This is a genomic window from Psychrosphaera sp. F3M07, from assembly GCF_018860345.1.
Taxonomy (GTDB): Bacteria; Pseudomonadota; Gammaproteobacteria; order Enterobacterales; family Alteromonadaceae; genus Psychrosphaera; species Psychrosphaera aquimarina.
Window position 1 is genome coordinate 1 of the sequence record NZ_JAHKPJ010000002.1, and the last position, 57,671, is coordinate 57,671.

A 57,671-nucleotide genomic window follows, 5' to 3' on the forward strand; every position below is an offset into this window, starting at 1 on the left:
GTTGCTCAAATTGGTCAAGAGCCATTAAGGCTTCTTCTTCTGTGATGGATTGGTATATTCGCTTTAAATCAGCCGTGATGGCTTTGTAATCTTTCCACGGTACGAACTTCAATGAATTACGCACCATATGGACAATACACAGCTGTATCTGGGTTTCAGGATAAACGGTATTAATTGCATCAGGGAAGCCTTTAAGGCCATCCACACAGGCAATTAAGATATCTTTAACACCTCTATTTTAAGCTCGGTCAGCACATTAAGCCAGAACTTAGCGCCTTCATTTTCTGATATCCACATACCGAGTAATTCTTTATGGCCTTCGACATTCACCCCTAACGCAAGATACACAGCTTTGTTAATGACTTGTTTATCCTGTCGTATTTTAACAACCAAACAATCTAAATAGACAATGGGGTAAACCGCATCAAGTGGCCGAGCTTGCCACTCAACGACTTGTTCAATGACGGCATTCGTGACACGAGAAATAAGAGTTGGTGATACGTCCGCATCGTACATTTCTTTAAACGTTGCAACGATATCCCGTGTTGTCATGCCTTTGGAGTACAGGTATAAAATCTTGTCATCCATTGATGTAAAGCGGGTTTGATTCTTTTTTACAAGCTGAGGTTCAAAACTAGCGTCTCTATCTCGAGGGGTATCTAAGTCGACTTCACCATCTTCTGTTCTAATAGTCTTAGGTGAATAACCGTTACGGTAATTGTCTTTAGTGGATTGCTCATGGCGAGAATAACCAAGATGCTCATCCAGTTCAGCATTCAACGCTGCTTCAACGGTTACCTTGGTTAACATTTTACGAAAATCAGTTAGGTCTGCTTCCGTTTTTATTGATTTAGCGGCTTGCTTAGCAAACGCTTCAAGTTCTTTCTTATTCATAATTGCCTATCCTAAACCCTTTATGGGGATTAATAATAGGCAATTACACAGATTTAGTTACAGGGTCCTTTAGTTTCGAGCTACTAGCCGTGAGTTAAACTCGAAACTCGTCACTCGCAGACTCATCACTATTATACTATTTCCGTCCACCAATCAGGATTATTCAAATACCATGAAATAGTCTTGTCCAATCCATCTTCAAAATTAATACTTGGCTTAAAGTTAAGCGACTTTTCGATCTTCGAAGCATCTATAGCATACCTTTTGTCGTGACCCAGTCGGTCTTTAACATAAGTGATCAATTGCTCTGCTTGGTTGTTATGAACACTAATAGCATTGGGATATTTGTCGATTAAAGCTTGGTTCTTACTAAATTGGAAATTCATGTTTTTACAAATTAAGTTAACGATATCAATATTGGTCCATTCATTATTTCCACCAATATTATAAACTTCTCCATATGTTCCTTTATTCAAAATGCTTTCAATGCCTCGGCAATGATCTTCCACCCATAACCAATCACGGATCTGTTTACCATCGCCATAAATGGGTATTGCTTTGTTGTTTAATATATTAGTAATTGTTAACGGGATTAATTTTTCAGGATAATGAAACGCACCATAGTTATTAGAGCAATTGGATATTGTTGAGTTTAAGCCATAAGTTTCAAAATATGAACGAACTAAATGATCAGATGATGCTTTACTTGCCGCATATGGAGAATTGGGTTGGTACTGATTTGTTTCCTTAAATGGTAGTTCTGACGAGGTTAGTGACCCATACACCTCATCGGTTGATATATGATGAAAATGATGTTTCTTTACATTATTATCAAACCAATATTGCTTTGAAGTCATAAGTAAATTATGTGTACCAATAATATTTGTTTTAATAAAAGCATCAGGTTCTGTTATTGAACGATCAACATGAGACTCGGCAGCAAAATGGACTACCGTATCAATGTTGAACTTTGGGAAAATGTCATTCAACAAGCTTGAATCACAAATATTTCCGTGAATAAATTCAACATTCTTTTGTGTTAATACTGTGGCAATGTTTGCTTTATTACCAGCATAAGTTAGCGCATCAAGAATGACTATTTTATCAGTGGGGTATCGGGCGGCCCAGTAGTTAACAAAGTTTGAACCAATAAAACCACAACCTCCTGTTATTAATAAATTTCTCATTAGAAGTTTTGTTCACTAATTAATTTTAATAAATATTCACCATAACCGCTTTTTTGTAATGGTTTAGCAATTTCTGTTAGTTCTTTGGTTGATATCCATTTATTACGCCAAGCTATTTCTTCCGGACAATTAATTTTTAGTCCTTGTCTTTTATCAATAGTTGCTATGAATTGGGCGGCGGCTAATAGATCGTCATGGGTTCCAGTATCGAGCCAAGCAACACCTCGGCCAAGGTTAATTACATTCAACTGTTCTATTTTTAAATATTGATTGATCACATCAGTGATCTCTAATTCACCTCTTGCGCTTGGCGTTACGTTTTCGGCTATACCTACTGCATTTTCATCGAAAAAGTATATGCCAGGAATAGCAAAATTTGACTTTGGTTTTTGTGGTTTTTCTTCAATGGAAATGGCTCTACCAGCATTATCAAATTCAATAACGCCATAACGTTGAGGGTTTGAAACATGATAACCAAATACGGTACAACCTGAACTTTGGTTTTTAGCTTGTCTTAGCAATTGCGGCAGTGTTTGCCCATAAAAAACGTTATCACCAAGGATTAAAGTTACAGGTGAGCCAGACAAGAAAGATTTGGCGATAATTAATGCTTGTGCAAGTCCATCAGGTGTTGCTTGTACTTCATATGCAAAGCTCAACCCCCATTGATTACCGTTACCTAATAAAGCTTGAAAACGAGGAAGATCTGCAGGGGTCGAAATAATTAGAATCTCTCTTATACCAGCTTGCATTAGCGTTGCTATCGGGTAATAGATCATTGGCTTATCATAGATAGGCATTAGCTGTTTGCTAACCACTTGAGTGAGCGGATATAGACGCATCCCTGACCCACCTGCTAAGACAATACCTTTCAAATCAACCTCGGCTTTAAACTTTTTTGAAATTATAGTTATACAATATCACGGCCAACTTTTAAGATCTCTTTTGAAATTAAAAACGAGAATACTTCAGTGACGAGTGACGAGTGACGAGTGAATAGTGACGAGTGAATAGTGACGAGTGAATAGTGAATAGTGAATAGTGAATAGTGAATAGTGAATAGTGAATAGTGAATAGTGAATAGTGAATAGTGAATAGTGAATAGTGAATAGTGAATAGTGAATAGTGAATAGTGAATAGTGAATAGTGAATAGTGAATAGTGAATAGTGAATAGTGAATAGTGAAGAGTGAATAGTGAATAGTGAAGAGTTTGAGCCCCTCTAGTTTCGAGCAGCGAGTTTAACTCGCAACTCGTCACTCGCAGACTCATCGCCTTGCCGCCCTTTTATTCGTAGCTCGCCTCTCGTGTGCTCGCTGCCGTCATGCCATTGACTAAACAAAATTGGGCAAAGTAGTAAGTGATCATTATCCATATATGTGAGTAGGGGATCTCCATATAAAACTTATTAAGGCCAATTAAGGAGTCGGAGATCACAAAGCTTATGCCGCCGATAACAAGCCACTTATTAATTTTAGCACTTAACACTGTGGCAATTGCCATGCTCAAAAGCACTAACATATAGACTAAAACTGGAATAAATAACTCGTTTAAATTACCGTCCATTAAGCTAAATAGGGCTAATCCAGGGATTAAATAGAGCGGGATAATTAACCAGTTTTGTTTTACCAAAGGCTTGAAGCTAAAGATAAAAAACAAGTGGCCAATCAAAAATGCGCCTAAACCAAAGATAAAGAAATGTTCATGGCCTAATGCCAGTAATATGTCACCACAGGTTGAGAACAAGAGCGCAATCAATAAATAGATAAAGCTTTTTCCGCTGTTATCTGCTGTTTGATTATTGGCGACAAATGGAATTGACGATTTTACGATGACTTGCAGTGACACGATAAATATCAAGACCAACATAGGTAAAATTTTAATTAGCCATGCAAAAGGGTAAGGTTCTACAAAAGTGGTTAAGCAAAATATACTTGCCAGAATAATAAATAAAGCAGTTGTTTTATTAGACATTAATTAATCCTAGAAAGCTTTAAATCTTTAGTATCGAGCTACGAGCTACGAGCTACGAGCTACGAGTTTAATCTCGAAAACTCGTAGCTCGAAACTTAAAACCTTCAATCAATTACTTCAAAGTAAATTTGTTTAGCTGTACTTTCATAACCATCACTTACAACGACCGTTATAAAGGTAGGTTCTCCATCTGTGGTGGCAATACCATTAACAACAACTTTATTTAAAGTGTTGATACTATCTAAATCATTGACGATTTCAATATTGGCACTGGTATTTACCACACTTAATATCTCAACCGTTTCGCCATCTGGATCGGATAAGCTCAAAGATACGCTTGTTTGGATAGGACGTGTGCCTTTCATTACTATCTTATCATCTGAATCTATTACCGGTTTTTCGTTTTCAAAACGGAATTTAGTTGGAATCGTCACGTAGGATGCCGCTGGAAAATCAGCATCATCTTCTATTCTAATTTCCATATCAAACTCCGCACTTTCTGTTCCTGAAGAAACGGACTCATTGATGCCTCTCACATAGTCAAACACAGCGCGTTTGCTCAATCCGAACAATTGCAATTTTTGGTCTACGTAGTTAACGGAAAAGTCATACACATCTTCTCTAAAGTCTTGAATTCTTACTTCAATTTCGTGGGTGCTGCTGTCTGCATCTTCAATAATATAATTAAGCTCACTCTCAAAATCATTGGTGATAACAAGTACAAATTCATCCTCTTCTGTATCCTCTAATTGCTCAATGATAGTTAGAACTGGCGGGTTATTAACTGGAACCACAGTAAACGAAATCTCTCCAGGTGAAGGTAAATCAGCATCATCGCGAGCAACCACATTAAATGTGTAGGCTTGTTCCGTATTTACATTTTCAGGTGTAGTAACGGTAATAGTACCTTCATAAATAAATACATCCGCTGTCTCATTGGTATCTTCAAGTAATACCGGCGTGCTGATCTCAACGATTATATCTGGCGATACATTAGACATGGACATCACCATATCGCCACCATTTAAATCTGAAATTCGGTAATTGATGGTTAAAATTTCATTTTCATCCACTTCATCACTGTAAGGCAATATTTCTAAAATAGGGGCTTCAGGTGAACGTGGAACCACTAAAGTCACATTTTTTTCAGTTAAATTAATGCCATCAAAAGCGGTTAAGGTAATGGCATACTCTTGTTCAAAATCAGAGCTTATATCAACACAAAAACTAATGATCCCAGTATCCTGATCCCAATCGTAAGTCACTAAAGCATTGCTTGATGCAGAATTTAATACCAGTGGGTCGTTATCGTCATCGGTAATGGTGACAAGTGTGCTGTTACATTCCCCCGGTAATATAGAGAAGGACTCTTGTTCTAGTAAAATAACAGGTGGCGCATTATCTGGGCTGATATAACGTATATATACTGAAATTATATCACTGTCGGTTTCACCAAATTCATCTTGAACATATACTTGGATTTCACCTGCGTAATCTTCTTCTAAATCCACTGAAGAAACGGTAAGGATGCCATCCACATAATCTAGAATTAGCTTAGTTTCATCAAAGCTAAATGTTGGTTGCAATTCAGGTTGGTCAATATCATCAACCCCGACAGATAACGAAATATTTTGTTGTTCTATAAATTGAATATCATTAGTTTCTACAATTAATGATGGGGCTGTATTTTTATAAATATTAACGTCAATAACATGTTCACGTCGGCTTTCGAATACATCTTCTAACCAAACAGTAACCTGCGTTGTAAAAGAGGCTTCAGGGCTTGATGCTGTGATAGTTAATATTGTGTCCGTGATTGACGCAACACTTTCACCATCAATATAGGTCACTCCTATTTCAAATGGATGCCTTTCAAAGTCTTCGGTATTAAAAAACTGTTCAATGGTTTTTGTTTCTAACAAGTTGATGGTTGTCGGCAAATCAATAAATGGCGCAATATTAGGATTACCACCTAAAAAATCTAAATAGTTATCTGGAATGTATAAATGATAAGTCAGTTTGGATTCAAACTGTCCGTCACTGGCGGTTATGGTGATCTGGTCGTGTTCCAATTCTGACATATCAGTGGCCATAACATACACATAAGGCTCTTCAATACGGAAAGTATAATTATCTCTTGATGAGGATACCGATATCTCTATGTCGTCGTTATCATCGTCAGAATAAGCAAAGGCAAGCTCTGCCACAATGCCAGTTTCAGTACCGTCCATTTTTTTTATCAAACTTACCGCAACGTTTTCTTCGATATATATTTGTGGACGTGTATTTGGAGATTGTTTTACTTGTTGTGTCACTTTATGCGCGGCAGACGTTTGTGCTTGCACTAAGTTAAAAGTGTAAACATCTTTATTATGTGCATCACTAACTTCTAATACTAATTCATTGTCAGACGCGTCAATCTCGTCGATAGTGTAAATAGTTAAATCAAACCCTGATTCCACTTTGTTAATATGTGTTGCCACATAACTAGGCGCTGACAGAATACGATAAGAAATACGGTCACTATCTCGGTCATAAACACCAAATGCTTTGTGTATAGTTGAATATGGCGTTATGGTTATTTCTGTGTCCAAAAGTGCGATTACAGGCACTTCTTCAGTGGTTAAGTCTCTATTTTTATTAAAATAGATAACGTACATTTTTGACTCATGGATCACACCATCCACATTGGTCACTGCAATGATTTCACCATAGGTATCTTCATTACCTTCTCCAGCCGTTAGTGTAATTTGGGTTTTGTCTTTAGAGATTTTGCCCTTTACGTTATGGGTATTAAAATGGAAGGTTTCTACAATATGGTCTGCTTGTTCGTAGTTACGTTTTATATCAAACGTTATGCTTTCATGCTCAAAAATAGTTTGGTAATCAGAAGGAAAACGAATGTCATATTCCTCTGTATTTTCTGTGGGTGTGGTTGGTGTATCTGGAGTAGGATCTGGGTCGGTATTTTTATCGGTACTCTCAATCACCGTATATTTAATTTCATGGGTGACAAACATGGTGTCACTTTCAAAACGTAAATAAAACGTACCTTCACCTAATGTATCTGCAGCAGTGTATGTAGCTAGGGTTAACTCGTCAGTGACGGAGACCGCTCCGCTTTCTGGTTCTTTACTGAGTTCAAAATTAACGTCAAATTCACCGGTTTTTGAAATTTGTAATGCGATATCAAAGGATTTGCCAGCTTCAACTTCAAAAGCTTCAGTACTGAAATCAACAGAAAATGTGTGGTCAACGTTTGTTTCTTTGTCACTTGAACAAGAAGACAACAGGAGCAAACTGACGAGTAAACATAATTTGGCAGTATATAAATCAAATTTAAACATATGATAACAACAACTGTTTTTTGAGTTTTTGGGGTCTAATTACTGTTAAACGCTTCAACCATAAAGGAAAATTTATAAAAACTAGTTTGGTAACTATGTTACTCAAGGACTATTTATAAATTATAGAGCAATAATAAGACTTGGATAAAAGGTTATCGGCAAAAAGCCTATTTGCTTTAAGGATGTGACGACAAAATTTACGGTGAGTCGCCTTGTAATTTTTGAGGATTATTACAAGGCGAATCTGATAATGAGAAGTTAATCTTTTTGTTGTTTGTAATAGTTTGATTTGTAATCATTTAAAACAATATTGAGCTGCTCTAACGTTAATTCATCTTGGTCTAATTCATAATGCGTCAGAATTAAACGCGCAAGTTCAATACTTGCTTCAATATTTTCAGACACGGCGTTGGTCGCACCTAATTCACGCAATTGATGGCACGTACTGCGGTCATGTCCACGAGCGTATATCGTTAAGTCGGGTAATTGTTTATGAATCGTTTCTACTAATGTTTTTGCTGTCTCAGCTTCATTTACGGTCACGACCATATAAGCGGCGTGTTTGATACCAGCTGAATTCAACACCACAGGTTTTGTTACATCGCCATAATAGATAGGCACACCGAGTTTACTGTAATGAGCCACGGTAGCGGCGTTATCATCAATCGCAATAAAAGGTTGGTTTGCTATGGTCAGTATATCGCCAATAGAGCGTCCAACACGACCATATCCAGCAATTACAACACAATTATTGTCCGGGATCTCAGAGGCGTTATTCACCACTTTACTGCTTTTATTAAAGCGATTCGCTAAATAACCAAGTACAGGCGTAATAAGCATACTTATTAACACCACTAACAATAAAATATCAAACGTGTGGGTATCAAATATTTTGGCTTTTTCAGCTAAAGCAAATAACACTAATGCAAATTCGCCACTTTGCGCCAATATAAAGGCAACCGCCAAACTGCGTTTTGAATCTAAATTAAACATTCTAGATAACGGATATAACAGACCGATTTTTAGAGTTAACAAAGCCGTAACTAATGCTGCAATTAATAAAGGATATTCAATGAGTTTGTCTAAATTTAATAACATGCCCATAGACATAAAAAACAAACCTAATAATAACCCTCTAAATGGCTGAACCTCAGCTCTTATTTGATGTCGATATGCGGAATCAGAAATTAACATTCCAGCTAAAAAAGCGCCCATCGCCATAGATAAACCGGCCAGTTCGGCTAAATACGCAGTGCCTAGAACAATTAACACAGCTGATGCAGTAAATACTTCTGAATTAGCGGACGCTGCTACTTTATGTAAAATAGGATTAAGTAAGTACCTGCCAACTAATATCACGGCCACTAAAATAGAAATGGAGCGAACAAATGCTAAGCCCAGATGTGTGTCAGAACTGCCGTGTACTGATAACAATGGGATCAATGCCAATAAAGGAACCACAGCTAAATCTTGTAATAACAATATGGCCACACTGGTGCGGCCGTATTCTGTATTTAATGATTTTTGATCGGTTAACAATTGCAGCACAAAAGCAGTAGAAGATAATGCTAGGGCTGGACCTATTATAATAGATGCAGGTAAAGACAAAGCGAAACCGTAATAACAAAGCGCACTAATAAGCGCGCCAGACAACAATACTTGTAAACTGCCTAAGCCAAAAACCAGACGCTTGATTTGCCAAAGGAAAGAGGGTTTTAACTCCATACCTATAACAAACAAAAGTAAAACAACGCCAAATTCAGAAATATGAGTGATATGTTCGACGTTATGGATCAGTCCTAAGCCAAATGGACCTGCGACCACACCTGCTATTAGAAAACCTGGAACCGCCCCCAATTTTAATGCCTGACAAATAGGCACAGCTATAACGGCTGCGGTTAATAAAAATATAATCTCTAATATAAAGTCGGACTGCAAAATAGGTACCTATAGTTGTAATTTTAGAGTGACAGGATAGCTCAAATCATAATTGTTTTCTTTGATTCATAACAACTAGTGCGAACAAATTAACAATTATAAGTTAGCACTATCACTCGAGGTAATGTAATTGGGATTAGGTTTTTTAAAGTAAGAGGTCAGTTTATGTCAGTTAGTTACTGATAAGCTGAGAGGGGGTAATTGAATGAGGTATCCATCAAGAGTGTCACAAAAGTCACCCCTAACTTAATTGTAATTAGGGGGTGTATATTTTATTTAGCGGTTGAGCTTCTGCGATTACCTACAGCACTAGAACCAGATCCACGAGCGTTTGGGTTTTGTGAATTTGAGCTGCGTGAACCAGGATTTTGTGAACCAGAGTTTCGTGAACCAGAGCTACGAGAATTAGAATTTCTAGAGTCTGAATTGCGTGCACCGCCACGGCTATTAGCGTTGCGGTTATTAGAACGATTGTTGGAGTTCTCTGCACCTTCATTGTTCGGTTTATATTTTTTAGCCTTTTTGGCTTTTGGAGCTCTAATTTCTCTTGAAGGCGGTAAAGGTACACTTGGTGCAAATTCGTCATCAATCACACGTTCAATGTGTTGTTGAGTTAATTGTTCAATATCGTTGAGGTTTTTGCTTTCATCGGCACAAACCAATGAAATAGCTTTACCTTCAGCACCTGCACGTCCTGTACGACCAATGCGATGAACGTAATCTTCAGCAACTTGTGGTAAGTCAAAGTTAACCACTTGAGGTAATTGATCTATATCGATACCACGAGCAGCGATATCGGTAGCAACAAGTACTCTAACCGTTTTATCTTTAAATCCAGCAAGGGCTTTAGTTCTGGCACCTTGGCTTTTATTACCATGAATAGCCGCAGCACTAATATTTTTACTCTCAAGGGTTTTTGTTAAGCGGTTGGCGCCATGTTTAGTTCGGGTGAATACCAACACTTGTTGCCAATCGTTTTGTTTAATAAGTTTAACCAGTAATTTACTTTTTTTACTCTGATCAACTGGTGTTAACCATTGTTGAACCGTTTTAGCCGTTTCGTTTCTAGGCGTTACTGATATCTCTACAGGATCATTGATAAGACCTTTTGCTAAGTCACGAATATCGTCAGAAAAGGTCGCTGAGAACATTAAATTTTGACGTTTTTGTGGAAGTACTTTTAAAATACGTTTGATGTCATGAATGAACCCCATATCTAACATACGGTCTGCTTCATCTAAAATTAGTACTTCCAAGTCGTTAAACTTAATTGCATTTTGGCTGAACAGGTCTAATAAACGACCCGGTGTTGCCACTAAAATATCCACGCCTTTTCTCAACGCCATCAATTGTGGATTGATTTTAACGCCACCAAAAACAACATGAGAACGTAAAGGTAAGTCTTTACCATAAGTTTCAACACTTTCTGCAACTTGAGCTGCAAGCTCACGAGTTGGTGTTAACACTAAAGCACGTACATGATTTGATTTGGCTTTTTCGCCTTGAGATAACAAATGTAAGAGCGGTAATGTGAAACCTGCGGTTTTACCTGTACCCGTTTGCGCGGCGGCCATGACATCTTTGCCACTTAATACTGCCGGTATTGCTTGTTGCTGAATAGGTGTTGGTGTGTCGTAACCCTTTTCATTAACCGCTGTTAAGATTTTCGGGTTTAGACCTAATTCAGAAAAAAGCATATATTCTCACTATTGTAATTAATTTTGACAGAGCGTCAAAAGGCGGTGAAAGGTACAGTAATAAAGCGATAATGGCAATGTTTCTCTGTATCTATAAGCGTAAAATTGAATAAAAATAGGGCAATCCCTAGAGGGGGATTATTTTTAAAAATGCAAAGACAAGAAGATAACGATCCATTACAGTGACGAAAATGGTTAAATCGTTGCAAAAGGGTAACTGAGTGAGCTGGTTTGTATATATATTACGATGTGCGGATGATTCTTTATATACCGGGATCACCACAGATAAATCTCGACGTTTAACCCAACATAATAAAGGGATTGCCGCAAAATATACACGGGTACGAACCCCAGTTGAAATGGTTTACAGTGAAGATTCACCGGACCGCAGTGCCGCCAGTAAAAGAGAAATCGCCATTAAAAAACTACCTAGGAACAAAAAGTTAGCGCTCATAAACTCAAAAAAAACGGATTAATCTCAATATAACTTGGACGTATTACTTTTGAAGTTAATGTCTGTCGCATTCAACTCAAGGCCTTAGTCACTAAAATAGCATAGTCAACTAAAGTACCATTGCGTTATTAATTACTTATAGACCATGATGAACTCAATTATTTAAACATGAGTTGGTTTATGCAAAACATTAAAGTTAACACCTATTTGTTAATGACGTTGGTGATGGTCCTATCAGCGACATCTGTCGATGTTCAGTCAATTGAAGCCGAAACTAAAAACGTTAATACCGTCACGGATTTTACACCATTAACTCATTTTGGTGATAACCCTGGTGAGCTGTTAGCGAGTGTCTTTTTACCCAAAGCAAAAATGGTTAATAATAAACAACAGAATAAATTAGTTGTGTTATTGCATGGATGTGGGCAAAACGGTGAGACTTTATCTCGTCAAAGCGGTTTGTTGGATTTAGCCCAAAGTCATCAATTTTCATTATTAATCCCACAACAAGTGAGTACGAATAATGCCACGGCTTGTTTTAATTGGTTTTCCCAACAGGATCAACAAACAGAGCAAGGTGAAAGCCTGTCTATCATGAATATGATACGTACAGTGCAATCCAAGTTTAATTTAGAGCAAGTGTATATTGTTGGTTTATCAGCTGGTGGTGCGATGGCCAGTAACCTTTTGAGTCAATATCCTGGTAGCTTTGAAGCTGGAGCCATTATAGCTGGAATACCATTTCCTTGTGCCGACAACCTGGTTAAAGCCATTTCTTGTATGAAATCTGGTTCTGACCTGAGTGCAAAACTACAAGCTGACCGTATTATGAAATTAAACAAAGGCGTAAAACAATGGCCTGAGCTTACCATTATATCGGGCAGCGCTGATGGCATTGTTAATCCAAAAAACTCACTTGATATGGCGCAACAATGGAGTCAACTACATCAAGTTTCAGAACAAGCCCAAACACAAAAAGGTACAAATATGACCACAACCTATTGGGGAGACACCAAAAATGTCGAGCTAATTGAGTTAGATAATATTGGTCATGGTTTTCCGGTAAATCCAAATGTAAAAGGGGGCGGAACGGTGGCACCTTTTGTGGTTGCTTCAGACCTGAGCGCGGCTCAGTATTTAGTTGAAAAATGGATTAATTAAATAAAAACATGTAGTTACGTTTATCCAATAGGTTAAACCATATACTACTATCGTACAGATTTAATATGGTAAAAATTCAGATACAGTTAAAAGGTCAAAAATAATTACACACAATTTGAATAATCGAATTTAAAAAATTAACTAATTAGAAAAAAAATAAAATTAACAGGGTAGCAACATGACAAATAAAAATATCAAAATTACGAGTCTCGCTTTAGCTATTTCAACCGCGTTAGCAAGCAACGTTTTGGTTGCAGCTGAAAATGATAAAAAAGAAAAAGTACAAGGTTTAGAAGTTATTGAAGTGACCGCTCGTAAAACAGCAGAAAACATTCAAAAAGTACCAGTAGCTGTCACGTCATTAAGTGCGTCTGATTTAGCTGAAGCTGGTATCTCAACCATGACAGAAGTACAGCAGTTTTCGCCTAATACCACTTTGCAAACAAGCCGTGGTACTAACTCAACATTAACCGCATTTATTCGTGGTGTCGGCCAACAAGATCCGCTTTGGGGTTATGAACCTGGTGTTGGTATTTATATCGACGATGTTTACATGGCCCGTCCACAAGGTGCCGTATTAGATTTATTAGACGTAGAGCGTATTGAAGTACTTCGTGGTCCTCAAGGGACACTTTACGGTAAAAACACCATAGGTGGTGCCGTTAAGTATGTGACCAAAGAAATGTCAGGTGACATGGAAGCGAATGCTGAACTAACGGTTGGTAGTTATGGCCAAGCGGATATGAAATTAACAGGGCAAGTACCTGTTATTAGTGACAAACTTTATGTTGGGTTTGGTTATGCAAACTTATCACGTGATGGTTACGGTGAATTCTTAAAATCAGCCATTGCTGGCCAAGATAAAGAAAACTACAACAAAGACTTAACTGCAGCTAGATTGACCCTTGAATATCATGCCAGCAATGACTTATTCATGCGTTTAGCGTGGGATAGCACGACGGATAACTCTAACGCGAAAGGCGGTTATCGTTTATTGCCAAGTATATTAACTGATGCACCAGTACCGGATAGTGTGTTTGATTCTTACACCAGCATGCCAACAGAAAACTTAGTGGAGCTTGATGGTTTGAGCTTTATGGTGAACTGGGATGTAAATAAAGATTGGTCTTTAAAATACGTGGCTTCTTCACGTGAAAGTTACTCAGATACTAACATTGACTTTGATAATACCGATTTAGATATTTTTGATGTGCCGGCTATTTACGACGACAACAATACCAGCCATGAATTACAAGCAAATTATGTTGGCGATGGCTTTAAATTAGTTAGTGGTGTGTATTTGTATGACGGCGAATCATGTGGACATTTTGATGCCATTTTAGGTGTATTAGGTCGTTCACTTGCTTTACCTGGTTTAACTCGTGAAGTGACAGGTTGTAACAACAGCACAAGTAGTGCGGTATATGCTCAAGGTAGTTTTAATCTAACCGACGCATTATCACTAACGGTTGGTGCGCGTTACACCAATGAAGAAAAAGAAGCTTATGTAAATAATGGCTTAGCTTACACGGGTGTTTACCCGTCTTCTGGTTGGGTACCTGGTTATGTAAGAGACCCAAGCATTGTATTCCCACAAGTGCTAGGTACAGATACCAACGGTGATGATGTATTAGATGCACCTGCTAAAGCGGATTGGTCTCGATTCACCCCACGTTTGGGCGTTGAGTATCAAATGGATGCAGACACTATGTTGTTTGCAAGTTACTCTCAAGGCTTTAAATCAGGTACGTTTAATCCTAGAGCCACAGTGAATGAAATGGCTGCGGATCCAGAAATTGTTGATTCATTAGAGTTTGGTATCAAGAAAGACTGGAATAATACTTTACGTACTAACATCACTGTATTTTCAATTGACCATAAAGACCGTCAATATATTACAATCACACCATCGCCAGATGACCAAACCGTGCTCAACCAGAACTTAGGTAACATCAAAGGTTCGAGTGTAAGTGGTTTGGAAGCGGAAGTGACATATTCGGCTTCTGCTGATTTAACCTTTAATTTTGCCTTAGGCTTGTTAGATGCAAAAATTGAAGATGATCCAACGTTAGTTGGCGAATTAGTTGGCTTGTCTAATACACCAGATATGACCATGAACTTGTCGGCAAACTACTTAATAGACAGTGATTTAGGTTATTTTGTTGTAACAGGTGGTTATTACTATCGTGATGATTACATCTTGTTTGAGGACAGTGATTTATTGTCGCAAGAAGGTTACGGTATGGTAAATGTCGGTGTGAATTGGGAAAGTAATGAAGGCAATTGGTATGGTGGTTTGTACGCTAAAAACTTAACGGACGAAGAATATCAAGTTGGTGGATATAACTTTGTTGCTGATAATGGTGATGGTACGTACACACCAGGTTTAGGCGGCGACCAGACCTTAGTAGCTTATTACGGCGACCCAATGACATTACATTTAACAGTTGGTTATCGTTTTTAATTAAACGAGTAAAGGCTAACAGTAAAAGTAATAGGTAAGATTATGGAACACGTTAGTGCAAACTAACGTGTTTTTTCTTTTAACATGTTTAAATCAATGTTAGTACTTACCCAAGGTTATTGATTAACTAATACCAAACTAAGGAACATTATGAGCAAAGCAACCGTTGCCATAGCAGATGACCATCCACTGTTTAGAACGGCGTTAAAACAAGCGGTCATACAAAGTTTAGATACTGTCGATATTTTAGAAGCTGAAAATGTAGAGAGTTTATTTGAATTGATTGAACAAAATCCACAATTGGAATTGGTGTTTCTAGACTTGCATATGCCAGGTAATGACGGCTTCACTGGTTTAACAAGATTGCAAAACCATCATCCTGATATATTAGTTATAATGGTGTCCTCTGATGACACGCCTGAGATCATGCAAAAAGCGATTAATTTTGGTGCCGCAGCATTTATCCCTAAGTCAGCAGATTTATCGGTTATTGCCAGTGCCGTGCAGCAAGTATTACAAGGTGAGATCTGGTTGCCTGAAGGCATTGATTTAACGGCCAATAACCAAGAATTAGAAGTTCATAAGCAGTTAGCAAAACAACTTGCACAATTAACACCGCAACAATATATCGTTTTATCACAAATAGCCGATGGCCAATTAAACAAACAAATAGCTTATGATCTTGATATAAAAGAGACCACAGTGAAAAAACATGTTTCTGCGATTTTACTTAAACTAGAAGTCACAAATAGAACTATGGCCGGATTGGTGTTTCAGCAACTTAAGTTATCTTAACCTGATAAAAGGCATTGAATTAAAGTCGTTAATTGGTATTACTCGCCGAATAATTCCTATGTTAGACTGATGTCGTCTTTTGGTATTATTGGGCTTGGTTTTTACCTCGTTATTTATTTCATGGTTAATTTACGAACCTTCGTTATCGTTTTTACTATTGTTACTCTTAGCTTGTCTGGCCTAGTGCAGGCAAATAATAGTCAGACTGATGATAAGAAAAAAGTACAAGTTGCTTCGTTACAAGAACAAAAACAAGAACAATTATTAGTCCCAAATTTCTCTGATATTAATGACCTACTTGATTACAAGACTCAGTGGTTAATAAACAAACCTGAAAATGTACTAACGGCATTTCAACAATTTGAATCAAACTCACTAAATACAAAACCTGAGCAACATAGTGTGCAATATACTCTGGCGCTGGTTGATGTTTATACCAGACTATCCGATTTTGATAACGCTATAACGACGCTTGAGTCGATTGGAGTGATTGACAATTTAGATGTTACTGAGCAGATCAAGGTATTAGAAAAAAAAGCACAAGTATCTGTGCTTCAAGCAAATATATTTTACGCTAACCAGTTTTTATCGTTAGCAAACCAACTGGCCAAAGATAATCAATTAACTAGGCAAAGTATCTTTACCGCATTATCAATCTCTGATAATTACGTCAGATTAGCTGATGAAGTAAATGCCGTATTTTGGCAAGAGCAAGTGCAGTCTTTGTTATCGACGCAAGACGACATAGGTATGTTAATCGAAGCGTCGATTATATTAGCTAAGCAGCAACAAACCTTAGGGATATATTTATCGGCGACTAAAACCTTAATTCATGTTATTGATTTAGTCTCAGCACAAAATTTCTATAATGTTGAAGCGAGTTTACGTATCCAGCTTAGCCATAATTTTAAGACCGCAGAGCAATACGTAAATGCGGAACAAGAATTAGAAAAAGCTTATAAGTTAGCGGTTAAATCTAGAAATCAACAACAGCAATTGATGGCGATTGTTAACTTGATTGATGTGTACATAATTCAATCTAAGTATGATGATGCGCTGCCGTTGTTAAAGGCGGCAGAAAGATTAGAACGATTTTTTACATCGGCAAAAGATCAAAGGGCATTTGCTTTAGTCAAAGCACAAGTTTTAGCTGGGACTTCACAATATAGCCAAGCGTTAATTATTTTAGATAAGGTCAATACCGATGACATATTGGCACCATCTGAAAAACAAAAATTAGCTATCGATATATTAACGTTAAAATCAAAATGGTTAATGTTAAGTGGTGCTAAACAACCCAGCATTCAAGCTTTTGAGCAGTTGTTAACTAAATCATTAACGTATCAGCAACACACATCAAATTTAAAGTTAGATTTTGTTATGGCTAATTATCAACATGATCTCGAACAAGCAAAACAAGATGTAATGCAGCAAAAGTCTTTAGCTGAAGAGGTGAAACAACAAAACTTAGCATTAGCTGAGAGATTATCTAATTTAAAAATTTTGTTATTACTCAGCTTTGTGGCATTAATTGCTGGTAGTTATTTTATCTATAAAAGGCTACAGCCTAAACGGACAGAGTTTCAGTTTATCGACCCTATTACCGGTGCTCATAATCACAGTTATTTTGTCAAACATGTAAATAGACTGATGCAAAACGACATGCCATTTAGTTTAGTTATGTTTGATGTAGATAATATGCGGATGATTAATCAAAAGTTAGGGCACGAATTGGGTGATAGGTTATTAACTCAAATTGTTGAGCGCTTGGGCGTACGTTTGGGGAGTAATAAGTTGTTAGTTAGGTTGTCAGGTGATCGATTTATCGTCATTGCGAAAAATTTTAGCTTAAATCAGGCATTTGCACTGGCGGAAATCTTACGAAAAGAGTTAAATAGTAATAAGTTTTATGTGGACAATTTAGGCATTAATTTGTCTGCTTCATTTGGTGTTACTTGTCATTATGAAAATAAGACAATTGATTCCATGAAAGATGAAGTTCAAGACGCGCTAAATAAGGCAAAAACCAAAGGCGGTAACATTACCCAAGTAGTTGGTTTTTGTTAATAATAATTAGAAATAAAAAGGTTTAGGCAATGACAGAGGCAACTACGACCATAAGTAGTGACGGAATAGAACAGCTGCCATTAAGAAAATTCACGGAAGAGGCGTATTTAAATTACTCCATGTACGTGATCATGGACAGAGCACTACCTCATATAGGTGATGGTTTAAAACCAGTTCAACGCCGGATCATTTATGCAATGTCTGAGCTGGGATTATCCTCAAACGCTAAATATAAAAAATCAGCCCGTACCGTTGGTGACGTTTTAGGTAAATATCATCCACACGGTGATAGTGCCTGTTATGAAGCTATGGTGTTGATGGCACAGCCGTTCTCGTATCGTTATCCTTTGGTAGATGGTCAAGGTAACTGGGGTGCTGCGGATGATCCTAAGTCATTTGCCGCGATGCGTTACACCGAAGCGCGTTTATCTAAATTTAGTGAATTGTTATTGTCTGAAATTGGACAAGGCACCAGTGACTGGATCCCTAACTTTGACGGTACAATGGACGAGCCTAAGATACTACCGGCACGTTTACCTCATATTTTATTAAATGGGATCACCGGTATTGCGGTTGGGATGGCAACTGACGTGCCGCCACATAATACAAGAGAAGTTGCTGAAGCTTGTATTCACCTCTTAAAAGAACCTAACGCGACGTTAGAAGATTTAATGGGTTATGTAAAAGGCCCAGACTACCCAACTGAAGCCGAAATTATTACGCCATCGGCGGATATCGCTAAAATCTATGAGACAGGTAAGGGTAGCATTAAGATGCGTGCTACTTACGTGGAAGAGAATGGCGATATTATTATTACCGCATTACCGCACCAGGTTTCAGGCGGTAAAGTATTAGAACAAATTGCTGCACAAATGACCTCGAAAAAGTTACCTATGGTAACGGATTTACGTGATGAGTCTGATCATGAAAATCCAACTCGTATTGTTATAGTCCCGCGTTCTAATCGCGTTGATATTGCCCCAGTTATGCAGCATTTATTTGCATCGACTGATTTAGAGAAAAACTACCGTGTTAATTTAAACATGCTTGGTCTAGATGGTTTGCCTAAAGTTAAAGGGCTTAAAACTATTTTAACTGAGTGGTTAGAGTTTCGTCGTGATGTCGTGACTCGTCGCTTAAACTTCCGATTGGAAAAAGTATTAGCACGACTACATATTTTAGAAGGTTTATTAGTTGCCTTCCTGAATATTGATGAAGTCATTGAAATTATTCGAGCTCACGACAAACCAAAACCCGTTTTAATGGAAAAGTTTGGTATTTCTGAAACTCAAGCAGAAGCGATTTTAGAGCTGAAATTACGTCAGTTAGCTAAGTTAGAAGAAATGAAAATTCGTGGTGAGCAAGACGAATTAGATAAAGAACGTGAACAGTTAGAATCGCTATTAGGTTCACGTGTCAAAATGAATAACTTGTTGAAAAAAGAAATAGCAGCGGATTCTGAAAAATACGGTGATGATAGACGTTCACCATTAGTGGTAAGAAACGAAGCTAAAGCTATTTCTGTAAAAGACTTAGTACCAAGCGAATCAGTAACCGTTGTTATCTCTGATAACGGTTGGGCACGTTGTGCTAAAGGCCACGATGTTGATGTGGAAAAATTAAGTTATCGCTCAGGTGATGGATATAAATCTTCAGCCAAAGGTAAGAGTAATCAGCCAGTTGTGTTTATTGATAGTTCTGGACGTAGCTTTAGTACCGATGCACATTTGTTACCGTCGGCGCGAAGTCAAGGTGAGCCATTAAGCGGCCGCTTTAGCATAGTTGCGGGGGAAACATTAGAACACGCCATCATGGCAAAAGAAGAACAGAAATACCTAATTGCATCAGATGCGGGTTATGGATTTATTTGTACCTTTGCCGATATGTTAACGCGTCAAAAAGCCGGTAAAGCCTTGGTGCGTTTGCCAACAGGGGCGAAGTTAGCTTTACCGCAAAAAGTATCAAACATAGATACGGATCAGTGTTTAGCCATAACCAATGAAGGGCGAATGTTGGTCTTCCCATTAAAAGACTTACCTATGTTAGCCAAAGGCAAAGGCAATAAGATAATTAATGTGCCATCTGCTCGTGCGGCGAGTCGCGAAGAATATGTGACTCAAATTACGGTAGTGCCGGAAGCTGGCATGGTGGTATTACATGCTGGTAAACGTAAGCTTACCTTAAGTCAAAAAGACTTAGAGCATTACCAAGGTGAACGTGGTCGTCGAGGTAGTAAGTTACCAAGAGGGTTACAACGTGTTGATTTAGTTGAGATTGAATTTAAAAATCCAGCGGATCAACCGGATGAACCAGAAGACGAACCAAATTCATTTTTGGGTGAATAATAAGAATAAATAAGGCATTTTATTCTTTAGATTTAAGCTCTTATCTTTATAAGAGCTTTTTTATTACTTGTATAAAATTTAAATGTTACTGCTGTAGCATGAGTTTGTTACAATGCCGCCTTGAATTTTTAGGAGCTTTAGTTTGTGTTGGCAATAATTAGATTATTTTTAATGGCAATTTTTTTCATCTTGTCATCTGTGTTTTTGTTAAGTTACTTAATTGTAAGGCCATTTCGTCGAAATAATGTAAAAGTTGTTGCTAATGTTTATGGTTGGTTTATTCGATTTTTGGGGATTAAAGTCGAAATAAGAGGTCTTGAAAATGTCAAAGATCATCCTGTTGTTTATATCGGTAATCATCAAAACACCTACGATATATTTACAGTGGCCAATGCAGTACGAAAAAATACAGTAAGTGTTGGTAAAAAAAGCCTGAAATGGGCACCATTTTTTGGTCAGGTATATTGGTTATCGGGAAATATATTAATCGATAGAGGTAACCGCACTAAAGCTCATGGCACCATTGGCCAAGCCGCTGCTAAAATTAAAGACAAAAAAATCTCCGTTTGGTTGTTTCCAGAAGGCACTCGTTCAAACGGTCGTGGTTTATTAAAGTTTAAGTCAGGCGCATTTTATACTGCTCAAATGGCGGGTGTGCCAATAGTTCCTGTTGTCATCAGTACTACACATAATCAAATTAAATTGAATCGCTGGAATAATGGTAAGTATATTATTGAGTATCTTCCAGAGATCATGATTGAAAATGACGATAAAGTGACTATCAGAGATGCGGCCAATAATGCCCATGAACAAATGAAAGTTAAATTAGCAGAGTTAGACGCAGAATTAGTTGACGTTAACGCTTTTGATAAGAAATAGTACGTAACACACGTAGGAAATAAAATGGATAATAAATCAATAGATTGGCAAGAGTTTACCAGCGATATTGTTGAGCAGTTAATTGAAGATGGTTCAAATGAAGAAGCCATGTACGGCATTGAGCATCACTTTGTAGCAATGACGGCTGAAGACGCAGATGTAGCCATGCAAAAAGGCTTTTTGAATGGTTGGGACATTTCAGAATTAGAGCAAATGGAAGAAGAAGACGGACAGATAGTATTTTGTTTTGATGTTGAAACAGAATGCCCATTAGATGAAGACATTATTGATGAAGAAGTTGCTATCATGCTTGAGTTTGCTAGTAGTCATAAACTGGAATATGAAGGGTGGGGAACACACTTCGAAGAATAATTATATTCTGTTTTAAATAAAAAATGGCGAGTCAGTTGACTCGCCATTTTTGTATGTAAATATGATTAACCTTGCGCTTAATTATATCTTTAACGGTTTAGTTGTTAATATTCGGACAAGGTTATTGGCCAATTAAATCAAGCTGCCAGGTGGATTTATGTTGATCAAACCCATGTTTTACAAACTCGACAAAGTCATCATTAATTAACGGCTTACTAAAGTAATATCCCTGAATTAATCCGCAATTAAAGGCATGTAATATCTTTAATTGCTCCAATGTCTCAATCCCTTCAGCAACTACATTTAAGCTCATAGATTCGGCGAGCACCATAATTGCTTTTACGATGGCTTCGTCATTTTCATTATCTGCGATATCAATAATGAATGAACGGTCAATTTTTAACGTATTTATTGGGAATTTCTTTAAATAACTCAATGAAGAATATCCCGTACCAAAATCATCAACTGCAATGGTTACGCCCATGTCTTTTAAGTTTTGCAAACGTATTATGTTGTCTTCAACATCAGACATGATGGCACTTTCAGTCAATTCCAATTCTAATAACTCAGGGGGTAAACCAGAATCGCTCAGAGCCAATTTAACTTTTTCAATTAAGGCTGATTGCTTAAATTGAACACTAGAAACATTGACTGAAATTCGACAAGGCATGCCATCGTCTAACCAACGTTTAGCCTGAAAACAAGATTCTCGTAATATCCATTCGCCTAGCTCAATAATCAAACCTGATTCTTCAGCTAAAGGGATAAACTCTATTGGTGAAACAACGCCCAATTCTGGATGTCGCCATCTCACCAAAGCTTCCGCTTTATTTACGCAATTGTTCACCAAGTCGACTTGTGGTTGGAAATGTAATTCAAACTCTCGATTCTCTATGCCGGTTCTCAGATATTCTTCTAGTTTTAAGTGCTCTAAACCTTTGTCATTTAAAGAATGGGCATAAAAAGAATAAGTCCGTCGGCCAATTTCTTTTGCTTTGTACATCGCAATGTCAGCGTGTTTCATTAATTCGTTTACTGAATTACCGTCATCTGGATAAATCGCAATACCAATACTTGGTGTTACCATTACTTCATAATTTTCAATCTTAATTGGCTTAGAAATACTGTCGATAATTCGTTGAGTGATGATGGCAATTTCTTCAGATCCTTCAACTTGACTTAAGAATAGGGTGAATTCATCACCGCCAAGTCTTGCTATTTCACTATCGGGTTTTGCTACATCAGAAGTTCTTGCGACCATATCGCTGGTACGTATACAGCCATTTAAACGTTCTGCAATCTCTTGTAACACCAAATCACCATACTCATGACCTAAGGTGTCGTTTATCCGTTTAAACCTGTCTAAATCAATAAACATAACCGCAGCTTGGTAATGGCCTCGTTTTGCTAATGATAAAAACTTCTCTAAGCTTTCGTAGAAACTCTGGCGGTTTGGTAAACCGGTTAATGAATCATAATAAGCAAGTCTGTGCAGTCGTTGTTCGTGAGCAAGTTGACGCCTAACTTTCTCTTTTTGTTGCTGAACCAATAAATAGACAGAAGTAACCAGCACTAATATATAAGTTAAATATGAATACCATGTGCGCCAAAGTGGTGGTAACACTTCAATTGGAATAACAAGCTCATCACTCCAAACATTATCATTATTACTTCCTTTAACTCGTAGGGTGTAATCCCCATCATCTAAATAAGAGAAAGATATTTTGTTATTGGTCCCTAAGTTAATCCAAGTATCGCCCAATCCTTCCATTTTATATTGGTATTTATTATTTTCAGGTTTAGTGAAATCTAAAGCAGCAAACTCAAAATCAACAATGGTTTTATTATAGTTAAGCGCTAATACGCCGTCTTCCCTTAGTTCTTGATGGATAGGACGTACCACATTGGACTGACTGTACTTGGTAAGACGTAAATCAGGTTTGTGATTATTAATAGGCACGTTTTCCGGTTTGAAGGTATTAAACCCGTTTGAGCCACCAAAATACATACGGCCAGTATTATCTTTATAAAATGCACTGCTGTTAAAGTCGGTACCCTGCAATCCGTGAGTGGTATTAAAGTTGATCACTGCAAAGGTTTTGCTATCTATTCTGGACAGCCCCTTGGCATGACTAACCCAAATAAAGCCATTTTCATCCTCTAACATGCCATAAGTGAAATTACTAGCTAACCCATGTTGTGTCCCAATATGCTCAAAAACAATTATGTTTTTGTCTAATTTAGCTTTATTGAGTCGGGCGATACCCGCATCTTTGGTAGCAACCCAAATGTAATCTTTCGTATTAAGTACACCAAATATATCATCACTTAATAATTGATTTGCTTTATTAGGATTAGACAAAAATTGTGTGATCTGTTTACTTGTAAAGTTGTATTTTATTAATCCACCATCTCGAGTAGCAATCCAAATGTTACCTTTTTCATCTTCAGTTAAATCAACGATATATATACTAAGAGGGGATTTTTTGACTGAAGATGGTAATTCAATGAGTGTGAATTTGTTATTATTTATATCAAATAAATTTAATCCACCACCATAAGTTGCAACAGCTATTTTACCGTTCGATAACTCAAGAATCTTACTTATAGCGTTATCACTTATAGACGAAGGGTTGCTTTTATCATGACTAAAAACTGATAGTTTGGAAGAATCTTTCTTTTTTTTATGTAAACCACTTCGTAACGTTCCTATCCATAAGTTATCAGAAGTATCGACTAATAAGCTCATAACATTGTCTTCTTGTAAAGTATCCAGACGTTGGCCATTCGCTCTTATACTATTAATTGTATTATCCTTATTGGAAAGAACACTAACACCACCATTCCAAGTTCCAATATATAAATTTTTCGATTTGTCCGTAGCAAAAGCCATAATCGAGTTACTCGTTAATGCATCGTACTTTCCATGTTTACTTATATGAGGAAAATAATTTAAAGATGCATTCCAGCGGCTAATTCCTGATTGAGTTCCAACCCAAATAACGCCGCCTGAGTCTTGCATTAATGCCGATGTCCTATTACTAACTAAACTGGAGTTTCGTGAAGCTTGGTGCAAGGTTCGGGTGAAAGTTTTGCCATCGTCATTTAATTTACATAGGCCATTTTCAGTGGCAAACCACATAGTGTTGTTGTTGTCTTGCATTATGCTATTTACATAATTGGCACAAAGACTATTTTCGATTTGAGCGTTAAATATAAAGTGTTTAGTCACTTCTAATTTCTGATTTAGAACAAAGACACCTGCATCTTCCGATCCCACCCAAACATGATTATTATTATCAACAAATAACGTTCTTAATTTATCGCTTGGAATTGACTTTCTTGACTTTAAAGTAAATTGTTCATAGTGAGTTTCATTTTCACGTTTTAGCTTTAACCCATTTTTTGGTGATGCAATCCATAAGTTACCATTATTATCAAAAATTAAATCAGAGACTGGATTAGATTTAATAATAGAGTTTGGTTTCTCATTTAACTGCGTTGTGAATTTTGTAGTTTGAATATCAAATTCTGTATAACCAGAAAATTGGCTGGCAAATAATATATTGCCATTAGGGGCTTCGGTTATAGATACATAACTTGCTCCATCTATACCATTAATGCCTTTATCAGAATTATAATTTTTAAAACCATCAATCTCCGGAATATATAGATGAAAACCACCACTACTAGCAGCCCACAACCGACCTTCTGAATCTATATATAGATCCCAAATCCAGTTATTGCCTAAACTCGTTTCAACACCAGGAGAGTGATTATACGTTTTGAATTGTTTGCCATCATAACGGGTTAATCCGTCTTGTGTCGCAATCCAGATAAAACCCATTGGGTCTTGCACTAAGGCATTAACAGCAGGATGAGGTAAACCATGTTCCGCAGTAATGTGATTGAAGAAAATATTATTATTAGCTTCGTTTAACCATGTATTTGAAATGGCAGTTGAAGAAAAAATAAGTAATAAAAGAGGTATAAATCGTTTTTTTATTATTAACTTGAAAGATGAGATAGAGAACAACATTAAATAACCACTTTATTATTTTTATTTGGGGGTTAAACGCTGTTTTAGTTTATAACATAACGCCTATTCAGTGTCACTGAATCTAAACTTGTAAAATGTAAGTATTTATAACGAAAAAAGCCCCTTAAAAGGGGCATTAAATTTAATTAGATAAAGTTCTAAGCGAACTCAGCGCCGCCTTGTTTTGTACGTATAGGCCATACAAAAGCAGCAACTTCAGCTCCACCTTGCTTTGTACGTATAGGCCAAACAAAAGCAGCAACTTCAGCTCCACCTTGCTTAGTACGAATTGGCCATACAAATGCCGCAGTTTCTAATGCTTTGTCATTTGAAGATAAACGCACTAAAGGATTGATAGTATTAAGTTGAGTTGTTTGTTCTTCTGTTAATGAAGCTGATATAGCGTTAATAACAGAAAAGTCATGAATAATTTCGCCACCAACTTGCTGAACAAGTTCAACCATTGTTGCTTTACTCGCACCTTGTAACATATAGGCAATTTCGTTTGAATTTGACTGATAAACATTAGATGCGGCTAACAATGTAAATACACTGGCAGTCGATAACAAGATTGCTTTTTTTGCTTTATTAAAAACTTTGTTAAACATGACGATAATTTCCATTTTTTATTATTAGTGACTCTTTGCTAGCAAATTCAGTACCAAATAAGAAAGATGGATTTTTGACGTTATTAATTAGTTACTTAAATGGCTTGAGGACCTTTATTTATAGGGTAATTGATAATGGGCTTGTTTTTGATGTGGCTGTTCTAATAATGTGTTTTGAATATAAAAATAGAGTTTGTACGGTAAATGTTTGCCGTTGGTTGGCCGTTGGTTGGCCGTTGGTGAGGTGTGTTTTTGCCGTGTAATTTTTACGTTAATGGCATCTAAATTACCGTTATATAGTTATATAACTAATATACAAAAAAAGGTGTTATACAGAGAAGTGGTAAACAGATAAATGTTAAACAGAGAATGAATAAAAAGGAGGTGTTAATTAAACGCCTCCCTAATTTAATTAAATGGTTTTAAGTTTTAGCAAACGAGTAGCAACAACAGCAGTAATACAAGCTGTATAACAACTAAATATAAATACCATCCACTGTGGCATAGAATACCCAAACAATGACCAGTCGATATCGCCGCAAGTGCCTCTAGGTTCAAATAATGAAGGCATTAGAGTGTGCAATTGCAACCAATCTGGGAAGTTAGGGTAGACATCACAACTAAGGGCTAATAAGAAGTTATCAGGATTTTGCATTGCTACATGTTCTAATGCGATCAACAGCCCCCAAATACAAGCCACCAATAATCCTGTAATACTGATCATTCGAGCGATATTACTTTGAGGAACCGATAACGCTGGTAGGCTACTTAATAAAATGCCAAATACAGCGACACGCTGGTAAATGCACATAATACAAGGCTCTAACCCCATACCGTATTGAAAGTACAAAGCAACGGATTCTAATATAAGCGCACTGGTAGCTACGATAAACCAAGGCCAGCGTGTAGCTGGCCAAGTCGATATTGCAGTTAAATTAAACACTATGTTTAGTGACCAGTTATATTAGATTGGCCAATCGTAGTATGGTGTTCAATTAAGTTATGGTCATACATATATTGTGTTAAGTCAGCTAAACCATAATAAGTCGCTAACAAGCCAACAATAGAAAGAACAATAGTATATGGCAATGCCATGTAAACCATTTTTCCATATGACAATCTAATTAACGGTGCTAATGCAGATGTTAATAAGAATAAAAATGCAGCCTGACCATTTGGTGTCGCAACACTTGGTAAGTTAGTACCTGTGTTAATAGCTACCGCTAATAAGTCAAACTCATCACGAGTAATAATGCCACGTTGTAAAGCAGCAGCAACTTCATTGATGTACACAGTACCAACGAATACATTATCACTGACCATAGAGAGTAGGCCATTGGCGATAAAGAACATCACTAATTGCATCTTACCTTCAAAGGTTAATACCCATTGAATTACAGGAGCAAATAATCCTTGGTCAATTATTACAGCAACAACGGCAAAGAATACACAAAGTAATGCGGTAAATGGCAATGCTTCTTCAAATGCTTTACCAATTGAATGTTCATCGGTAATACCGGCAACTGAGGTTGCTAAGATGATCACTGAAAGACCAATTAAACCTACAGCGGCTAAATGCAGAGCTAATCCAACGACTAACCAAACTGCGATTGCACCTTGCGCCCATAATTTAACTTTATCGCGTTTAGTCAAACTCTTATCTTTTTCAATATCATAATCGACTAATATCTTGCGAACTGACTCTGGCAATTGTGCGCCATAATCAAATATTTTAAATTTCTCTAATAGCATCGTGGTTAATAAACCAAAAATTAAAACAGGAATGGTAACCGGTGACATACGTAGTGCGAACTCAATAAAACTCCAGCCAGCTCGTTCTGCTATTACTAAGTTTTGAGGCTCACCAACTAAAGTACAAACGCCACCTAATGCAGTACCCACACCAGCATGCATCATAATGTTACGCATGAAGGCTCTAAATTCTTCTAATTCTGAACGGGTTGGAACGTCTAAGTGGTTATCATCGGTATGGTCGTGATCGGTTACATGATTTTGTTTACCTGACGCGACTTTATGATAAATCATATAAAAGCCGGTACTGACGGTAATAATTACAGCAACAACGGTTAAGGCGTCTAAAAACGCAGATAAAAATGCAGATGATGCTGCAAATGAGACCGACAGGGCGATTTTAGATTTCACTTTTATAAGGAGTTTAGTGAAAGAATACATAAGTAAGTCTTTCATAAAATAGATACCGGCGACCATAAACACTAACAATAAAATTACGCTTAAGTTTTGCGAAATTTCATGTTCAACGTGCCCTGGGGTTGTCATTCCAATAATGATTGCTTCTAAAGCTAATAATCCACCAGGTTGTAATGGGTAACATTTTAACGCCATGGCAAGAGTAAATATAAACTCTAAAACCAGTGCCCATCCTGCTATGTATGGATCTAAACTAAATAAGATTGGGTTGATAACCAAACACGCAATAATAGTGAGCTTGTACCATTCGGGAGATTTTCCCAAGAAATTTTGATAAAAAGCGCTCATAGAATTTTGCTGCATACGTTTAAAACCTTCCTTTAATTGTTTTGTAGGCGTTAGCCCGTTTGATGCTGAACTAATGTACTAAAGTTATTAGTTTAATCCTACATAAAATAGTAGTTTTCTTAGAGTTTTGAAATGATTGCGGAAAAAAAAACCATTTGTTGTACTCGTGTCACCTTCTGGTACAATCAGTCCAGACGAAATAAGGTAAACAGTATTAATGAAAATAATAAAGGCGCAAAGCCCAGCAGGATTTGCTGAAGAATATATTGTAGATTCTATTTGGAACAATCGTTTTCCACCCGGCTCAATACTTCCAGCCGAACGTGAATTGTCAGAATTAATCGGCGTAACTCGTACGACTTTAAGAGAAGTATTACAAAGATTAGCTCGTGATGGTTGGTTAACTATACAACATGGTAAACCTACCAAAGTAAACAATTACTGGGATACATGTGGGTTAAATATTTTACCGACTTTAGCCAAATTAGATGCTGAAGGCGTTGGTGAATTAATTGACCAACTATTATCAGCTCGCACCAACTTTAGTGCTATTTATGTTAGAGCGGCAATTAAAAACTCACCAGAGCAAGTGATAGCTTTAACACAAGAAGCGCTTGCGGTTTCAAATGATCCGCAAGAGTTTGCTGACTTTGATTACCACTTAAATCATGAGTTAGCTCACGCTGCAGGCAATATAGTATTTGTATTAGTACTAAACGGCTTTAAAGGTTTGTGGTCAAAGATTGCTAAGTATTATTTCTCACACGAAGAAGCACGCGCTTTGTCTAGGAAGTATTACGAAGAGCTAGAAGTCTTTACTAAAGCAGGTAAACATGACGAATCAATTGCGTTAATTCGTAAATTTGGTTTAGAGTCAGCTAAAATCTGGCAAAAGGTAAAAGAAGATTTACCGTTAGATTTAGTAGAATAAAGTAAAACTTGTCTATTTATTAAAACCTGCAATTTGCAGGTTTTTTTATATATACTATTAATTCGACTTTGATATCACTGAATCGCAATCTTTAAGGGACTAATTTAAACTTACGTTATGCCACAATTAGAACTATTTCATATTCCAAGCCCATGTAAGGGCATTTGCTTAAACGGAACCAATGGCTTTTGCCAAGGGTGTTTTCGCAGTCGTGATGAAAGATTTCAGTGGATGCAGTTTAATGACGAAGAAAAACGTCATGTGATCAAACTATGTAAATCGAGAAAGCATAGGTGGATTAAAAAACAAATTGATATAAAAGTGTCACAAACGCCAAAAGAAGAAGATCCTACAAACGACTTATTTGGTGACCTATAACGAACCTAATCTTTGCGTAAAAAAAATGAGCACTTAAGCTCATTTTTTAGTTTTTACTGTTTAAATAATTACATCAATAACAGGCGATTATTTTATTGATTTCACTAATATCTTTGAGTTTCGTTGATAGTTATAAAGTTGCTTTTTACCTTCTGGTAGTGCATCGATAGTACTTTCAATAAACCCTTGTTCTTGAAACCACATACCGCTAACCGTGGTTAATACAAAAACATTTTCTATACTTTGTTCTTTTGCTAATTGAAAAACAGCGTTGATTAATCTCTGTCCTCGATTCCCTTTACGGTAATCTGGATGGATAACAACACAGGCTAACTCAGCTGATTTTTCTTGGGGATAAAGATACAAAGCAGCGCAGGCGATGATCATCTCTTCCTTTTTAAGCACGATAAAGCGATTAATTTCCAGCTCTAATAATTCTCTAGAGCGTTTAACTAAAATACCTTCTTTCTCTAAAGGTTGGATTAACTCAAGAATGCCCACAACGTCATCAATGGTTGCGGTTGTGATCTGTTCTCTGTGATCTTTGGCGATAAGTGTACCGGCACCATCTGGAGTGAATAACTCCTGCAGTAATGCAGTATCGCTTTGATAGTTAACACAATGGCAACGTTCAACGCCATTTTCACCCGCTTTGATAATCGCTCTTAATAACAATTGACGGATATGATCATCCTGATCATCCAGTAATGTTTTAATCGTGCGCACACTGCAACTACGGATTAGTTCACCCTGTAAATCAATAATGCCATCGTCTTTGCTAAAGGTGATCAGTTTATCGGCATTTAGTGCGATTGCGGTTTGGGTAGCAACATCTTCTAACGCCAAATTGAATACTTCACCTGTGGTTGAATAGCCGATAGGAGATAACAAAACAATCGAACCGAAATCTAATTGTGTGTTAATACCATGAGTATCAACTCTTCGAACACTGCCAGTGTATTTAAAGTCAATGCCATCTTTTACGCCCACAGGTTTAGCAATAATAAAGTTACCTGTGCTAACTCGGATCTGTGAGCCGTGCATAGGTGAGTTTACTAATCCCATGGTTAATAATGCTTCGATATGCAGACGTAACGAACCGATTGCATCTTTAACCGCAACTAAGGTTTCAGCATCAGTAATTCTAACTGAGTTTGCAATTTTACGTTCTATACCACGTTGAACGATACGCTCTTCAATTTGAGGTCTGGCACCGTGAACCACAACTAACTTCATACCTAAGCTATGCATTAGGGCAATATCGTGAATGATATTGGCGAAGTTGGGGTGACGAACGGCGTCGCCACAAAACATTAATACGACCGTTTTACCTCGGTGCGCATTAATATAAGGGGCGGCATTTCTAAACCATTTAACGTAATTAGGGTTGCTATTATCCATCATCTCTATCTATTAAAAACTAAACTTGGCCTAAGGTGTATTTCATTGCAACTTCGCTGTTTGGTTCTTTCAGCGGAGATGGCTCACTGTCTTCAATAATATTGTCAGCTAAAATGCTTTTATCAATCGTATCAAAACCCAGTTTGTCGAAATACGTTGGAATGTAAGTTAAAACAATAATGTCTTTAAGTTCCATTTGATGCGCAAACTCTAACAAGTATTGAACTAAAGCAATGCCTTGTCCTTGACGCTGAAACTCTTCTTCTACAACGATAGAGCGGATTTCAGCTAAGCTTTTCTCATATATATATAACGAGGCACAACCTACTACTTTGCCGCCAATTTCAGCAACAACAAAATTTTGAATATCATGAATAATATTATCTTGGCTTCTCGGCAGTATTTCACCTTTAGCCGCCCATTCATTGACCAATTCAAAAATAACCGCGGAGTCTGACATACGGGCACGGCGAACCGAGGTAACCGCTGCTTTGGTGGCATTTAAACGTTGCTGAACTTGTTTAAGAGCGCTGCTTATACGCGCTTTACCCGGAGCTCCCACAACTTGAGAGTTTAATAACGTTTTTTGGCCGGTTTGCACATCCGCTAATGCTTTTTCAACTTGTTGGCGAGACGTTCCACCTAAAGACTCACGTTTGTCTAACGTTGATTCGATAGACAAGTGTTGGTATACGTCTTTGTCTATCTTAGGGCTGAATTGTTGCAATTGTGTTAATGTTAGGTCTTCAAGTGGAACACCTTTATCAATCGCATCAAGTACCACTTCTCCCACAATATGATGTGCTTCTCTAAATGGAATGTCTTTACTCACTAAATAATCAGCTAACTCTGTCGCATTAGCATAACCTTGTTGAGCCGCAGCTAATGTACGCTTACGATTCACCGTTAAACCTTCAGCGACTAAAGTGGCCATTTCCATACATTCTTGCCAAGTATCTAACCCGTCAAACAATCCTTCTTTGTCTTCTTGCATGTCTTTGTTATAAGCAAGAGGAAGGGCTTTCATGGTCATTAACATCGCGGTTAATGAGCCAGTGACACGGCCTGATTTACCACGGATTAATTCGCACGCATCTGGGTTTTTCTTTTGCGGCATTAATGATGAACCTGAACTGACAAGGTCACTCATTTCGACAAAACCTGCTTCACCAGAGTTATAGAAAATAAGGTCTTCAGCAAAACGTGACAAATGAATCATCGAAATACTTGCTGTTGATAACAATTCAATCACGTGATCACGGTCAGAAACGGCATCTAAGCTGTTTAACGTTGCGGTTCTAAAGCCTAAATGGTGGGCAAGGTCTTCACGATCAATTGGATAAGCAGTACCGGCTAATGCCCCTGAACCTAAAGGCGAAGTGTCAGCACGATAAAGTGCGTCTTTTAAACGGCCAATATCACGGTTGAACATTTCTACGTAGGCTAAACACCAGTGGCCAAATGTCACAGGTTGGGCACGTTGTAAATGAGTGTAACCAGGCAATACTGTGTTACGTTCACGTTCAGCTAAATCTAACATGGCTTGTTGTAAGTTGACCAAAGCTACGTAAATCTCATTGCCTTTTTCTTTACACCAAAGTTTTAAATCGGTGGCGACTTGGTCATTACGAGAGCGGCCTGTATGTAACTTTTTACCAAGGTCGCCGGTTTTTTGAATAAGCTGAATTTCAACCCAACTATGGATATCTTCTGAATCCGCTTCAAGAATTTGTTCAGGATTGTTCTCGACCGATAACTTTAGCTCTTCTAATGCTTGAGTCAGTTTCGCAACTTCTTGATCGGTTAATACATTCACGCTATTTAGCGCACGAGCCCAAGAAATTGAACCAACAATATCTTGCACTGCCATGCGGTAATCCACTGGCAGTGAATCATTAAACTTCTTAAACTGTAAGCTCGCTTTTTCTTTAAAACGACCGCCCCATAAACTCATAAATTACTCCGCCACAAAAATGGGAAAACTCAGGCGAACCTGAGTTTTAAAATATTAAAACGTTAGTGCTTAACTTATTTTTTAGTTAAGGCTTTGATTCTGCTAGATAAGCTGTATAAACGAATGAAACCTTCTGCATGTTTTTGGTCGTAAACATCATCCGCACCAAAGGTTGCAAAATCTTCTGAGTATAAGCTATTTGGTGACTGTCTCTTAACAACAGAAGCGGTGCCTTTGTAAAGTTTAAGTACAACGTCACCCGTAACATCTTGAGCTAACGCATTTGCGCCCGCTAAAATCGCGCCACATAAAGGTGTGAACCAACGACCATCATATAATAAGTGTGAAAACTCATGACCCAATTGTTCACGGTATTTAAGCGTCATCTTGTCTAAGATTAATGTTTCTAAACCTTTATACGCTTTGAATAAAATGGTGCCACCTGGGGTTTCATAACAACCACGAGACTTCATGCCAACTAAACGGTTTTCAACAATATCGATACGGCCAATACCATGTTCAGCACCGATGTTATTTAACGTAGTGATAGCTTCAACACCAGATAATTTTTTACCGTTAACTGTGGTTAATTCACCGTTTAAGAAACTAAGTTCAACATATTCCGCTTTATCTGGTGCTTGTTCAGGCGATTTAGTCCAAGTCCAAACTTTATCAGTCGGCTCTTGCCATGGATCTTCTAACTCGCCACCTTCGTGAGAGATGTGCCAAAGATTAGCATCACGGCTATAAATCTTAGTTGCGCTTGCAGTAGTCGGAACGTTCTTTTCAGCCAAGTAAGCTAATAAATCTTCACGGCTTTCCATGTCCCATACACGCCAAGGCGCGATAACCGTTAAATGCGGTGCTAGTGCTGCAAAGGTACTTTCAAAACGTACTTGGTCATTACCTTTACCAGTACAACCGTGACAAACCGCGTCAGCGCCAAGTTTTAATGCTAACTCAACTTGCGCTTTAGCAATAACTGGACGTGCTAGAGATGTACCTAATAGGTATTCACTTTCGTAGATAGCACCCGTTTTTAGGGTTGGGAAGATGATGTCGTTTACAAATTCTTCTTGTAAATCTAATACGTGACATTCACTAGCGCCCGATGCGATTGCTTTTGCTTCAATGCCTTCAAGTTCGTCATCGCCTTGACCAACATTTGCAGCAAATGCAATTACTTCAACGCTTTCGCCATATTGCTCTTTTAACCAAGGAATAATAGCTGAAGTATCTAAACCACCTGAGTACGCTAATACGATTTTTTTAATTTCTTTGTTTTGTGCAATTGCCATTTGTTTATCTCTTAATCTTTAAATTCTAAATTGTTTTATTTTACTAATATGCTGTGAAGTAGGGCGTTTTGAGCCCACATTCTGTTCTCTGCTTGTCTTAGAATGACAGATTGCTCTGAGTCTAAAACATCCGCAGTGACTTCCTCATCTCTATGTGCAGGTTGGCAATGCATAAAATACTTTGCATTGGCCGACTGCATTAATTCTTTGGTGATCTGGTAAGGTTTAAACGTACCTAATATTTGCTCTAAGCTTTTGTCATCGCCCATCGAAATCCAAGTGTCTGCGTAAATAGCATCTACGTTACCTAATGCATTTACATCGTTTGTTACTGTGACAGTACATTGGTTCTCGTCTGCAATCTTAGTCGCTTGTTGCACTATTTGCTCATCAACGCCATAACCTTCAGGTGTTAATACAACTAAATTCACACCTAATTGCGCGCCAGCTAACATTAATGAATGGGTCACATTATTGCCGTCACCAATATAAGCTAACGTTAATCCTTTTACCTCGCCAAATAACTCTTGTAAAGTCATATAGTCAGCCAAGGCTTGGCAAGGGTGGTAAAGGTCACATAATGAATTTACAATGGGTACAGACGCTGCTGACTTTAAGGTTGTTAATGTTGCATGTGTCATCACTCGTGCGACAATCGCGTCACACCAACATGAAAGGTTGGCACCAAAATCTGCCACATCCTCACGTTTACCCATAGCCCCATTTTGTTGGTCCAAATAAACGGCATGGCCGCCTAATTTATTAATACCTACATCAAAACTGACACGTGTTCTTAACGATGGCTTTTCATACAATGTAGCAATCGATTTACCTTTTAAAGCATCACCATACTTTTCTGGTGTTGCCTTCATGTCGATGGCCAATAATAAAATATCTTTTAATTGTTGCGGTGAGATGTCTAAATCACCCAAAACTGACTGGTTATATAAAGTCATTGTGTACCTGTACTTATTTAATTTGTTTGCTTAAGCGTTAATTTGAGTGCCAAGTTGTATTTGTTCAGACAAATGTAACTTGTTTAACGCGTTAGAATCTTGCCAACTACCGATATGCACAGGTCGTCGTAAAAGTCGGGCGGCGTCATAAGCAGCGTTTACTTTCACTACCATGCCATCCCGTATCACTCCTGTGTGAATAAGGTTTGAAATTGATTCTTTATCGAGGGATTGAATTAATTGTTTTTCAGCATCTAATACACCAGCAACGTTACTTAACAAACATAAGTCAGCTTGTAATAATTTTGCCGTTGCCACCGCGGCATCATCTGCATTGATATTAAGTGTTTGACCGTTGGCATCACAACCAATTGAGTTAATTAACACGACAAAGCCATTGTCTAATAATGCATTGATCGCGCTTGGATTATTTGGTTGTACTTCACCCACAGCGCCTAATTTTTCTGATTTAATATGTGCATCAAATAAATCAGCATCTGCAAGACTTAATGCGACGGCATTTACCTGTAAAGATTTACATGCTGCTAATAATTGCTGACTGGCCACACCAGCAAGAGCACCAACAACAAATGGTAAGTGGGTGAGTGGTGTTGCTCTAACACCATCAACTTTGGTGGTGTCTAATTGAGTTGCTAACATCATTTCTTCAACTTGAGGCCCGCCACCATGAACTATAACAACGGGACGAGTTTGTTTGATTTTAGCAATTTGTTGTAAAAACTCAGTTAACGCCACTTTATCTGTAAGGGCTTCGCCGCCTAATTTAAAAACGATAGGGCTAGCTAGATTGGTCGAGCTCATTGTTAAATAGCCCCTTGAGTTTGTGAAGTAGGCAATAAACCAAGCCCTTCATGTAAACCACAAACAATATTAGCGCATTGAATAGCCTGCGAAGATGCACCTTTTAGTACATTATCTATTGCACTTATCACGATTAAATCTGTGCCATTTAATTGCCAATACAAATCACAATAAGGAGTATGAGCTACATCGTTTATATGAGGCGCTTCAGAACGTAAACGTACAAAGGGTTTGTCCGAATATTGTAATTCAAAAGCCATATTGATCTGTTCTAATGTCGTGCCTTCTTTTACTTGCATAACTATAGTGGCAAGAATGCCTCTGTCAAAATTAGCCACATGTGGCGTAAAGATAACTTTTCTACCTACTTCTTGGCAAATTTCAGGCAGGTGACGATGAACAAACAAGTTATAAGGTTTTAAACTTAATTCACAAAAGCTAGTTGCTAATGCGGCTTTTCTGCCAGCACCACTTACGCCACTAATTGCATTAATAACAGGTGTACACTGATCAGTTAATAACTCACTTTTAACTAATGGTTTAATCGCCATTTGAGAAGCGGTTGGGTAACAACCAGGTAAAGAAATTAACGCTTTGTCTTTTAAATTATGTGCGTTCCACTCAGGTAAACCATAAGGAATGTCACTTAATTGCTCGGCATACTGATGAGCAAAGCCATAATATTCTGGATATAAGTCCGGATCTTGTAAACGGAAGCCGCCTGACAAGTCTAGAACCGTAATGTTATTTGCGGTTAATGAATTGGCTATATCGTGACTAAATTCATGGGGCGTCGCTAAAAAAATAAGCCCTTGGTCAACACCACTTAAAGTTGACTTCAGGGCTTCAATATTCGCTTTTCCACCAGGAACAAGAGTGAAATCGAGTAGACCTTTATATTTAGGATAAAGATCTGACAATAATTTATTGGCGTCACTGCTTTGCTCAGAAACAAATAAAGCTTCCAATGAGAAAGTAGGGTGGTTGACAATCATTTTCGCCAACTCTACACCAGCATAACCACTTGCCCCAAATACGACACAAGGAATGTTTTTGTTGTTTGCCATTTAAATTACTGCTGAAAATATTTTACTAATTACGTTGATCAGGATAATCACAGATTATTATTGCGATGTAAACAATAAAAATGCAATTAAAGTGAATTTATATTCAATTGTTGGTTTTTTATCGTGTCCATGCTTTTTTATAAGGCTAACGCATCTTCCAAACTGGGTAATTTATTATCAAAGGTTTTAGGTTGGAATTGTGGCAAAGGTTCATTAATCGCCCATTGAGTAACTTTTCCATCAACAAATTCTATGTTGATCCATTGTAATAAAGTTAAAACTGGGTTGCCTGATGATGTTGTTTGGATGTCATGCCTTGATATGCTCGATGCAAGGGTAACGTTTAATGCTGCAATGATGGCTTCGTTACACTCATTTTTACTTAATATACAGGTGAGTCCCAATAGAGAGACTAATGAAGTGGTCAGTAAATTTAAGTCACCGGCTCTTTTATCAACTTGGATGTAAGTTTCATCAAAAACGGTAAAATTGCATATTCCAGATTCAAAACATTCTTTTTCCATATTTGGAAATAAAGCGGTCACTTGCGCTTTGCTCATGCCTATTTTTAGTTGATTTAGTTGTGTGTCATATTTCTGATTGATATCTGGGATGTCTTCAGTAGAACCAACTTTTAAGATGACAAGATCAGCTTGACTGACACAAGCTGTTAGAAAAGTTAACGTTAGACTTAACATTAACCATTGCAAACCAGATCTTAGCTTTATTAAGTCCTTGTTAAATTTAAAGCCAGTGGGGAATATTTTTAACATTTGTATGTTCCTTTACATAGAGTAATGACCTCCATTAAACAATGAATTGACAATATTTTGAATTGTTAAATTAACTTATTTAAGATCTATAAAGCGAGTAAGAGCCTGTGATACAATTCGGCAATTTAAAATACTTAGTAAGTTGTTGTTTTGCTTGAAGTTCAAGGTTTAACCTGTTTTCGTCAGAATCGCTGTTTGTTTGCTGGTCTCAATTTTGTCTTATCTGAACACCAGATCTGTCAAATTGAAGGGCCAAATGGTGCTGGCAAATCAACTTTGTTAAGAGCAATTTTAGGTCTGTTTAGAGCTGACGAAGGTCAGATAATATGGTCTGGTAAGAGTACAACGCAACAAGCAGAGCTATTTTTACAGCAAGTGTTTTTCTTAGGCCATAAGTTTGCAATTAATTCGGATTTAACGCCATGGCAAAACCTTGAGTTTTGGTCTGCACTTAATCCGACACAAAATGACGACTTTGCTTCTGCGTTAACAAAAGTAGGGCTTACCGGTCTTGAACATATCCCATGCCATTCATTATCGGCCGGTCAACACCGTCGTGTTGCTTTAGCTAGATTATGGCTCACTAATACTAAGTTGTGGGTATTGGATGAACCTTTTACTGCGATAGATAAAAGTGGTGTGCAATTATTACAACAACGCTTTAATTCGCACTTAACATCTGGTGGCATGATTTTATTAACGAGTCACCAAGATTTATCGCAAGAATTTGCTCAGTTACATACGATTAAACTCACTGATAATACTGGTGAGATAATATGAACAATCTCAGCACATCTAAACCACTTTCTTATTGGTCCGCGTTTAAATCTATTTTTATCCGTGAGATTAAATTAGCTTGGCAAAAGCCTACACAATTGGTTCAACCTGTGGTGTTTTTTCTAATTGTTGTTACTTTATTCCCGTTAGGTATCTCACCAGCTCCAAAAACATTACAAATGATAGGGCCTGGGGTTATTTGGATTGCGGCCATTTTAGCCATTATGTTGGTGGTTGAACGTTTATTTAGACAAGATTATCAAGAGGGAACTATTGAAGCATGGTTATTGTCTACTGTGCCGATGTCACTCTTGGTCGGGGCTAAATTACTTGCTGCATGGTTTATCTCATGCTCAGTATTAGTATTAATAACCCCAGTGTTAGCTTTGTTAATGAATATTGAAACGCATGTGATACCGGCTTTGATGTTGAGCTTATTGGTAGGGACTCCAATATTATTGTTTGTTGGCGCTATCGGTAATGCGTTAACGGTAGGCTTGAATCAGGGTGGGGTACTTTTAAGTTTATTAGTATTACCTCTTTACATACCAGTGTTAATATTTGCTACGTCGTTAATTGAAGCCGCGACGTTAAATATGAGTTACACAGGTCAAATGTCTATTTTGATCAGTATGTTATTAGTGAGTTGTTTTTTCGCTCCGGTTGCTATCGCAGCCGCTTTAAAAAATACGGTGAATTAAGTTATGTGGAAATGGTTACATCCCTACGCAAAAGCAGAAACTACCTATAAGTTGTGTTATCGCTTATTGCCATACTTTTCTTGGTTAGCGGTGATCACATTAGTGTCAGGTTCTATTTGGGGACTTTTTTATGCGCCTTCAGACTATCAACAAGGCGATAGCTTTCGAATTATTTATTTCCATGTACCAACGGCAATTTGGTCAATGGGCGCTTATACCTCAATGGCCATTTGTGGGTTGATTGGCATAGTTTGGCAAATTAGAAATGCTGAACTCGCGGTTTATGCCATTGCGCCCGTTGGCGCGGCCTTTACTTTTTTAGCGCTGATTAGTGGTGCCATTTGGGGGAAACCTATGTGGGGCGCTTGGTGGGTTTGGGACGCCAGATTAACGTCAGAATTAATCCTATTGTTTTTATACCTAGGGGTTATTGCTTTATATAATTCTTTTGAAGATAAACGGACAGCGGCAAGAGCATCATCTATTTTGGCCATCGTTGGGGTAATCAATGTGCCTATCATCCATTACTCGGTTGAGTGGTGGAATACATTACATCAAGGGGCTTCTATAACTAAGTTAGATAAACCATCCATATCACCAGATATGTTGTGGCCATTATTATTGAACATTTCTGGCTTTCTGTTCGTATTAGCAGCATTAGTCTGTTTAAGACTAGCAAATCAAATTTTGATAAATGATGCACGTCGTCCTTGGGTAAAGGCAATGGTTAGTGAAAAAACTAACAAAGCAGAGCAATCTAAAAATAAAGCCACCTTAGCGGATAAGGAATAAAAATATGCACTTTAATTCTATTTCTGAAGCTTTAGCGATGGGTGGATACGGCCCTTATGTATGGTCAACCGTTGGGATTGTGATAGCCGTTCTATTATTTTTGATTATTCACTCAATGACCGCCAAAAAACGTACATTAACCATGTTAAGACTTGAGCAAGAGCGTGCGGATAAAATTGCATTGGCTAAGCAGTCTAATGACGATTATCAATCAAAACCAAATCATAATTAATCGAAAGTAAGATCAAAACCATGAACCCACGTAGAAAAAAGAGACTGTTTATTATTGCTGCTTCTATTAGTTTTTTAGGGGCCGCAACTGGTTTAATGTTGTATGGCTTAAGCCAAAATATTGATTTGTTCTATACCCCTAGTGAAATTTTACAAGGTAAAGATTTAGGCAACGGTAAAATTGGTGCTAAACCACAAATTGGTCAACGTCTAAGAATTGGCGGTATGGTTGTAGAGGGCAGTGTGGTTCGCAGTGAGCACAACTTAGATGTGTCATTTAGGCTGACAGACACGGGGCCTGAAGTAACCGTGAAATACACTGGGATCTTGCCAGACTTATTCCGTGAAGGGCAAGGTATTGTGGCGCAAGGCATTTTAATCAGTGCTGATACGATTGAAGCAACGGAAGTATTAGCAAAACATGATGAAGAATATATGCCGCCAGAATTAGCTGAAAAGATGAAAGGCATAAAACACGTTAAGCCAGAATACTAAGTTCAGACTGCAACCAGATGAACTTGACCTTTTCTCGTTTTAAACCCTATAGATTTATTTAAATAACAAGAAACTACTATGATCCCAGAACTCGGTAATTTTGCTTTATATATCGCATTTGCATTAAGTATCTTATTGTCGATATTCCCAGCAATTGGTGTAAGACAAAACAATGCAAGACTCATGGCAATGGCGCCAAATCTTTCCATAGGGTTATTTGTATTTACCTTATTCTCATTCTCTTGTTTGGTTTACGCATTTTTAACTGATGATTTCACGGTTGTGAATGTGGCACAAAACTCAAATTCTGCATTGCCAAACCAATATAAATTTGCGGCCAGCTTTGGAAGTCACGAAGGCTCATTTTTGCTTTGGTTGTTAATGCAATCAGGTTGGTTATTCGCGGTGGCTATTATGTCTAAAGGCTTACCAGTTGATATGCGAACTCGAATATTAACGGTATTAGGCTGGGTATGTGTTGGTTTTTACGCGTATATCATTATCTCGTCTAATCCTTTTGAACGTACATTGCCTTACTTCCCTGTTGATGGGCGGGATTTAAATCCGTTATTACAAGATATTGGCATGATCATTCACCCACCTTTGTTATACATGGGATATGTTGGTTTATCCGTTAGTTTTGCATTTGCTATTGCTGCTTTATTAAGTGGCAACTTAGATTCAACGTGGGCTAAATGGTCACGTCCTTGGACTGCAGCTGCCTGGGCATTTTTAACTTTAGGTATCACAGTTGGCTCTTGGTGGGCTTATTCTGAGCTTGGCTGGGGCGGCTGGTGGTTTTGGGATCCGGTTGAAAACGCATCCTTCATGCCATGGTTAGTGGCTACCGCTTTATTACATTCATTAGCGGTATCCGAAAAACGGAATGCCTTTAAAAGCTGGACCGTGTTTTTAGCGATAGCGGCATTCTCCTTAAGTTTGTTAGGCACGTTTTTAGTTCGTTCAGGCGTTATCGTTTCAGTTCATGCTTTTGCTAGCGATCCGGAACGAGGGATCTTTATTTTAATACTATTAGCCTTAGTGATTGGCGGTAGTTTATTACTTTACAGTTTAAGAGCTGGCAATATTAAAAGCTTTGGTAAGTTCTCAATTTTCTCAAGAGAGTCCATGTTGTGGGGTAACAACGTATTGTTAATTGCCGCGACTATGGTGGTATTGATGGGTACATTATTACCTTTGGTACATAAAGAAATTGGTTTAGGTACTATTTCCATTGGCGAACCATTTTTTAATCAAATGTTTACCTACTTAATCGTCCCTTTTGCCTTATTGCTTGGTATCGCGCCTTTGGTGCGTTGGAAACAAGATAAACTGAATAACTTTGTTACTAAGCCTGTAGTAGTCATTATCAGCAGTGTCGTGCTGACATTATTGTGGTTAAAAGTTGAATTTAATGACATTAATTTGCTGGCTGCGCTGGGGACATGTTTAGCGGTTTGGGTTGTATTGTTTACCTTGTTAGAATTAAAACAAACGTCAAAGAAAGTATCTTTATTTAAACTGCCATTAAGTCATTACTCTATGAGTTTAGGCCATATAGGTTTAGCGTTTGTTATTGCCGGCGTCGCTTTAACCTCGCAGTATTCTGTAGAGCGTGATGTAAAAATGAATACAGGCGATTCAGCTGAACTTCGTGGGTATCAATTTACCTTTGATAAAATTAAAAATATTGAAGGTCCTAATTACGATGGTTGGGCAGCCGTAATCTCAGTAACCAAACAAGATAAGCCAGTTGCTACCATGTTGGCAGAAAAACGTTTTTATCCAGTTCAACGTAATACCATGACAGAAGCCGCCATTGATGATGGTTTCTTCCGTGATATTTATATTTCTTTAGGGGAACGACTACCTGATGGTGCTTGGGCATTACGATTATACGTAAAACCATATGTTCGCTGGATTTGGTTAGGTGGCATCATAGTCGCATTTGCCGGTGGTCTAACGTTATTTGATCGCCGTTATAGAAATAAAAACGTTGCAAAAGTAACTGCACAATAAGAGTAAATAAGATTATGACTAAAAAGATAAATTTTAGATTTTTACCCTTAGTAGTATTTGTACTTTTACTTGGGTTTTTATTAAAAGGTTTGTTTAGTGATCCAAGCGAACGTGACTCGGCACTAATTGGTAAATCATTCCCACAGTTTGAGTTACCGGATTTAAATTCCAATAACAAAATGCATACCCCAGAAACATTATTAACTGAGCCTGTATTAGTGAATGTGTGGGGAACCTGGTGCACAACCTGTAAATACGAGTTACCGTTTTTGACTAAGTTAGCCAATGAGTATGATGTTAAAATAGTAGGCCTGTATTACGACCAAAATCACGCTCCAGAGTTTGGTGAGTATGCGGATATTCCAACCATTAGAGTTGAAGTGAAAGAAATGTTGGCCCGTTTGGGTAACCCTTATCAATATAATATTTTGGATTTAGATCGCAGCTTGTCTTTAGATTTAGGTGTTACTGGTGCGCCTGAGTCATTTTTGATTGATGCCAATGGCATCGTTAGGATGCATCACATGGGTGATGTTAATGAACGAATTTGGCGTGAAAAGTTAGCCCCTGTTTGGAATGAGATCAGCCAATGAATAAATTTGTTATTACCATAGGGTTATTGCTGCTAAGCAATATTGCTCAAGCGACGACAGAAGATCAAATAAGCTTTAAGTCGGAACAACAAAAACAGTTATATTTAGAATTAACTGCAGAATTACGTTGTCCTAAATGTCAGAATCAAAATATCGCGGACTCAAATGCAGTCGTAGCCAAAGATATGCGCGTTAAAACAAAACAGCTGTTAGATGAAGGACAAAACAAACAACAGGTTATTGATTATATGATTAATCGTTATGGTCAGTTTGCTCATTATCAGCCGCCATTTAACGTAGCCACAAGTATGTTATGGCTTCTACCTATCGGGTTTATTTTATTTGCGGGCTTTGTCCAAGTTAAGCGCAGTAAGTCAAAACAACAGGTTGATGAGCCAACTAATTTGTCTGATTTAGACGATGAATTAGCTCAATTATTAGTCAGTGATTCAAACAACAAAATTGATACTTCTGCATCTAACAATGCGAAGACAGAAGCTAATGTAAAGGACATTAAATAATGATGACTTCATTTTGGTTAGCAGCCATATTTATGCTGTTAGTTGCCTGTATTTTTGTATTAGTTCCTATGTTTACTTACCAAAATAAAGTGTCTAAATCAGGGCAAACGTCAGATTGGTTTCATGCTCGTGAACAAGAGTTAGCAAAAGAATATGGCCTAGGTAAATACACAGAACAAGAATACAAAGATGCATTAACAGAATTAAAGTTAACAGCAAAAGATGAATTAACAACTCAAGCGAATGCAATAACAGACGTGCGTGAGAATAAAGTAATTAAACCTTATTTATACACAGCGGCCATTGGTTTAGTTGTCGTGGTTATTGGGTTTTATGCTTATAAAGGACTTTATCAGCAAGTTGATGATTGGCAGAAGACATTGTTAAAAATGCCTGAGTTAAGTAAAAAGGTTATTGAGAACTTAGACTCAGAAGTATCACAAACACAATTGCAGGAGTTTGCTTTAGGATTACGCACCAAACTCTCAGCAACCACCAGTGAAGATTATATTGGTTGGATGATACTAGGTAGAGTCTTAATGTCGTTACAAGATGTTGATGGTGCTTTATCCTCGTTTGAAAAGTCATATAACTTACAACGTAGTAATGTATCCAATACCGTCAGTTTTGCTCAAGCTTTACAAATGAAAGGGGAAGAGTTTGAGATCAAACGATCGTTAACATTATTACAAGAAGCCATGGTGTTTCAGCCTGATAATGAATTAGCGGTGATTTTATTTGGTGAAGGTAACTTTATGTTAGAACGTTTTGACATTGCCAAACAAGGTTTTGAATTTGCGTTACAAATTTTAGATAAACAAGATCCACGTATCGAGCTTATAAAAGATAGATTGGAATTTATTGAACAACAACTCACACCTAAAAATATACGTTCGATACAAGTCTCAGTCTCTGTTATACCTGAGCTGAACAGTCAACTAGAACAATTTAGCCATGTATTTATATTTGCTAAAACGGATCAAATGCCGATGCCAATAGCAGTGAAAAAACTGCCACTCACTACGATGCCAATAAACGTGAGTCTTTCAGACACTGACATGATGATAGAGGGCCAGAAGTTATCGGATTATGCGCAAGTAAATGTATTTGCTCGTTTATCGGTTGATGAAAATGCACCTTTTGAACAAGGTGACTGGCAGGGCAGTTTATTAAACATCAGTACCTCAGAATCTGAAACCATCAATACCGTTATCATTAATAAGGAATATAAATAATGCAGTTTTTTAATCGGGCTACTTTGTTAGTGTTATTAATATTAGTGACGAGTGGCTGTACAACTAACTCGGAACAGCAAAAACAACAAGCCGCCACCAATGATACGGCGATGGTGCAAGACTTCTCGGACCCTAGAGACCCATTCGAAACGGTGAACAGAGAATTATGGGACTTTAACTGGAATATATTAGATAAATACTTATTAAGACCATTAGCAGTAGGTTATTCAGAATACTTACCACAACCAGCGCAAACAGGGGTAAGAAACTTTGTCACTAACTTAGAAGAACCTGGTTATGCGTTAAACAGCCTATTACAAGGTAAAGTGAAAAAATCAGGTACGGCAGCAGGACGTTTTGTTATTAACTCCACCATTGGCATACTTGGTATATTTGACGTTGCAAAATATATAGGTTTAGAACAGCACAAAGAAGACTTTGGGCAAACGATGGCGGTTGCTGGGGTTGGTAACGGTCCTTACGCAATGATCCCTGTGTACGGTCCTACAACGGCTCGTGACTTTTCTGGTGACTTCGTTGATGGCATGATCTTTCCTTTGTATTTATTAACTTGGCCAGAGTCGATACTTAAACTAGGGGTGAAAGCGATTTATACTCGTGCCGATTTGTTACAACAAGAAAGAATGATAAACAGCTCAACCGACAGTTATATCTTTGTTAAAGAAGTGTATTACCAAAGTCAGAACTTTAAGATCCATGACGGTAATCCCCCGCTGAAAAAAGAAGAAGAGTTTGATGAAGCGTTTTTAGATGAAATAGATTAATTTCGTTTAATGTAAAACTGCTTAGGAAAAACAAAAAAGCCATTTAATAAATATAAATTAAATGGCTTTTTTTGTTTAAGGCTTTAGGGCTATAAGCCATAAGCCATAAGCCATAAGCTATAAGGTTATAAGGCTTTCCAGTTTTAAGGCTTTAACGCCTTATCACCACGCCCGATACCAACCACACCAGAACGAACGGTTTCAATGATATTGCCATTTTCACGCATCACATCGATAAAGGCTTCAACCTTTTCTGAGGTTCCCAGTAACTGTACTGTGTAAATCTTGGCCGTTACGTCGATAATCTGACCGCGGAAAATGTCAGAACAACGTTTTATCTCTTCACGTTGTTCATTATTTTCAGCTAACATTTTTACCAGAACAATTTCTCGTTCTACATTAGGGCGTTCAGTCAATTCACGTACTTTTAATACGTCCACAAGTTTATTTACTTGTTTGGTAATTTGCTCAAGTACGCGTTCATCACCACGGGTGCTAATGGTGATACGAGATAAGGTTTCATCATCAGTTTTAGCAACCGTTAAACTTTCAATGTTATAACCACGTTGCGAAAACAAGCCTACAATTCTCGATAAGGCACCAGGTTCATTTTCTAATAGGATAGATAAAATACGACGCATTATTTGTTCTCCCCATCTTTAGTTGCCAATACCATATCGTCAATTTTACCGCCTTTAATTTGCATAGGATATACATGGGCAGTAGGGTCAACATTGATGTCTAAGAATACTAATTTGTCTTTCATCGCGAATGCTTTTTCCATTACATCTTTTAGCTCAGCTGGATCAGATACGCGCATGCCTACATGCCCATAAGCTTCTGCAAGTTTCACAAAATCAGGTAATGAGTCCATATAAGAATGAGAGTGACGTCCGTCGTAGAACATAGACTGCCATTGTTTTACCATACCTAACGAACTGTTGTTGATATTAATGATCTTAACCGGAATGCCATATTGCAAACAGGTTGCTAATTCTTGAATATTCATTTGAATGGAGCCATCACCCGTTACACAAGCAACATAACTGTCAGGGAAAGCTAATTTAACCCCCATAGCCGCTGGTAAACCAAAGCCCATTGTTCCTAGACCGCCGGAATTAATCCACTGTCTTGGTTTTTTAAATGGATAATACATGGCCGCGAACATCTGGTGCTGACCAACGTCTGAGGTCACATATGCATCACCATTAGTTACTTCGTATAAACACTCAATAACTTGTTGCGGCATGATTTGTTCAGGCGATTTTTTATAACCTAAGCTATCAACTTCACGCCATTGATCAATCTGACTCCACCATTTGGCCATTTCATCTTTGTCGTTATCTATATCCGCACGTTCTATTAAGTCTAAAACTTGTTGTAGAACACGTTTGGCGCCACCAACAACAGGTACATGTGCTTGAATGGTTTTGGAGATAGAAGTTGGATCAACGTCAACATGAACGATAGTGGCGTTTGGACAGAATTTTTTGACGTTGTTTGTAACACGGTCATCAAAACGGGCACCAACAGCAAAAATAAGATCGGCGTTGTGCATCACTTTATTCGCTTCGTAAGTACCGTGCATACCTAACATTCCTACAAACTGAGGATGTACTCCAGATATGCCGCCAAGTCCCATCAGAGTATTGGTCACTGGGATATTTAATTTTTCTGCTAATGACGTTAGTTCAGTTGATGCGTCCGCAGAAATAATGCCACCACCAGTATAAAGAACAGGGCGTTTAGCATTACATAATAATTCAACCGCTTTTTTAATTTGGCGTGGATGACCTTTAGAAGACGGTTTATACGAGCGGATGTTAATATCTTTAGGTAAGTTATATGGCGCTTTAATTAAAGGATTAACTATGTCTTTTGGTAAATCCACCACAACAGGACCTGGACGACCTGTGCGCGCAATATAATAAGCTTTAGCAATAGCTTCTGGAATGTCTTCTGCTCGTTTAACCAAAAAACTATGTTTAACGATAGGACGTGAACAACCTACCATATCAGTTTCTTGGAAAGCATCTTCACCAATAACGGTAGTAGGTACTTGACCTGATAAAACAACAAGAGGGATTGAATCCATGTATGCAGTAGCAATACCTGTAATGGTATTGGTTGCACCCGGACCAGAAGTAACGAGTACAGAGCCGACATCACCGGTTGCTCTTGCATAACCATCCGCAGCATGCACGGCAGCTTGTTCGTGACGAACAAGAATGTGCTCTATAGCTTGGTGTTCAAACAAGGCATCATAAATATCTAAAACGGCACCACCGGGATAGCCAAATAAATACTTAACGCCAAGTTCTTCCAATGACTTAACCACCATTTGGGCGCCAGATAACATTGGCGTTTCTTCTTTCTCCATACTTCAATACTCTCTTATTATTCTGTTGATCGTAGCTAGTTACGTTTTTACTCTAATTCAATTGGAAAATACACCCCTAATTAAGCATTTCTTTAAATAAATTTAGGTCTAAAGTAATAAAATATGATTTACTAAACATTCACTCAAATTGCATAAATACCTAAAGCTAACCTTAATGATTGAAATTAAACATTTAAGCCCATTAAAATTATCGGAGCTAATGAATCGGTTAGACTTTTTTCGTGCCTTGGATCCTATCGACAAAAAACACTTAGTTGAAAAACATTTGATTAAAGTTCGAAGTTATCGACAAGGTGAATATTTAATAGAGTACGGTGAACACGGCGATGAGTTTTTTATGTTAATGGCAGGTATTTTAGATGTAAAAACTGCCAACGGTAATAAAGTCGCAGAAATAGAACCAGGACAAGTTTTTGGTGAAGTGGCATTTATATTAAATGAGAAAAGAACCGCATCCATCGTAGCAAGCGAAGATGTGGTCGTGATGTTGTTAGATCACAAAACGTTAAAAATGATGCCTGTAAATGTACGAGATAAAATAAAAGATAAATTGATTGCGGGTTTAGTCAATCGGGTATCAGAACTTAATTCTAAATTAGAGCGATTCATTTTATAACATATAAAATACATGGACTTTACGTCGGTTATTAACCCGGGATATATACTAGCCCAAAACTAGGAATGGAGACAGAAACGCTGTATAGTTCGGCCGTTTTTTGTCGAGAATGAAGTTGTAATGAAAGAAAAGATTTTATATTTAATAGTTGTATGTGTCATTTTTGTCGCGCTTGTCGTTGGATTACAAAATATAGAGTCAGGTTCTTTATTTGGCTCTAGCGGTGGAGGTGGCTCTCGAGCTATGTCTATAGAAATGACTATGGCACCGGCAGAAGTCACTACGACTATTTCAGAATTAAAAGCCTATCGACCTCATTTAAGTGAAACTTGCTTATATGGCGCTGCTATGATGTTAAATGATTTAGGGGCGGAAGCAAAACAAGCGATTGATAGGGAAGGCAAGTGTATTCATACGTTAGTGTTATTCATTGCCAGAGAAAAGCATTTGGAGCACCAACTTAAAATTGATTCGGCTAAATTGTCTGAGCTAGAGTCTTTAGCTAATCAATCTGAATAACCCTTTCTGCCTCTATAGTAATAGAGGCTTCTTATTAAAATAACTGCTCCAGCTCTTTTATTGTCACTTTATCTGGCAAATCAGAATTAGCTAAAAAACGCATTTTTTTAGCCAGTTGTTTACCTGTGATAGGGCGATATCTTCTAATGAAAGGAAGATACTTCAAACCAATAAATAACCAAATTGCAATTTTTTCACCGACCCTAAGTTGCTCTCTTTTTCCGGCTAAAAACGAAGGTCTCACAATGATCACTTTATGCCAATTCATGGAAATTAAATTTTGCTCTAATTGTCCTTTGAGCTGCAGATAAAATGAAGGTGAATCTTGTTTTGCACCTGTCGAGGATACAAGTATTACTTTATTTACACCGTTATTCAGGGCATAGGTGGCTATTTCACTTGGTAAATCTAAGTCGACTTTTATTTGATTTAATTTACTGCCAGCTTGTTTTAACGTGGTACCAATACAGCAAAATAATTCATCACCAGCTAACTTCTCATGCCAATTAACCACATTGCTGAAATTAACCACATGTTGAATGAGTTTGTTGTTTGGGTCAGCGTCAATAGGAAGTGACATTAAGCGGCGAACAAAAATATGTACAACTTGGTAATTATCATCAAGTAATAACTGTCTGGTTAATTGTTTTCCTACCAGCCCAGTTGCGCCGATTATTAATGCTGTTTTATTTTCCATAATAAAATTAATTCCCTAGTCGTTAAGCTTTTGACTAAACCTTAATACTGGCTTTCAAACCAGCTTTCTAATATAACCGCAGCAGATTGTGCGTCAATATTCCCTTTCTTTAAATTTTTGAAACCACCTCGTTCAAACAAGGTGGCTTTTGCATCTACAGTCGTTAAACGTTCATCATGAGTTGTCACTTGCACGCCAAAGCGGCCATGTAAACGGTTGGCAAATTTTCTGGCTCGGACGGTAATATCTTGATCGGTTCCATCCATATTCAATGGTAAACCCACGACAACTAAATCCGGTTGCCATTCCGTTAACAACTTTCCGACCTCATCCCAATTGGGAACACCATCTTTTGCTTTGAAGGCTTTTAGTGGAGATGCAGTGCCCGTTAACATTTGGCCAATTGCAAAGCCGATTGAACCTGTACCAAAATCCACACCGATGACGGTTTTAACATCCATTACGTTGTATCCATTTAATATATAAGCATGTTCAATTATGCGTGACCTGAAAAGGCCGTTAACTGTTCTACATTAATACCAAGCTTTTGCACGGCTTTTTCCCAGCGTTCTTCCACTGGAACATCAAAAATTAAGTTTGGATCAGCATCAATGGTTAACCAAGTATTGTCAGCTAATTCTTGCTCTAACTGCCCCGCAGTCCAGCCAGCATAACCTAAAGTCATGATGTACTTTTCTGGGCCTGCATCAGTTGCTAAGTTAGGCAGAATATCTTTGGATGTCGTTACATTAATTTGGTCTTGTAACTGCAAACTAGAAGACCATTTTTTATCACCGTTATGCAAAATAAAACCACGATCAGTTTGCACTGGGCCTCCAGACATCACATGGTTACTGTTTAATTCAATGTTGGCTTCTGAATCATCATCTTCAATATGCATCTCTAATAACACTTTGTTGATGGCAATATCAGTGCTTTTATTAATCACTAACCCCATAGCACCTTCATCATCATGCTCGCAAACATAAATAACAGTGCGTCCAAAATATGAGTCATCCAGGGCAGGCATCGCAATTAAAAATTGATTGGCTAAACTGGTCATGGATGAATGTTGATTCGGCATATTCGCTCCTTAGTTAGCAGACTCTATTTTTTTAGCTCTAAACGACGTTCAATGGCATCAAATAAGTGGCCAGTAATGCTAATGTCATAAGCTGCTTCAATTTCTTTAATACATGTAGGGCTTGTTACATTGATTTCAGTGACACCTTCGCCAATGACATCTAATCCAACAAAGATAAGACCTTTCTCTTTAAGTTTTGGTCCAATAGCTCGAGCAATGCGCCAATCTGACTCGCTCAGAGGTCTAGCTTCTCCACGACCACCAGCGGCTAAATTACCGCGAGTTTCACCTTTGGCTGGAATACGAGCTAGGCAATATGGCATAGGCTCACCATCAACGATTAAAATACGTTTATCACCATTTGAAATATCCGGAATAAAAGCTTGGATCATGGCGTAACAAGTGCCGTGATTAGTTAAGGTTTCAATTATAACGCCTAAATTAGGATCCTGTGGTTTAACACGGAATATGGATGAACCACCCATGCCATCAAGCGGTTTTAAAATAATGTCTTTATGCTCAGCGTAAAACTCTCTAATTTGTTTATCAGAGCGAGTAACCAATGTTGGCGGAATATGTTCTGAGAACCAGCTCGTAAATAGCTTTTCGTTAGCATCACGTAAGCTTTGTGGTTTATTAACGATTAAGCTGCCTTCATCTTCTGCACGTTCTAACATGTAAGTTGAATAAACAAACTCAGTATCAAATGGTGGATCTTTACGCATTAATATGACGTTTAAGTCTGACAATGGCATGGTTTGCACATCACCTAGATTGTAATAATCATCGGCATCATTTTTAACGCTCAACGGTTTAGCATTACCAAATGCACGGCCATTTAATAAAAATAAGTCTGCCATTTCTAGGTAATACAGTTCGTAACCACGCCCTTGGGCTTCAAGTAACATAGCAAAACTGGAGTCTTTTTTAATATTAATGTCCGCAATCGGATCCATTACAATACCAAGTTTAATAGTCATTATTTTTCCTAATAATTAGAGTTATGCTAAGTCGCCAAATTGTAATTGCAACGCAGATAATAGCGTTAATGCGGCGGTTTCTGTTCGTAAAATTCGTGGGCCTAATAATATCTCTTGATAACCCGCTGACACAGCCTGTTCTATTTCGTGGTCATTTAATCCACCTTCTGGGCCAATAATAAATCGAACGCCAGAATCAGGAATAACCAGACCTTTTACAGTAGTGGAGGCTCTTGGGTGTAAATTCAACTTTAACTGATCAGATTGTTGCGTTAAAAACTCAGTTATCTGTATTGGTTTGTGAATGGTTGGAATAGTGGCTCGGCCACTTTGTTCACAAGCTGCAATCGCAATTTTTTGCCACTGACCATGTTTTTTATCTAAACGCTCGCCGGATAGCTTTACCCCACAACGTTCAGTGAATATAGGTGTGATATCCGTAATCCCTAATTCAACCGACTTTTGTATAGTAAAATCCATTTTATCGCCACGGGAAATACCTTGGGCTAAATGTACTTTTAGTGGGGATTCATTAGTGACCGGATGTTGTGATACAACATTTACCACCACATTTTTTTTGGTCACTTCTGTAATTTCAGCATCATAATCATTGCCATCACCATTAAACAATACGATCGATTGGCCCATTTGCATGCGTAATACACGACCAACATGATTAGCCGCTTCGGGTTCTAAATTAACTCTGGTGTTAACAGAGAGGGCGCTTGAGTGATAAATTCGAGAAGTTCGCATACAAAATTTTCAAGTGTTTAGACGTTAACCTGATCATATCAAGCTATTGAAAATCTTTATATCACAACTTTAACTAAGCTAATGTTTTTTGAATTATTGTTTGATCAGAGTCATTCTTTAGGTATTAGTTGAGTTCAATTAATCTTGGCGTTATTGTCTTTGTTAATAAATAGAGTTTAACCAACAGGTTATAAGTCGGAGCTGAGATGTCAGTTGTTATAAACGTAGAAAAATTAACAAAACAATACAAAGAATTAACGGCTGTAGATGGTATTTCGTTTTCAGTAAAACAAGGTACTTGTTTTGGCTTATTAGGGCCAAACGGAGCAGGCAAAACCACGACCATAGAAATGATGGAAGGGTTAGTTAAAGCGAGTTCTGGTGAGATTCACTTTTTTGGTGAGTTAATTAATAAAAAAACGTTACGAGAAATAGGCATTCAATTTCAGCACACGGCTTTACAAGATTATTTAACGGTGGAAGAAACCATCGACATGTTTTCTGCCTTTTATCCGAGAGTGACTGAAAAACAAACCTTGATGGACCTTTGTGATTTGCATGAAATAGCCGACCGAGATCACAAAAAGCTCTCTGGTGGTCAAAAACAAAGATTATTACTGGCTTTAGCTCTTATTAATGATCCTAAAATTCTATTCCTTGATGAACCCACAACCGGACTTGACCCACATGCCAGACGTAACTTTTGGGATTTGATCAATAAAGTAAAACAGCAAGGTAAAACGGTCGTGTTAACCACGCATTATATGGATGAAGCCGAATATTTGTGTGATGACATCGTCATCATGGATAAAGGCAAAATTATTGCGCACGACTCACCTCAAGGTCTGTTGTCTAGCCACTTTTCCGGTGCCATTATTCGACTGCCAATTGAGAACTTAAAAGATGACAATCCAGAACAATACGGTCGTTTATTTGGTGAGAATCATGTTGATATCGATGCGGAAGACGTAGAGAAAGTGATTTCAGATTTATTAGCTAAAAAGATCTCGTTAGAGGGATTACAAGTGAAATCGGCTAATTTGGACGATTTGTTTATTAAGTTAACAGGGCATCAGTTGTCTGAAAGCGAACAAAAGGAACAAGCATAATGTTATTTTTTAAACGTTTTTATGCCATCTTAAAAGCCAGAAATTTAGAGTTTTTTCGTGACCGTGCATCGTTAGGTTGGAGCATCGTTTTCCCCGTTTTATTATTAGTTGGTTTTGCCATCGTATTTAGTGGCGATGGCAAAGACATGTATAAAGTTGGGGTGTTAAATACACCTGATAAAGAGGCAACATTTTTACAAACTAAATACATCGAATTTGTTGATTATCAAGATACAGAGCTGGCGTTAGGTAAGATAAGACAACATAAGTTGGACTTGTTAGTGGATTATCGTTTGGGTCTTTATTGGATCAACGATACGTCACCTAATGGTTATATGGCCGAACGTTTATTATTGTCAGAACAAAATGACATTGCTAAAAAAGAATGGGTAAAACAAACCGTTACCGGTAAACAAATACGTTATATAGATTGGGTATTACCGGGTATTTTGGGCATGAATATGATGTTCAGTTGTTTATTTGGTGTGGGTTACGTTATTGTTCGATACCGTAAATCAATGGTATTAAAACGCTTAAATGCCACGCCAGTAAGCGCGTTTGAATTTTTAACGGCGCAAATCGTTTCCCGCTTATTCATCGTTATGTGTTTGTCGTCGGTGATCTTTATTGGTTGTGATCTGATCTTCGATTTTTACATGTTAGGCAGTTATTTTGATTTATTTATTATTGCCATATTGGGGGCGATGTCACTTATATCGTTAGGTTTGATTATCGCTGCCAGAAGTCAAAGTGAAGAGTTAACAGGTGGCTTATTAAATATGGCGTCTTGGCCTATGATGATATTTTCTGGAGTATGGTTCTCGTTAGAGGGCAGCCCAGAATTTATTCAACAAATGGCCTACTGGTTACCGCTCACGCATTTAGTCGAAGGGGCACGTTCTATTATGACGGAAGGAGCAAACCTGTACGACTTACGTGAACATATCTTAGTTATGTTGGTCATGACGGGCGTATTTTTAGGTTTAGGTACTTTAATGTTCCGCTGGGATGGTGATGGCCGTTAATAAAGCCTCACCTTTAAATTAAGTATTTGGCTATAAAAGTTAAAATTAATTGTGAAAATCAAGTACCATATGCCGTCTTTATCAGCCCCAGTTATTTGGGCTGATAAACCAACGGTTATCGGAGCTAGCATTGAGTAAACAAATTAATAACCCATTACATGGCATCACGCTACAAAACTTGTTAACAGAACTCGTTGACGTGTATGGCTGGGAATATTTAGCTGAACAAGTGGAAGTACGTTGTTTTATGTTCGACCCTAGTATTAAGTCGAGTTTAAAGTTTTTACGAAAAACTCAGTGGGCTAGAGATAAAGTTGAAGCGATTTACCTGTCCATGTTAGCAGAACAAACAGACAGCCAGACCGAGAACGATTCTCAAAGCCATTCTGAAGACGGATCTCAGAGCCAACCTGAAAGCATAAACCCGTGGGCCCAAAGCTTAAACGCATTATCAAATGACAATAAAAGCTAAGTTGAGTACACAACTTAGCTTTTATGTCGCTTTCAAAAAAATGTTATAACCACTTCTCAAACAATCGCTTATCAATAGACTCAAAGCATTAAGACAATACTTGTTTGATCAAGTGTTTTAACGCCAATGCTTTCACTGGTTTTCTAATAAAACTAAACTGAGCATCACTGCAATGTTGTCTTAACTGCTCTGATGGATCCGCAGAACAAACAATACATGGGGCTGACCATAGGTTGTCCTTAAACAATTCAAGTACTAAGTCCACACCATTGTCGCCATTATCCAAATGATAATCGGCAATCACTAATTGAGGTGTAAAGGGGGCCGTGTTGTTATGCGCCACTTGATGCTGTTGCCAACCTTGCTGTCCAGAAACCGCCGTGACCTCACACCCCCAGCCTTGTAGCTGTTTGGTGAGAGCCGTTAACATTAATTCATCATTATCAATTAATAGTACCGATAACCCACTTAAATCTGAGTTTTGGTTGTTTTGTGCAGCGAGTTTTAAGTCATGCTCGTGGTTTTGTTTTTTAACTACTCTTGGAATATCCACATAAAACACCGAGCCTTTGTTGAGAGTAGATTTAATGCCCATAGATAAATTAAGTAACTTCACTATACGATCAGAAATTGCTAACCCTAACCCTAATCCAGGTTTATCTCGGTTGCTTTCTAATCGTTCAAACTCTTGGAATATCAAGGTTTGTTTTTCAAGTGGGATACCAGGACCGTTATCCCAAACTTCTATTCTTATGGCGTTATTGTGGTGACGAACCCCTAAAAGTACTTTGGCTTTTGTTTCGTCACTTGTCGAGCCGGTTTGTTCATTACCTAGGGGACTGTAATGAATAGCGTTGGCTAATAAGTTTTGAATAACCCGTCGAATTAAACGTTTATCCGTATTCACCCAACAAGACGAATGAACATAACTAAAGGTTATCTGTTGCTGATTGGCTAATATAGCTATTTCATGGCTGAGCGGTTCTAATACATCGTTAATATTAAACGGGCTTAATTCAGGTTGTTGACCGCTACTGTCTAATTTTGATATTTCTACCAAGTCTGACAATAATACTTCAACCACGTTTAATGAGTTTTGGATATGATCGGCAAGTTGCTCACTCGGCGTGTCTTTGACTTGTTGTTTTAACATATCTGTAAATAAGGCTAGGGCGTTAAACGGTTGCATTAAGTCGTGACTGGCCGCGGCTAAAAATCGAGTTTTACTTTTATTGGCCGCTTCCGCTTCTGCCATTGCATGATCAAGTTCTTTTGTGCGTTCAATTACGCGCATCTCAAGGGTTTCATTGGCCTGTTGTAGCGCTTTTTCTGCGGCTATATGTTTGGTGATGTCGGTAAAGGTACTAACAAAACCACCGCCGGGCATAGCTTGGCCTCTTATCTCCAATACGACGCCGTTAGGTAATATACGTTGATAATAATGACTGTTGCCAGAACGCATATGTTCAATGCGTTTATTAATAAGTTCATCGGCGTCATTGCCATTAATAATCCCGCGTTGCACATTATATTTTAGTAACTCTGATAT

50 protein-coding genes and 1 pseudogene (1 of these 51 running past the window's edge) are annotated in these 57,671 nt (G+C 37.8%); 25 read left to right on the plus strand and 26 right to left on the minus strand.

From position 1 onward, the window contains the following. From KO505_RS00315 to KO505_RS00345, 7 genes and pseudogenes are all read right to left on the minus strand, one after another. Window positions 1-894 (minus strand): annotated as a pseudogene (locus KO505_RS00315) (IS256 family transposase); the annotation flags it as partial. A 131-nt stretch (window positions 895-1,025) separates the two neighbouring features. After that, window positions 1,026-2,081 carry a dTDP-glucose 4,6-dehydratase gene (gene rfbB / locus KO505_RS00320; protein WP_216053442.1) on the minus strand — a complete coding sequence of 352 codons (1,056 nt, stop codon included), beginning with the start codon at window positions 2,079-2,081 and terminating at the stop codon, window positions 1,026-1,028. Then, window positions 2,081-2,956, minus strand: a complete 876-nt coding sequence (gene rfbA / locus KO505_RS00325; protein ID WP_216053443.1) for a glucose-1-phosphate thymidylyltransferase RfbA — start codon at window positions 2,954-2,956, stop codon at window positions 2,081-2,083. Before rfbA ends, rfbB begins: the two co-directional genes overlap by 1 nt. Before the next feature lie 411 nt (window positions 2,957-3,367). After that, a complete protein-coding gene (locus KO505_RS00330; protein ID WP_216053444.1) occupies window positions 3,368-4,054 on the minus strand; it encodes a lysoplasmalogenase in 687 nt (228 codons plus the stop codon). A 104-nt stretch (window positions 4,055-4,158) separates the two neighbouring features. Further along, window positions 4,159-7,401, minus strand: coding sequence for a hypothetical protein (locus KO505_RS00335; RefSeq protein WP_216053445.1), 3,243 nt, complete (start codon window positions 7,399-7,401; stop codon window positions 4,159-4,161). A gap of 258 nt (window positions 7,402-7,659) precedes the next feature. Beyond that, window positions 7,660-9,339 carry a monovalent cation:proton antiporter-2 (CPA2) family protein gene (locus tag KO505_RS00340; RefSeq protein ID WP_216053446.1) on the minus strand — a complete coding sequence of 560 codons (1,680 nt, stop codon included), beginning with the start codon at window positions 9,337-9,339 and terminating at the stop codon, window positions 7,660-7,662. A 272-nt stretch (window positions 9,340-9,611) separates the two neighbouring features. Next, window positions 9,612-11,036 (minus strand): DEAD/DEAH box helicase, encoded by a 1,425-nt coding sequence (locus KO505_RS00345; protein ID WP_216053447.1) that lies wholly within the window; start codon window positions 11,034-11,036, stop codon window positions 9,612-9,614. A 221-nt stretch (window positions 11,037-11,257) separates the two neighbouring features. On the opposite strand from KO505_RS00345, the gene KO505_RS00350 reads away from it, so the two are divergent. From KO505_RS00350 to rraB, 8 genes are all read left to right on the plus strand, one after another. Further along, window positions 11,258-11,512, plus strand: coding sequence for a GIY-YIG nuclease family protein (locus KO505_RS00350; protein ID WP_216053448.1), 255 nt, complete (start codon window positions 11,258-11,260; stop codon window positions 11,510-11,512). 158 nt (window positions 11,513-11,670) lie between these two features. Then, window positions 11,671-12,651, plus strand: coding sequence for a PHB depolymerase family esterase (locus KO505_RS00355; RefSeq protein ID WP_216053449.1), 981 nt, complete (start codon window positions 11,671-11,673; stop codon window positions 12,649-12,651). Between the two features lie 178 nt (window positions 12,652-12,829). After that, window positions 12,830-15,115 carry a TonB-dependent receptor gene (locus KO505_RS00360; RefSeq protein ID WP_216053450.1) on the plus strand — a complete coding sequence of 762 codons (2,286 nt, stop codon included), beginning with the start codon at window positions 12,830-12,832 and terminating at the stop codon, window positions 15,113-15,115. A 150-nt stretch (window positions 15,116-15,265) separates the two neighbouring features. After that, window positions 15,266-15,910 carry a response regulator transcription factor gene (locus KO505_RS00365; RefSeq protein WP_216053451.1) on the plus strand — a complete coding sequence of 215 codons (645 nt, stop codon included), beginning with the start codon at window positions 15,266-15,268 and terminating at the stop codon, window positions 15,908-15,910. 69 nt (window positions 15,911-15,979) lie between these two features. Next, window positions 15,980-17,977, plus strand: a complete 1,998-nt coding sequence (locus tag KO505_RS00370; protein ID WP_216053452.1) for a GGDEF domain-containing protein — start codon at window positions 15,980-15,982, stop codon at window positions 17,975-17,977. A 29-nt stretch (window positions 17,978-18,006) separates the two neighbouring features. Beyond that, on the plus strand, window positions 18,007-20,322 hold the full coding sequence (gene parC / locus KO505_RS00375) for a DNA topoisomerase IV subunit A (RefSeq protein WP_216053453.1): 2,316 nt from the start codon (window positions 18,007-18,009) through the stop codon (window positions 20,320-20,322). A gap of 144 nt (window positions 20,323-20,466) precedes the next feature. Beyond that, window positions 20,467-21,201, plus strand: coding sequence for a 1-acylglycerol-3-phosphate O-acyltransferase (locus KO505_RS00380; RefSeq protein WP_216053454.1), 735 nt, complete (start codon window positions 20,467-20,469; stop codon window positions 21,199-21,201). A 24-nt stretch (window positions 21,202-21,225) separates the two neighbouring features. Next, the gene (gene rraB, locus KO505_RS00385) at window positions 21,226-21,573 is read left to right on the plus strand and encodes a ribonuclease E inhibitor RraB (protein WP_216053455.1); all 348 of its coding nucleotides are present in this window, start codon (window positions 21,226-21,228) and stop codon (window positions 21,571-21,573) included. Window positions 21,574-21,694: 121 nt separating this feature from the next. On the opposite strand, the gene KO505_RS00390 is transcribed toward rraB, so the two are convergent. The 4 genes from KO505_RS00390 to nhaB form a co-directional block, all read right to left on the minus strand. After that, window positions 21,695-25,612 (minus strand): EAL domain-containing protein, encoded by a 3,918-nt coding sequence (locus KO505_RS00390; protein WP_216053456.1) that lies wholly within the window; start codon window positions 25,610-25,612, stop codon window positions 21,695-21,697. Window positions 25,613-25,770: 158 nt separating this feature from the next. Next, window positions 25,771-26,220 carry a hypothetical protein gene (locus tag KO505_RS00395; protein ID WP_216053457.1) on the minus strand — a complete coding sequence of 150 codons (450 nt, stop codon included), beginning with the start codon at window positions 26,218-26,220 and terminating at the stop codon, window positions 25,771-25,773. Between the two features lie 412 nt (window positions 26,221-26,632). After that, window positions 26,633-27,163 (minus strand): disulfide bond formation protein DsbB, encoded by a 531-nt coding sequence (gene dsbB / locus KO505_RS00400; protein WP_216053458.1) that lies wholly within the window; start codon window positions 27,161-27,163, stop codon window positions 26,633-26,635. Window positions 27,164-27,168: 5 nt separating this feature from the next. Then, window positions 27,169-28,752: a sodium/proton antiporter NhaB gene (nhaB, locus tag KO505_RS00405; RefSeq protein ID WP_216053459.1), complete on the minus strand. Its 1,584-nt coding sequence runs from the start codon at window positions 28,750-28,752 to the stop codon at window positions 27,169-27,171. Window positions 28,753-28,954: 202 nt separating this feature from the next. Between nhaB and fadR the strand changes: the two genes are divergently transcribed. After that, complete coding sequence (gene fadR / locus KO505_RS00410) at window positions 28,955-29,668, plus strand: fatty acid metabolism transcriptional regulator FadR (protein WP_216053460.1); 714 nt, start codon at window positions 28,955-28,957, stop codon at window positions 29,666-29,668. 117 nt (window positions 29,669-29,785) lie between these two features. Then, window positions 29,786-30,046, plus strand: a complete 261-nt coding sequence (locus KO505_RS00415) for a DUF1289 domain-containing protein (protein ID WP_216053461.1) — start codon at window positions 29,786-29,788, stop codon at window positions 30,044-30,046. Between the two features lie 87 nt (window positions 30,047-30,133). Here the strand turns inward: KO505_RS00415 and argA are convergent, their stop codons facing one another. The 7 genes from argA to KO505_RS00450 all read right to left on the minus strand — a co-directional run bounded on the left by argA (window position 30,134) and on the right by KO505_RS00450 (window position 38,317). Continuing rightward, entirely contained in the window at window positions 30,134-31,447 is a 1,314-nt protein-coding gene (gene argA, locus KO505_RS00420; protein WP_216053585.1) for an amino-acid N-acetyltransferase, read from the minus strand. Window positions 31,448-31,466: 19 nt separating this feature from the next. Then, on the minus strand, window positions 31,467-33,401 hold the full coding sequence (gene argH / locus KO505_RS00425; protein ID WP_216053462.1) for an argininosuccinate lyase: 1,935 nt from the start codon (window positions 33,399-33,401) through the stop codon (window positions 31,467-31,469). Between the two features lie 74 nt (window positions 33,402-33,475). Beyond that, on the minus strand, window positions 33,476-34,699 hold the full coding sequence (locus tag KO505_RS00430; RefSeq protein ID WP_216053463.1) for an argininosuccinate synthase: 1,224 nt from the start codon (window positions 34,697-34,699) through the stop codon (window positions 33,476-33,478). 35 nt (window positions 34,700-34,734) lie between these two features. Beyond that, on the minus strand, window positions 34,735-35,655 hold the full coding sequence (locus tag KO505_RS00435; protein ID WP_216053464.1) for an ornithine carbamoyltransferase: 921 nt from the start codon (window positions 35,653-35,655) through the stop codon (window positions 34,735-34,737). A gap of 30 nt (window positions 35,656-35,685) precedes the next feature. After that, complete coding sequence (gene argB, locus KO505_RS00440; RefSeq protein ID WP_216053465.1) at window positions 35,686-36,477, minus strand: acetylglutamate kinase; 792 nt, start codon at window positions 36,475-36,477, stop codon at window positions 35,686-35,688. Between the two features lie 2 nt (window positions 36,478-36,479). After that, window positions 36,480-37,544 (minus strand): N-acetyl-gamma-glutamyl-phosphate reductase, encoded by a 1,065-nt coding sequence (argC, locus tag KO505_RS00445; protein ID WP_216053466.1) that lies wholly within the window; start codon window positions 37,542-37,544, stop codon window positions 36,480-36,482. Between the two features lie 137 nt (window positions 37,545-37,681). Continuing rightward, window positions 37,682-38,317, minus strand: a complete 636-nt coding sequence (locus KO505_RS00450; RefSeq protein ID WP_216053467.1) for a hypothetical protein — start codon at window positions 38,315-38,317, stop codon at window positions 37,682-37,684. A gap of 150 nt (window positions 38,318-38,467) precedes the next feature. Here KO505_RS00450 and ccmA point away from each other — a divergent pair, with 150 nt between their 5' ends. From ccmA to KO505_RS00500, 10 genes are all read left to right on the plus strand, one after another. Beyond that, complete coding sequence (ccmA, locus tag KO505_RS00455; RefSeq protein ID WP_216053468.1) at window positions 38,468-39,097, plus strand: cytochrome c biogenesis heme-transporting ATPase CcmA; 630 nt, start codon at window positions 38,468-38,470, stop codon at window positions 39,095-39,097. Then, window positions 39,094-39,795, plus strand: a complete 702-nt coding sequence (gene ccmB / locus KO505_RS00460; RefSeq protein WP_216053469.1) for a heme exporter protein CcmB — start codon at window positions 39,094-39,096, stop codon at window positions 39,793-39,795. Before ccmA ends, ccmB begins: the two co-directional genes overlap by 4 nt. A gap of 3 nt (window positions 39,796-39,798) precedes the next feature. Continuing rightward, entirely contained in the window at window positions 39,799-40,587 is a 789-nt protein-coding gene (locus KO505_RS00465; protein ID WP_216053470.1) for a heme ABC transporter permease, read from the plus strand. 4 nt (window positions 40,588-40,591) lie between these two features. Beyond that, window positions 40,592-40,819 (plus strand): heme exporter protein CcmD, encoded by a 228-nt coding sequence (gene ccmD, locus KO505_RS00470; RefSeq protein ID WP_216053471.1) that lies wholly within the window; start codon window positions 40,592-40,594, stop codon window positions 40,817-40,819. 20 nt (window positions 40,820-40,839) lie between these two features. After that, window positions 40,840-41,313, plus strand: coding sequence for a cytochrome c maturation protein CcmE (gene ccmE / locus KO505_RS00475; RefSeq protein ID WP_216053472.1), 474 nt, complete (start codon window positions 40,840-40,842; stop codon window positions 41,311-41,313). A gap of 78 nt (window positions 41,314-41,391) precedes the next feature. After that, entirely contained in the window at window positions 41,392-43,332 is a 1,941-nt protein-coding gene (locus KO505_RS00480; RefSeq protein ID WP_216053473.1) for a heme lyase CcmF/NrfE family subunit, read from the plus strand. Window positions 43,333-43,346: 14 nt separating this feature from the next. Beyond that, window positions 43,347-43,925, plus strand: a complete 579-nt coding sequence (locus KO505_RS00485) for a DsbE family thiol:disulfide interchange protein (RefSeq protein WP_216053474.1) — start codon at window positions 43,347-43,349, stop codon at window positions 43,923-43,925. Continuing rightward, window positions 43,922-44,446 (plus strand): cytochrome c-type biogenesis protein, encoded by a 525-nt coding sequence (locus tag KO505_RS00490; protein WP_216053475.1) that lies wholly within the window; start codon window positions 43,922-43,924, stop codon window positions 44,444-44,446. Before KO505_RS00485 ends, KO505_RS00490 begins: the two co-directional genes overlap by 4 nt. Further along, complete coding sequence (gene ccmI / locus KO505_RS00495; protein WP_216053476.1) at window positions 44,446-45,681, plus strand: c-type cytochrome biogenesis protein CcmI; 1,236 nt, start codon at window positions 44,446-44,448, stop codon at window positions 45,679-45,681. Before KO505_RS00490 ends, ccmI begins: the two co-directional genes overlap by 1 nt. After that, window positions 45,681-46,466 (plus strand): VacJ family lipoprotein, encoded by a 786-nt coding sequence (locus tag KO505_RS00500; RefSeq protein ID WP_216053477.1) that lies wholly within the window; start codon window positions 45,681-45,683, stop codon window positions 46,464-46,466. Before ccmI ends, KO505_RS00500 begins: the two co-directional genes overlap by 1 nt. Window positions 46,467-46,609: 143 nt before the next feature. On the opposite strand, the gene ilvN is transcribed toward KO505_RS00500, so the two are convergent. After that, on the minus strand, window positions 46,610-47,107 hold the full coding sequence (ilvN, locus tag KO505_RS00505; protein WP_216053478.1) for an acetolactate synthase small subunit: 498 nt from the start codon (window positions 47,105-47,107) through the stop codon (window positions 46,610-46,612). Further along, complete coding sequence (locus tag KO505_RS00510; protein ID WP_216053479.1) at window positions 47,107-48,846, minus strand: acetolactate synthase 3 large subunit; 1,740 nt, start codon at window positions 48,844-48,846, stop codon at window positions 47,107-47,109. Before KO505_RS00510 ends, ilvN begins: the two co-directional genes overlap by 1 nt. Before the next feature lie 175 nt (window positions 48,847-49,021). Between KO505_RS00510 and KO505_RS00515 the strand changes: the two genes are divergently transcribed. Next, window positions 49,022-49,483, plus strand: coding sequence for a cyclic nucleotide-binding domain-containing protein (locus tag KO505_RS00515; protein ID WP_216053480.1), 462 nt, complete (start codon window positions 49,022-49,024; stop codon window positions 49,481-49,483). Window positions 49,484-49,603: 120 nt separating this feature from the next. Beyond that, window positions 49,604-50,002, plus strand: a complete 399-nt coding sequence (locus KO505_RS00520; protein WP_216053481.1) for a hypothetical protein — start codon at window positions 49,604-49,606, stop codon at window positions 50,000-50,002. Window positions 50,003-50,036: 34 nt separating this feature from the next. Here the strand turns inward: KO505_RS00520 and KO505_RS00525 are convergent, their stop codons facing one another. From KO505_RS00525 to rsmE, 5 genes are read right to left on the minus strand one after another with little or no spacing between them, the layout of a single operon-like run. Continuing rightward, window positions 50,037-50,699 (minus strand): NAD(P)H-binding protein, encoded by a 663-nt coding sequence (locus KO505_RS00525; RefSeq protein ID WP_216053482.1) that lies wholly within the window; start codon window positions 50,697-50,699, stop codon window positions 50,037-50,039. A gap of 41 nt (window positions 50,700-50,740) precedes the next feature. After that, window positions 50,741-51,160, minus strand: a complete 420-nt coding sequence (ruvX, locus tag KO505_RS00530; RefSeq protein ID WP_216053483.1) for a Holliday junction resolvase RuvX — start codon at window positions 51,158-51,160, stop codon at window positions 50,741-50,743. 35 nt (window positions 51,161-51,195) lie between these two features. Further along, window positions 51,196-51,762 (minus strand): YqgE/AlgH family protein, encoded by a 567-nt coding sequence (locus KO505_RS00535; RefSeq protein WP_216053586.1) that lies wholly within the window; start codon window positions 51,760-51,762, stop codon window positions 51,196-51,198. 44 nt (window positions 51,763-51,806) lie between these two features. Beyond that, window positions 51,807-52,763 (minus strand): glutathione synthase, encoded by a 957-nt coding sequence (gene gshB, locus KO505_RS00540; RefSeq protein ID WP_216053484.1) that lies wholly within the window; start codon window positions 52,761-52,763, stop codon window positions 51,807-51,809. A gap of 21 nt (window positions 52,764-52,784) precedes the next feature. Continuing rightward, a complete protein-coding gene (gene rsmE / locus KO505_RS00545) occupies window positions 52,785-53,516 on the minus strand; it encodes a 16S rRNA (uracil(1498)-N(3))-methyltransferase (protein ID WP_216053485.1) in 732 nt (243 codons plus the stop codon). 206 nt (window positions 53,517-53,722) lie between these two features. On the opposite strand from rsmE, the gene KO505_RS00550 reads away from it, so the two are divergent. The 3 genes from KO505_RS00550 (at window position 53,723) to KO505_RS00560 (ending at window position 56,122) form a co-directional block, all read left to right on the plus strand. Continuing rightward, the gene (locus KO505_RS00550; protein WP_216053486.1) at window positions 53,723-54,625 is read left to right on the plus strand and encodes an ABC transporter ATP-binding protein; all 903 of its coding nucleotides are present in this window, start codon (window positions 53,723-53,725) and stop codon (window positions 54,623-54,625) included. Then, window positions 54,625-55,650, plus strand: a complete 1,026-nt coding sequence (locus tag KO505_RS00555) for an ABC transporter permease (protein WP_216053487.1) — start codon at window positions 54,625-54,627, stop codon at window positions 55,648-55,650. The genes KO505_RS00550 and KO505_RS00555 overlap by 1 nt, the downstream gene beginning before the upstream one ends. A 130-nt stretch (window positions 55,651-55,780) precedes the next feature. Continuing rightward, window positions 55,781-56,122: a VF530 family DNA-binding protein gene (locus tag KO505_RS00560; protein WP_216053488.1), complete on the plus strand. Its 342-nt coding sequence runs from the start codon at window positions 55,781-55,783 to the stop codon at window positions 56,120-56,122. 88 nt (window positions 56,123-56,210) lie between these two features. On the opposite strand, the gene KO505_RS00565 is transcribed toward KO505_RS00560, so the two are convergent. Continuing rightward, window positions 56,211-57,671 carry the 3' portion of a PAS domain-containing hybrid sensor histidine kinase/response regulator gene (locus tag KO505_RS00565; RefSeq protein WP_216053489.1) on the minus strand. Its footprint extends 2,037 nt past the window's final position, so 1,461 of the gene's 3,498 nt are visible here — the last part of the coding sequence; its start codon lies beyond the right edge, outside the window; its stop codon occupies window positions 56,211-56,213.

Bases quoted from the DNA above. Each gene is read 5' to 3' on its own strand.
- rfbB (WP_216053442.1), bottom strand. From the start codon at position 2,081: ATGAGAAATTTATTAATAACAGGAGGTTGTGGTTTTATTGGTTCAAAC.
- KO505_RS00330 (WP_216053444.1), bottom strand. From the start codon at position 4,054: ATGTCTAATAAAACAACTGCTTTATTTATTATTCTGGCAAGTATATTT.
- KO505_RS00335 (WP_216053445.1), bottom strand. From the start codon at position 7,401: ATGTTTAAATTTGATTTATATACTGCCAAATTATGTTTACTCGTCAGT.
- KO505_RS00345 (WP_216053447.1), bottom strand. From the start codon at position 11,036: ATGCTTTTTTCTGAATTAGGTCTAAACCCGAAAATCTTAACAGCGGTT.
- KO505_RS00355 (WP_216053449.1), top strand. From the start codon at position 11,671: ATGCAAAACATTAAAGTTAACACCTATTTGTTAATGACGTTGGTGATG.
- KO505_RS00360 (WP_216053450.1), top strand. From the start codon at position 12,830: ATGACAAATAAAAATATCAAAATTACGAGTCTCGCTTTAGCTATTTCA.
- KO505_RS00365 (WP_216053451.1), top strand. From the start codon at position 15,266: ATGAGCAAAGCAACCGTTGCCATAGCAGATGACCATCCACTGTTTAGA.
- KO505_RS00370 (WP_216053452.1), top strand. From the start codon at position 15,980: ATGTCGTCTTTTGGTATTATTGGGCTTGGTTTTTACCTCGTTATTTAT.
- parC (WP_216053453.1), top strand. From the start codon at position 18,007: ATGACAGAGGCAACTACGACCATAAGTAGTGACGGAATAGAACAGCTG.
- rraB (WP_216053455.1), top strand. From the start codon at position 21,226: ATGGATAATAAATCAATAGATTGGCAAGAGTTTACCAGCGATATTGTT.
- KO505_RS00390 (WP_216053456.1), bottom strand. From the start codon at position 25,612: ATGTTGTTCTCTATCTCATCTTTCAAGTTAATAATAAAAAAACGATTT.
- KO505_RS00395 (WP_216053457.1), bottom strand. From the start codon at position 26,220: ATGTTTAACAAAGTTTTTAATAAAGCAAAAAAAGCAATCTTGTTATCG.
- nhaB (WP_216053459.1), bottom strand. From the start codon at position 28,752: ATGCAGCAAAATTCTATGAGCGCTTTTTATCAAAATTTCTTGGGAAAA.
- fadR (WP_216053460.1), top strand. From the start codon at position 28,955: ATGAAAATAATAAAGGCGCAAAGCCCAGCAGGATTTGCTGAAGAATAT.
- KO505_RS00415 (WP_216053461.1), top strand. From the start codon at position 29,786: ATGCCACAATTAGAACTATTTCATATTCCAAGCCCATGTAAGGGCATT.
- argA (WP_216053585.1), bottom strand. From the start codon at position 31,447: ATGGATAATAGCAACCCTAATTACGTTAAATGGTTTAGAAATGCCGCC.
- argH (WP_216053462.1), bottom strand. From the start codon at position 33,401: ATGAGTTTATGGGGCGGTCGTTTTAAAGAAAAAGCGAGCTTACAGTTT.
- KO505_RS00430 (WP_216053463.1), bottom strand. From the start codon at position 34,699: ATGGCAATTGCACAAAACAAAGAAATTAAAAAAATCGTATTAGCGTAC.
- KO505_RS00435 (WP_216053464.1), bottom strand. From the start codon at position 35,655: ATGACTTTATATAACCAGTCAGTTTTGGGTGATTTAGACATCTCACCG.
- argB (WP_216053465.1), bottom strand. From the start codon at position 36,477: ATGAGCTCGACCAATCTAGCTAGCCCTATCGTTTTTAAATTAGGCGGC.
- argC (WP_216053466.1), bottom strand. From the start codon at position 37,544: ATGGCAAACAACAAAAACATTCCTTGTGTCGTATTTGGGGCAAGTGGT.
- KO505_RS00450 (WP_216053467.1), bottom strand. From the start codon at position 38,317: ATGTTAAAAATATTCCCCACTGGCTTTAAATTTAACAAGGACTTAATA.
- ccmB (WP_216053469.1), top strand. From the start codon at position 39,094: ATGAACAATCTCAGCACATCTAAACCACTTTCTTATTGGTCCGCGTTT.
- KO505_RS00465 (WP_216053470.1), top strand. From the start codon at position 39,799: ATGTGGAAATGGTTACATCCCTACGCAAAAGCAGAAACTACCTATAAG.
- ccmD (WP_216053471.1), top strand. From the start codon at position 40,592: ATGCACTTTAATTCTATTTCTGAAGCTTTAGCGATGGGTGGATACGGC.
- ccmE (WP_216053472.1), top strand. From the start codon at position 40,840: ATGAACCCACGTAGAAAAAAGAGACTGTTTATTATTGCTGCTTCTATT.
- KO505_RS00480 (WP_216053473.1), top strand. From the start codon at position 41,392: ATGATCCCAGAACTCGGTAATTTTGCTTTATATATCGCATTTGCATTA.
- KO505_RS00485 (WP_216053474.1), top strand. From the start codon at position 43,347: ATGACTAAAAAGATAAATTTTAGATTTTTACCCTTAGTAGTATTTGTA.
- KO505_RS00490 (WP_216053475.1), top strand. From the start codon at position 43,922: ATGAATAAATTTGTTATTACCATAGGGTTATTGCTGCTAAGCAATATT.
- ccmI (WP_216053476.1), top strand. From the start codon at position 44,446: ATGATGACTTCATTTTGGTTAGCAGCCATATTTATGCTGTTAGTTGCC.
- KO505_RS00500 (WP_216053477.1), top strand. From the start codon at position 45,681: ATGCAGTTTTTTAATCGGGCTACTTTGTTAGTGTTATTAATATTAGTG.
- ilvN (WP_216053478.1), bottom strand. From the start codon at position 47,107: ATGCGTCGTATTTTATCTATCCTATTAGAAAATGAACCTGGTGCCTTA.
- KO505_RS00510 (WP_216053479.1), bottom strand. From the start codon at position 48,846: ATGGAGAAAGAAGAAACGCCAATGTTATCTGGCGCCCAAATGGTGGTT.
- KO505_RS00515 (WP_216053480.1), top strand. From the start codon at position 49,022: ATGATTGAAATTAAACATTTAAGCCCATTAAAATTATCGGAGCTAATG.
- KO505_RS00520 (WP_216053481.1), top strand. From the start codon at position 49,604: ATGAAAGAAAAGATTTTATATTTAATAGTTGTATGTGTCATTTTTGTC.
- KO505_RS00525 (WP_216053482.1), bottom strand. From the start codon at position 50,699: ATGGAAAATAAAACAGCATTAATAATCGGCGCAACTGGGCTGGTAGGA.
- ruvX (WP_216053483.1), bottom strand. From the start codon at position 51,160: ATGGATGTTAAAACCGTCATCGGTGTGGATTTTGGTACAGGTTCAATC.
- KO505_RS00535 (WP_216053586.1), bottom strand. From the start codon at position 51,762: ATGACCAGTTTAGCCAATCAATTTTTAATTGCGATGCCTGCCCTGGAT.
- gshB (WP_216053484.1), bottom strand. From the start codon at position 52,763: ATGACTATTAAACTTGGTATTGTAATGGATCCGATTGCGGACATTAAT.
- rsmE (WP_216053485.1), bottom strand. From the start codon at position 53,516: ATGCGAACTTCTCGAATTTATCACTCAAGCGCCCTCTCTGTTAACACC.
- KO505_RS00550 (WP_216053486.1), top strand. From the start codon at position 53,723: ATGTCAGTTGTTATAAACGTAGAAAAATTAACAAAACAATACAAAGAA.
- KO505_RS00555 (WP_216053487.1), top strand. From the start codon at position 54,625: ATGTTATTTTTTAAACGTTTTTATGCCATCTTAAAAGCCAGAAATTTA.